General features: G+C 58.5%; 51 protein-coding genes, 1 tRNA gene and 1 pseudogene (3 of these 53 cut by a window edge). 21 read left to right on the top strand and 32 right to left on the bottom strand.

From position 1 onward, the window contains the following. The 9 genes from ybiB to O3299_RS16165 all read left to right on the top strand — a co-directional run. On the top strand, window positions 1-468 hold the 3' portion of the coding sequence (gene ybiB / locus O3299_RS16205; protein WP_305062711.1) for a DNA-binding protein YbiB. It extends 525 nt beyond the left edge of the window; only the last 468 of its 993 coding nucleotides appear in the window; the start codon falls outside the window, past its left edge; the stop codon is at window positions 466-468. A gap of 56 nt (window positions 469-524) precedes the next feature. After that, window positions 525-1,739: an NAD(P)/FAD-dependent oxidoreductase gene (locus O3299_RS16200; protein ID WP_305062710.1), complete on the top strand. Its 1,215-nt coding sequence runs from the start codon at window positions 525-527 to the stop codon at window positions 1,737-1,739. A gap of 183 nt (window positions 1,740-1,922) precedes the next feature. After that, window positions 1,923-2,135, top strand: coding sequence for a 30S ribosomal protein S21 (rpsU, locus tag O3299_RS16195; protein ID WP_008451879.1), 213 nt, complete (start codon window positions 1,923-1,925; stop codon window positions 2,133-2,135). Between the two features lie 195 nt (window positions 2,136-2,330). Further along, a complete protein-coding gene (locus tag O3299_RS16190; RefSeq protein WP_076567823.1) occupies window positions 2,331-2,783 on the top strand; it encodes a GatB/YqeY domain-containing protein in 453 nt (150 codons plus the stop codon). 130 nt (window positions 2,784-2,913) lie between these two features. Then, complete coding sequence (dnaG, locus tag O3299_RS16185) at window positions 2,914-4,710, top strand: DNA primase (RefSeq protein ID WP_099666643.1); 1,797 nt, start codon at window positions 2,914-2,916, stop codon at window positions 4,708-4,710. Between the two features lie 464 nt (window positions 4,711-5,174). Further along, on the top strand, window positions 5,175-7,415 hold the full coding sequence (gene rpoD, locus O3299_RS16180; protein ID WP_099666644.1) for an RNA polymerase sigma factor RpoD: 2,241 nt from the start codon (window positions 5,175-5,177) through the stop codon (window positions 7,413-7,415). A 108-nt stretch (window positions 7,416-7,523) separates the two neighbouring features. Further along, window positions 7,524-7,602: transfer RNA gene (locus O3299_RS16175), tRNA-Ile, on the top strand. Between the two features lie 386 nt (window positions 7,603-7,988). Then, window positions 7,989-9,182: an AAA family ATPase gene (locus tag O3299_RS16170; protein WP_305053075.1), complete on the top strand. Its 1,194-nt coding sequence runs from the start codon at window positions 7,989-7,991 to the stop codon at window positions 9,180-9,182. 93 nt (window positions 9,183-9,275) lie between these two features. Beyond that, window positions 9,276-9,611: an FKBP-type peptidyl-prolyl cis-trans isomerase gene (locus O3299_RS16165; RefSeq protein ID WP_305062709.1), complete on the top strand. Its 336-nt coding sequence runs from the start codon at window positions 9,276-9,278 to the stop codon at window positions 9,609-9,611. A gap of 16 nt (window positions 9,612-9,627) precedes the next feature. Here the strand turns inward: O3299_RS16165 and O3299_RS16160 are convergent, their stop codons facing one another. After that, the gene (locus O3299_RS16160; protein ID WP_305062708.1) at window positions 9,628-10,104 is read right to left on the bottom strand and encodes a DUF2726 domain-containing protein; all 477 of its coding nucleotides are present in this window, start codon (window positions 10,102-10,104) and stop codon (window positions 9,628-9,630) included. Between the two features lie 97 nt (window positions 10,105-10,201). Further along, window positions 10,202-10,915, bottom strand: coding sequence for a YjjG family noncanonical pyrimidine nucleotidase (locus O3299_RS16155; RefSeq protein ID WP_305062707.1), 714 nt, complete (start codon window positions 10,913-10,915; stop codon window positions 10,202-10,204). Window positions 10,916-11,046: 131 nt separating this feature from the next. Between O3299_RS16155 and O3299_RS16150 the strand changes: the two genes are divergently transcribed. Both O3299_RS16150 and O3299_RS16145 read left to right on the top strand, forming a co-directional pair. Next, window positions 11,047-11,772 carry a pyridoxine 5'-phosphate synthase gene (locus tag O3299_RS16150; protein ID WP_251351727.1) on the top strand — a complete coding sequence of 242 codons (726 nt, stop codon included), beginning with the start codon at window positions 11,047-11,049 and terminating at the stop codon, window positions 11,770-11,772. Continuing rightward, window positions 11,760-12,293: a DUF2947 family protein gene (locus O3299_RS16145; RefSeq protein ID WP_305062706.1), complete on the top strand. Its 534-nt coding sequence runs from the start codon at window positions 11,760-11,762 to the stop codon at window positions 12,291-12,293. Before O3299_RS16150 ends, O3299_RS16145 begins: the two co-directional genes overlap by 13 nt. Window positions 12,294-12,300: 7 nt before the next feature. On the opposite strand, the gene O3299_RS16140 is transcribed toward O3299_RS16145, so the two are convergent. Continuing rightward, window positions 12,301-12,795: a DUF4265 domain-containing protein gene (locus O3299_RS16140; protein WP_305062705.1), complete on the bottom strand. Its 495-nt coding sequence runs from the start codon at window positions 12,793-12,795 to the stop codon at window positions 12,301-12,303. A gap of 120 nt (window positions 12,796-12,915) precedes the next feature. Between O3299_RS16140 and O3299_RS16135 the strand changes: the two genes are divergently transcribed. Next, window positions 12,916-13,332, top strand: coding sequence for a GFA family protein (locus O3299_RS16135; RefSeq protein WP_305062704.1), 417 nt, complete (start codon window positions 12,916-12,918; stop codon window positions 13,330-13,332). Window positions 13,333-13,343: 11 nt separating this feature from the next. Here O3299_RS16135 and O3299_RS16130 read toward each other — a convergent pair whose 3' ends face one another. Together O3299_RS16130 and O3299_RS16125 are read right to left on the bottom strand one after the other, a co-directional pair. Continuing rightward, complete coding sequence (locus tag O3299_RS16130) at window positions 13,344-13,949, bottom strand: glutathione S-transferase (protein WP_305062703.1); 606 nt, start codon at window positions 13,947-13,949, stop codon at window positions 13,344-13,346. Window positions 13,950-14,017: 68 nt separating this feature from the next. Further along, window positions 14,018-14,737, bottom strand: coding sequence for a Crp/Fnr family transcriptional regulator (locus tag O3299_RS16125; protein ID WP_035828139.1), 720 nt, complete (start codon window positions 14,735-14,737; stop codon window positions 14,018-14,020). Between the two features lie 550 nt (window positions 14,738-15,287). On the opposite strand from O3299_RS16125, the gene O3299_RS16120 reads away from it, so the two are divergent. Continuing rightward, the gene (locus O3299_RS16120) at window positions 15,288-16,973 is read left to right on the top strand and encodes a methyl-accepting chemotaxis protein (protein WP_305062702.1); all 1,686 of its coding nucleotides are present in this window, start codon (window positions 15,288-15,290) and stop codon (window positions 16,971-16,973) included. A 12-nt stretch (window positions 16,974-16,985) separates the two neighbouring features. Here the strand turns inward: O3299_RS16120 and O3299_RS16115 are convergent, their stop codons facing one another. Continuing rightward, window positions 16,986-17,204 (bottom strand): oxidoreductase-like domain-containing protein, encoded by a 219-nt coding sequence (locus tag O3299_RS16115; protein ID WP_305062701.1) that lies wholly within the window; start codon window positions 17,202-17,204, stop codon window positions 16,986-16,988. A 375-nt stretch (window positions 17,205-17,579) separates the two neighbouring features. Here O3299_RS16115 and O3299_RS16110 point away from each other — a divergent pair, with 375 nt between their 5' ends. After that, a complete protein-coding gene (locus tag O3299_RS16110) occupies window positions 17,580-19,130 on the top strand; it encodes a DEAD/DEAH box helicase (protein ID WP_305062700.1) in 1,551 nt (516 codons plus the stop codon). 213 nt (window positions 19,131-19,343) lie between these two features. Here the strand turns inward: O3299_RS16110 and O3299_RS16105 are convergent, their stop codons facing one another. From O3299_RS16105 to O3299_RS16025, 17 genes are all read right to left on the bottom strand, one after another. Next, window positions 19,344-20,582: a lipopolysaccharide biosynthesis protein gene (locus tag O3299_RS16105; RefSeq protein ID WP_251351718.1), complete on the bottom strand. Its 1,239-nt coding sequence runs from the start codon at window positions 20,580-20,582 to the stop codon at window positions 19,344-19,346. Window positions 20,583-20,986: 404 nt separating this feature from the next. After that, window positions 20,987-22,933 (bottom strand): nucleoside-diphosphate sugar epimerase/dehydratase, encoded by a 1,947-nt coding sequence (locus O3299_RS16100; protein WP_305062699.1) that lies wholly within the window; start codon window positions 22,931-22,933, stop codon window positions 20,987-20,989. Window positions 22,934-23,033: 100 nt separating this feature from the next. Continuing rightward, window positions 23,034-23,594: a sugar transferase gene (locus O3299_RS16095; protein ID WP_305053064.1), complete on the bottom strand. Its 561-nt coding sequence runs from the start codon at window positions 23,592-23,594 to the stop codon at window positions 23,034-23,036. 10 nt (window positions 23,595-23,604) lie between these two features. Continuing rightward, the gene (locus O3299_RS16090; RefSeq protein ID WP_305062698.1) at window positions 23,605-24,582 is read right to left on the bottom strand and encodes an SDR family oxidoreductase; all 978 of its coding nucleotides are present in this window, start codon (window positions 24,580-24,582) and stop codon (window positions 23,605-23,607) included. Further along, the gene (locus O3299_RS16085; RefSeq protein ID WP_099666663.1) at window positions 24,566-25,639 is read right to left on the bottom strand and encodes a DUF1972 domain-containing protein; all 1,074 of its coding nucleotides are present in this window, start codon (window positions 25,637-25,639) and stop codon (window positions 24,566-24,568) included. The genes O3299_RS16090 and O3299_RS16085 overlap by 17 nt, the downstream gene beginning before the upstream one ends. A gap of 1 nt (window position 25,640) precedes the next feature. Beyond that, window positions 25,641-26,852, bottom strand: coding sequence for an O-antigen ligase (locus O3299_RS16080; protein WP_251351715.1), 1,212 nt, complete (start codon window positions 26,850-26,852; stop codon window positions 25,641-25,643). A gap of 62 nt (window positions 26,853-26,914) precedes the next feature. After that, complete coding sequence (locus O3299_RS16075; RefSeq protein ID WP_305062697.1) at window positions 26,915-28,054, bottom strand: glycosyltransferase family 4 protein; 1,140 nt, start codon at window positions 28,052-28,054, stop codon at window positions 26,915-26,917. Continuing rightward, window positions 28,051-28,743, bottom strand: coding sequence for a DapH/DapD/GlmU-related protein (locus O3299_RS16070; RefSeq protein WP_289898819.1), 693 nt, complete (start codon window positions 28,741-28,743; stop codon window positions 28,051-28,053). The genes O3299_RS16075 and O3299_RS16070 overlap by 4 nt, the downstream gene beginning before the upstream one ends. Next, window positions 28,736-29,998, bottom strand: a complete 1,263-nt coding sequence (locus O3299_RS16065; RefSeq protein ID WP_305062696.1) for a glycosyltransferase family 4 protein — start codon at window positions 29,996-29,998, stop codon at window positions 28,736-28,738. Before O3299_RS16065 ends, O3299_RS16070 begins: the two co-directional genes overlap by 8 nt. Before the next feature lie 45 nt (window positions 29,999-30,043). Further along, window positions 30,044-31,078 carry a glycosyltransferase family 2 protein gene (locus O3299_RS16060; RefSeq protein ID WP_305062695.1) on the bottom strand — a complete coding sequence of 345 codons (1,035 nt, stop codon included), beginning with the start codon at window positions 31,076-31,078 and terminating at the stop codon, window positions 30,044-30,046. 3 nt (window positions 31,079-31,081) lie between these two features. Beyond that, window positions 31,082-32,458, bottom strand: a complete 1,377-nt coding sequence (gene wzx, locus O3299_RS16055; RefSeq protein WP_251351710.1) for an O-unit flippase-like protein — start codon at window positions 32,456-32,458, stop codon at window positions 31,082-31,084. Continuing rightward, window positions 32,455-33,372, bottom strand: a complete 918-nt coding sequence (locus O3299_RS16050) for an NAD(P)-dependent oxidoreductase (RefSeq protein WP_218965306.1) — start codon at window positions 33,370-33,372, stop codon at window positions 32,455-32,457. Before O3299_RS16050 ends, wzx begins: the two co-directional genes overlap by 4 nt. Window positions 33,373-33,385: 13 nt before the next feature. Continuing rightward, complete coding sequence (locus tag O3299_RS16045) at window positions 33,386-33,919, bottom strand: dTDP-4-dehydrorhamnose 3,5-epimerase family protein (protein ID WP_251351708.1); 534 nt, start codon at window positions 33,917-33,919, stop codon at window positions 33,386-33,388. An 8-nt stretch (window positions 33,920-33,927) separates the two neighbouring features. Continuing rightward, window positions 33,928-35,253, bottom strand: a complete 1,326-nt coding sequence (rfbH, locus tag O3299_RS16040; protein WP_077408253.1) for a lipopolysaccharide biosynthesis protein RfbH — start codon at window positions 35,251-35,253, stop codon at window positions 33,928-33,930. Between the two features lie 30 nt (window positions 35,254-35,283). Then, window positions 35,284-36,351, bottom strand: coding sequence for a CDP-glucose 4,6-dehydratase (rfbG, locus tag O3299_RS16035; RefSeq protein WP_099666290.1), 1,068 nt, complete (start codon window positions 36,349-36,351; stop codon window positions 35,284-35,286). Continuing rightward, on the bottom strand, window positions 36,351-37,121 hold the full coding sequence (gene rfbF, locus O3299_RS16030) for a glucose-1-phosphate cytidylyltransferase (protein WP_099666671.1): 771 nt from the start codon (window positions 37,119-37,121) through the stop codon (window positions 36,351-36,353). Before rfbF ends, rfbG begins: the two co-directional genes overlap by 1 nt. 883 nt (window positions 37,122-38,004) lie before the next feature. After that, complete coding sequence (locus O3299_RS16025) at window positions 38,005-38,904, bottom strand: sulfurtransferase (RefSeq protein WP_305062694.1); 900 nt, start codon at window positions 38,902-38,904, stop codon at window positions 38,005-38,007. A 213-nt stretch (window positions 38,905-39,117) separates the two neighbouring features. On the opposite strand from O3299_RS16025, the gene dnaE reads away from it, so the two are divergent. Further along, on the top strand, window positions 39,118-42,657 hold the full coding sequence (dnaE, locus tag O3299_RS16020; RefSeq protein WP_289898813.1) for a DNA polymerase III subunit alpha: 3,540 nt from the start codon (window positions 39,118-39,120) through the stop codon (window positions 42,655-42,657). Window positions 42,658-42,720: 63 nt separating this feature from the next. Here the strand turns inward: dnaE and O3299_RS16015 are convergent, their stop codons facing one another. The 4 genes from O3299_RS16015 to O3299_RS16000 form a co-directional block, all read right to left on the bottom strand. Continuing rightward, window positions 42,721-42,951, bottom strand: coding sequence for a DUF6139 family protein (locus tag O3299_RS16015; RefSeq protein ID WP_092713976.1), 231 nt, complete (start codon window positions 42,949-42,951; stop codon window positions 42,721-42,723). A 177-nt stretch (window positions 42,952-43,128) separates the two neighbouring features. Then, window positions 43,129-44,127 carry a VirK/YbjX family protein gene (locus tag O3299_RS16010; RefSeq protein WP_305062693.1) on the bottom strand — a complete coding sequence of 333 codons (999 nt, stop codon included), beginning with the start codon at window positions 44,125-44,127 and terminating at the stop codon, window positions 43,129-43,131. A 54-nt stretch (window positions 44,128-44,181) separates the two neighbouring features. Next, window positions 44,182-44,721, bottom strand: a complete 540-nt coding sequence (locus O3299_RS16005) for a universal stress protein (protein WP_143451469.1) — start codon at window positions 44,719-44,721, stop codon at window positions 44,182-44,184. Between the two features lie 103 nt (window positions 44,722-44,824). Continuing rightward, window positions 44,825-45,646 (bottom strand): MipA/OmpV family protein, encoded by an 822-nt coding sequence (locus tag O3299_RS16000; protein WP_180278697.1) that lies wholly within the window; start codon window positions 45,644-45,646, stop codon window positions 44,825-44,827. Window positions 45,647-45,803: 157 nt separating this feature from the next. Here O3299_RS16000 and O3299_RS15995 point away from each other — a divergent pair, with 157 nt between their 5' ends. The 4 genes from O3299_RS15995 to O3299_RS15980 all read left to right on the top strand — a co-directional run bounded on the left by O3299_RS15995 (window position 45,804) and on the right by O3299_RS15980 (window position 50,187). Next, window positions 45,804-46,490, top strand: a complete 687-nt coding sequence (locus tag O3299_RS15995) for a response regulator (protein WP_289911354.1) — start codon at window positions 45,804-45,806, stop codon at window positions 46,488-46,490. Next, the gene (locus tag O3299_RS15990) at window positions 46,487-47,875 is read left to right on the top strand and encodes an ATP-binding protein (protein ID WP_305053052.1); all 1,389 of its coding nucleotides are present in this window, start codon (window positions 46,487-46,489) and stop codon (window positions 47,873-47,875) included. Before O3299_RS15995 ends, O3299_RS15990 begins: the two co-directional genes overlap by 4 nt. A 118-nt stretch (window positions 47,876-47,993) precedes the next feature. Next, window positions 47,994-49,589 carry an ATP-binding protein gene (locus tag O3299_RS15985; RefSeq protein ID WP_251350540.1) on the top strand — a complete coding sequence of 532 codons (1,596 nt, stop codon included), beginning with the start codon at window positions 47,994-47,996 and terminating at the stop codon, window positions 49,587-49,589. Beyond that, complete coding sequence (locus tag O3299_RS15980) at window positions 49,576-50,187, top strand: response regulator transcription factor (protein WP_077408234.1); 612 nt, start codon at window positions 49,576-49,578, stop codon at window positions 50,185-50,187. Before O3299_RS15985 ends, O3299_RS15980 begins: the two co-directional genes overlap by 14 nt. A 15-nt stretch (window positions 50,188-50,202) precedes the next feature. Here the strand turns inward: O3299_RS15980 and O3299_RS15975 are convergent, their stop codons facing one another. The 4 genes and pseudogenes from O3299_RS15975 to O3299_RS15960 all read right to left on the bottom strand — a co-directional run. Further along, window positions 50,203-51,303, bottom strand: a complete 1,101-nt coding sequence (locus tag O3299_RS15975; protein ID WP_099666679.1) for a glycosyltransferase family 9 protein — start codon at window positions 51,301-51,303, stop codon at window positions 50,203-50,205. Window positions 51,304-51,338: 35 nt separating this feature from the next. Then, window positions 51,339-53,072 carry a lipid A export permease/ATP-binding protein MsbA gene (gene msbA, locus O3299_RS15970; RefSeq protein WP_077408230.1) on the bottom strand — a complete coding sequence of 578 codons (1,734 nt, stop codon included), beginning with the start codon at window positions 53,070-53,072 and terminating at the stop codon, window positions 51,339-51,341. A 51-nt stretch (window positions 53,073-53,123) separates the two neighbouring features. Continuing rightward, on the bottom strand, window positions 53,124-54,335 hold the full coding sequence (locus O3299_RS15965; RefSeq protein WP_305062692.1) for an O-antigen ligase: 1,212 nt from the start codon (window positions 54,333-54,335) through the stop codon (window positions 53,124-53,126). A gap of 252 nt (window positions 54,336-54,587) precedes the next feature. Continuing rightward, a pseudogene (locus O3299_RS15960) lies at window positions 54,588-55,826 on the bottom strand (malic enzyme-like NAD(P)-binding protein); the annotation flags it as partial. A gap of 207 nt (window positions 55,827-56,033) precedes the next feature. Here O3299_RS15960 and O3299_RS15955 point away from each other — a divergent pair. Both O3299_RS15955 and O3299_RS15950 read left to right on the top strand, forming a co-directional pair. Then, a complete protein-coding gene (locus O3299_RS15955) occupies window positions 56,034-57,059 on the top strand; it encodes a LacI family DNA-binding transcriptional regulator (RefSeq protein ID WP_099666682.1) in 1,026 nt (341 codons plus the stop codon). Window positions 57,060-57,132: 73 nt separating this feature from the next. Further along, window positions 57,133-57,671, top strand: the 5' portion of a protein-coding gene (locus O3299_RS15950) for a hypothetical protein (protein WP_305062691.1). It continues 1 nt past the right edge of the window; 539 of the gene's 540 nt are visible here — the first part of the coding sequence; its start codon is at window positions 57,133-57,135; its stop codon straddles the right edge of the window (only 2 of its three bases are visible, at window positions 57,670-57,671). Next, window positions 57,648-57,671: the 3' portion of a LysE family translocator gene (locus O3299_RS15945; RefSeq protein ID WP_305062690.1), read on the bottom strand. 603 nt of this gene lie beyond the right edge of the window; 24 of the gene's 627 nt are visible here — the last part of the coding sequence; the start codon falls outside the window, past its right edge; it ends in the stop codon at window positions 57,648-57,650. The two genes, O3299_RS15950 and O3299_RS15945, sit on opposite strands and share 25 nt — an antisense overlap.

The following is a 57,671-nucleotide window of genomic DNA, read 5'->3' as shown; positions in this document are numbered from 1 at the left end:
CTGGCGCCGCGCCTGGCGCACATGCTGTCCCTGCGGCGCGTGCTGGGCGTGCGCAATTCCACGCACACCCTGGTGAAAATCATGCAGCCGTTCGCTGGTCCCGCCCTGCGCCTGGTGTCGTACACGCACCCGGAATACCTGGAAATGCTCGGTGAATATTTCCTGACGGCATCAGATCCTGCGCGCGGCGACGCTTTCCTGATGCGCGGCACGGAAGGCGAAACGGTGGCCAATGCCAACAAGGCGCAGCAGATCGACTGGTTTCACGGGAGCGAACGCACGGTGCTGGTGGAAAAACAGTTGCTGGTGGAAGAGTTGCCGCACTTGCCGGCCGAGCGCGATGCGGTCACCACGGCTGCCTGGATCGCCGCCGTGCTGCGCGGCGAGGTGCCCGTGCCGCCATCGATCGCCGAGCAGGTGGAGCAATGCCTGATGGCGTCGCGACAGATTGCAGCACGGCCGCGCTAGCCGCGCCGCCGCAGTTTACAATGGCGTCTTTGTAATCAGCGGTGACCGGAATTCTTATGGCAAAACAATTTGATGTGGCAGTGATCGGCGCGGGCGCGGCCGGCATGATGTGTGCGGCTGTTGCCGCCCAGCAAGGCAAGCGCGTGGTGTTGATCGATCACGCGGCCAAGCTGGCCGAAAAGATCCGCATCTCGGGTGGCGGACGGTGTAATTTCACCAATATTAACGCCACGCCACAAAATTTCCTCTCGGAAAATCCGCATTTCTGCAAGAGCGCCCTGTCGCGCTACACGCCGCAGGACTTCCTCGCGCTGGTGAAAAAATACCGGATCGGCTACCACGAAAAGCACAAGGGCCAGCAATTCTGCAATGAATCGGCCGAACAGATCATCGACATGCTCAAGGACGAGTGCGCCGCAGGCGGCGTGCACTGGCGCATGCCGTGCAAGATCGACAATGTTGTCCAGCAAGAAGATGGCGGCTTCGTGCTGCAGACCGATAGCGGCGACATCGAGACGGCCAGCATCGTCATCGCCACGGGCGGCCTGTCGATCCCGAAGATCGGCGCCACGGATTTCGCCTACCGCATCGCCAAGCAATTCGATTTGATGATGGTCGAACCCCGTCCGGCCCTGGTGCCGCTGACGTTCGACCCGGCCAGCTGGGCGCCGTTCGCGGAACTGTCCGGCATCGCGCTGGAAGTGGATGTGGAAACGGGCAGCTTGAAAGGCCGCAAGGCCACGGGCGCGCGTTTCCGCGAAGATTTGCTGTTCACCCACCGCGGCTTGTCGGGCCCGGCGATTCTGCAGATTTCCAGCTACTGGCTGCCGGGCGAGCCCATCGTCGTCAACCTGTTGCCGGAAGTGGACGTGGCGCAGACCTTGATTGAAGGCAAGGGCACCTTGAAGAGGCAGCTGGGCAATATCGTCGCGCAATGGCTGCCGCAGCGCCTGGCCGACTGTTTGCTTGCTGTCAACGGCCTGGCGCCGGATGCGCGCATCGCCGACATGCCCGACGCGCTGCTGCGCAAGCTGGGCCAGGCCATCAATGCCTGGTCCATCGTGCCGAACGGTTCCGAAGGCTACCGCAAGGCCGAAGTGACGCGTGGCGGCATCGACACGCGCGAACTGTCGCAGCAGACCATGATGGCGAATAAGGTGCCGGGCCTGTATTTCATCGGCGAATCGGTCGATGTGACGGGCTGGCTGGGCGGTTACAACTTCCAGTGGGCCTGGGCTTCCGGCGTGGCGGCAGGTATTGCCTTGCAGTAAGCAAGTCTGTAGGATGGGGTTCTGGCGCCCGGTGCGCCGACCCCGGTGCGTGGTTTACGCCACATTCCGGCAGCGACCGCAGGCTGCATGCCGCACGCAAGTGGGGGAGGGGCTTCCCTTTCCGAATAAAAGCTGCTACTATCTATCTCTTCCTATACACCACCTCAACGGTTTGAATTTTACATGACCACTATTCGCCTTAAAGAAAACGAGCCGTTCGAAGTCGCAATGCGTCGCTTCAAACGCACCATCGAAAAAACGGGTCTGCTGACCGAATTGCGCGCACGCGAATTCTACGAAAAGCCAACAGCTGAGCGCAAGCGCAAGCTGGCAGCTGCTGTCAAGCGTCATTACAAACGCATCCGCAGCCAACAACTGCCGAAAAAATTATTCTAAGACTGTTCAGTCAGAACCAACCCGGGTAGTTCGGCGCATTGTTCGCCACGGGTTTTGTTTTGATTCGCCTGGAGTGATACTTCAGATGAGTCGCATACCCGCTCCGGTTCGCCGCAGCGGGTTTTCGCTTTTGTGGCTGCCTGCTTGGAGTGCACAGATCAGCATCGAACCCCACTTACCAACACGAGGATTGCCATGAGCTTGAAAGAACAAATTACCGAAGACATGAAAAACGCCATGCGCGCCAAGGAAGCGGGCAAGCTGGGCACGATTCGCCTGTTGCTGGCGGAAATCAAGCGCAAGGAAGTCGACGAGCGCATCGAATTGACGGATGCCCACGTGACGGCCATCGTGGAAAAGATGATCAAGCAGCGCAAGGATTCGATCACTCAGTTCGAAGCCGGTGGCCGTGCCGACCTGGCCGATATTGAAAAAGCCGAGCTGGTGCACCTGATCGGCTACATGCCTGCCGGCCTGTCGGAAGAAGAAGTGGCGGCCGAAGTGGCTGCCGCCGTGGCCGCCTCGGGCGCCGCCGGTCCGCAAGACATGGGCAAGGTCATGGCCATCGTCAAGCCGAAGCTGGCTGGCCGCGCCGACATGACGGTGGTGTCCGCCCTGGTCAAGAAAGCCTTGACGCCGGCAGCGTAAGCATACAATAGTAGCAAGGGCTGCCAGCCGTCGCGCTGGCAGCCTGTTAACAGCCCACACGTTGACCTGGCTCAACCTCAGGCCGCGTGCGGTAGTATAGTCTGACCTATAACAAGACCCGCCCTAGCCAGTGATACCTCAATCCTTCATTTCCGATTTGCTCAACCGCGTCGATATCGTCGATGTCGTGGGGCGCTATGTGCAACTGAAAAAAGGTGGCGCCAATTTCATGGGCTTGTGCCCGTTCCACAGTGAAAAATCGCCCAGCTTTACCGTCAGCCCCACCAAGCAGTTCTATCACTGCTTCGGCTGTGGCGCGCATGGCACCTCGATCGGCTTCCTGATCGAGTACTCGGGCATGGGCTTTGTCGACGCCGTCAAGGACCTGGCGCAGAACGTGGGCATGGTCGTGCCGGAAGCGGACGATAAAATCCCGCCAGCCCAGCGCGCGCAGATCCAGGCGCAGAGCCTGGCCCTGTCCGACGCCATGACGCAGGCGTGCGATTATTATCGTGGGCAATTGCGCCACGCACCGGAAGCCATCGCCTACCTCAAGAACCGGGGCTTGACGGGCGAAGTGGCCGCTCGCTTCGGCATGGGCTTCGCGCCCGGCGGCTGGGACAATCTGCGCTCCGTCTTCCCCGACTACGACGTGGTGGCACTGGCCGAAGCGGGCCTGGTGATCGACAAGGTCGATGAAGAGGGCAACAATCGCAAGCGTTACGACCGTTTCCGCGAACGCATCATGTTTCCGATCCGCAATACCAAGGGGCAAGTCATCGCCTTTGGCGGCCGCGTGCTCGACCATGGCGAACCGAAATACCTGAACTCGCCGGAAACCCCCTTGTTTTCCAAGGGTTTCGAACTGTATGGCTTGTTCGAGGCGCGTCAGGCCATCCGCGACGCCGGCTATGTGCTGGTGACGGAAGGCTATATGGACGTCGTTGCCTTGGCGCAAATGGGTTTCCCGCAAGCCGTGGCGACCCTGGGCACGGCGTGCACGCCCACGCACGTGCAAAAACTGCTGCGCCAGACGGATAACGTGATTTTCAGCTTCGACGGCGACAAGGCCGGCCGCCGCGCCGCGCGCCGCGCGCTGGAAGCGAGCCTGGCCCACGTGTCGGACAATAAAACCATCAAATTCCTGTTCTTGCCGTCGGAACACGATCCGGACAGCTACATCCGCGAATTCGGCGCCGAAGGTTTTGAACAGCAAGTGCATGAAGCCATGCCGCTGTCGCAGTTTTTGCTGAAAGAAGTGTCGGGCGAGCATGATCTGTCGGAGCCGGAAGGGCGCGCCCGCGTGCAGTTCGACGCCAAGCCGCTGCTGCAGCTGATGGCGCCGTCGTCCCTGCGCCTGCAGATCGTGCGGGGACTGGCGCAGCTGACGCAGTCCACGCCGGCCGAGATTGAAGCCCTGTTCGAGCTGGCGAAACCCGTTGCCGTGGCGCATCGCGCGCCGCCGAAATCGGGCCGCCCCGTGCCTGTCGGCCTGGAGTTGAAGATCATGCGCATGCTGGTGGCGCATCCGCCCCTGACGATGCGCATCGACGAAGCCGCCCTGGCCGCCTTCCAGCACCTGGGGCCGGATGCGGCGCATAGCCTGGGGCAACTGGTGGCCGTGGGCCAGGCTCTGGGCGAGCACGGTAGTTTTGCCGCGCTGGCACAGCAGTTGAAGGAGCTGGGCAGCGAGTATGACGAGATCATCGGCGAGATCGCGGCCGGTACGGAATCCGATTACGACAGCGAATTGTCGTGGCTGGTGAGCACCATCCGCGAGATCAAATTGAATGCCTTGAAGGCGGAATTGCAGCAATTGTTTGCGTCGGGTTTGCCATCCGAGAAAATTGGTGTACGCTACCGCGAAATCATGCAGGAGCAGGGGGCGCTGGAACGCGAGCGCGATGCCGAGTTGGTGAATCGCTAACCTTGCCTTGAGGGTATGGCGCGCACTGGAAAAACATTTTTCGCGTGCTATAATTAAATGCTAAGTATTGTGTGCTTTGGCAAGCTAGTTCTGTTTCGTAAATAGTATTTGTTTTCAGTAAGTTAGGCTCTTGATCGGCGCGGTGGATCGTGTCGGCAGCCAGGGCCAACTGGCGTTTTCGGCGTTGCGGGCAAGGCTCGCAGACGCTGGCAAGCCGCGCCAGGCTCTCGCTCCCAACGCGGTCGATGCAGGAATTTTTGCCGAGGCGGCTGGCAACAGCCGGTGGACAGGAATTGCTGCGCTTCCCGCGGATCGTGGCCGATGAGGTGTAAGTAACGTAACAGTGTCGAATTTGCGTAGTCGGCAGGTTCGAAGATGGTGGTTCCCGCAGGTAGACAGGGAACTGGCAGCAAACTTTATCCTAATCCACCGTAAAGCAAGTCGTTGTGTAATCGAAAGCGCCTGTGCCAATCAAGAAACCCGAATCCAAAGCGGCTGCAAAGCCCACTAAAGTTACCACGAAAGCCGAAAAGGCGCTCGACCGGCCAGAAGCGCGCGTTACCAGCGCGCCCGTGGTCAGCCAGACCACCGACGCTGCCACCCTGGCAGCCATCGATACGTCCGGTTATGTCTTGCCGTCGGTAAAAGTGCCAGGCCGCCGCGGCCGCAAGCCAAAAGAATTCCAGCCAGAAAATGATGAAGTCGCCGCCCTGAACGCCGTCGAGCGGGCCGAACTGAAGGCCGTCGACAAGGCCAAGGCCAAGGACCGCAAGGCGAAAGAGCGCGCGCTGCTGAAGGACGCTTTCTCGTCCGACACGGAAGCGAGCGAGGAAGAACTCGAGCGCCGGCGCCAGAAACTCAAGACATTGATCAAGTTCGGCAAGGAACGCGGTTTCCTCACGTACGCGGAAATCAACGATCACTTGCCCGAAAACATCGTCGACCCGGAAGCCATCGAAGGCATCATCGGTACCTTCAATGACATGGGCATCGCCGTCTACGAGCACGCGCCCGATGCGGAAACGTTGTTGCTGTCCGATAACGTTGCCGTCGTCACCAGCGATGACGAGGCGGAAGCTGCGGCCGAGGCCGCATTGTCGACCGTCGATTCCGACTTCGGCCGCACCACCGACCCCGTGCGCATGTATATGCGCGAAATGGGCTCGGTCGAGCTGCTGACGCGCGAAGGCGAGATCGAGATCGCCAAACGCATCGAAGATGGCTTGAAAGACATGATCCAGGCCATTTCCGCCTGTCCCGTGACGATCGCCGAAATCATCGCCGCCGCCGACCGCATCGCCAACGAAGAGATCAAGATCGACGAAATCGTCGACGGTCTCGTCGATGAAAACGAGCCGGTCGCCGCCGCCCCTGTCGTCGCCGCTCCCGTCGAAGAAGACGAGGAAGAAGGCGAAGCGGAAGAAGAGGAAGAAGAAGAGGAAGAAGAAGCGAGCGCGTCGGGCGCCGCCGGTTTCTCCGCGGAACAGCTGGAAACCCTGAAACGCACGGCGCTGGAAAAATTCGCCGTCATTTCGCAGCAATTCGACAAGATGCGCCGCGCCTTCGAAAAAGAAGGCTACAACTCGAAACCGTACGCCAAGGCGCAGGAAGCCATTTCGCAAGAATTGCTGGGCATCCGCTTCACGGCCAAGGTGGTGGAAAAGCTGTGCGACACCCTGCGCGGCCAGGTCGACGAAGTGCGCCATATCGAGAAGCAAATCCTCGACGTGGCCGTGAACCGCTGCGGCATGCCGCGCGCCCACTTCATCAAGGTCTTCCCGGGCAATGAAACCAACCTGGACTGGGTCGATGGCGAAGTCAACGCAGGACACGCGTACAGCGCCATCCTGGGCCGCAACATTCCGACCGTCAAGGAACTGCAGCAGCGCCTGATCGACCTGCAGGCGCGCGTCGTCTTGCCGCTGCCGGACTTGCGCAACATCAACCGCCAGATGGCGGCCGGTGAAATGAAGGCGCGCAAGGCCAAACGCGAAATGACGGAGGCCAACTTGCGCCTGGTCATTTCGATCGCCAAGAAATACACGAACCGCGGCCTGCAATTCCTCGATTTGATCCAGGAGGGCAATATCGGCCTGATGAAGGCTGTCGATAAGTTCGAGTACCGCCGCGGCTACAAGTTCTCCACGTATGCGACGTGGTGGATTCGCCAGGCCATCACGCGCTCGATCGCCGACCAGGCGCGCACGATCCGCATTCCCGTGCACATGATCGAGACGATCAACAAGATGAACCGGATTTCCCGCCAGATTCTGCAGGAAACGGGCGCGGAACCCGATCCGGCCACCCTGGCGATCAAGATGGAGATGCCCGAGGACAAGATCCGCAAGATCATGAAAATCGCCAAGGAACCGATCTCGATGGAAACGCCGATCGGCGACGACGACGATTCCCACCTGGGCGACTTCATCGAGGACAACAACACCCTGGCGCCGGCCGATGCGGCCCTGCACGCGTCCATGCGGGGCGTGGTCAAGGACGTGCTCGATTCCCTGACGCCGCGCGAAGCGAAAGTGCTGCGCATGCGTTTCGGCATCGAGATGTCCACCGACCACACCCTGGAAGAAGTGGGCAAGCAATTTGACGTGACGCGCGAGCGCATCCGCCAGATCGAAGCCAAGGCGCTGCGCAAGCTGCGCCACCCATCGCGCTCCGACAAGCTGAAAAGCTTCTTGGAAGGCAACTAGAAGCCAATAGGGCTTGACGTGCGCCCCTGATACCCCTATCCTCGCGTGTCCGTTTCCAAAACGGCCGCGCGAGGCGGGTTTCAACAGCGCCGCCACGCCGCAATCCCCGGGCCTCTAGCTCATGCTTGGTTAGAGCAGCGGACTCATAATCCGTTGGTGCCGTGTTCGACTCACGGGAGGCCCACCAGAATTTGCAGCAATAGAAAAAGCCCCGGCGGGTGACTGCCGGGGCCTTTTTTATGCGCGAGACAATCACCTCATGGTTTTGTGATTCGGGCATGCTAGCCGGCATTGCCACTAACTTCATCTTTATAGCGGTACGGAGCGCGTAAGAGGCGCTGCGCACTTTGCCTGCCGTTCGACCTTGTGTTTGCAATTAAGTATGCTACAGGTCATCATCGTTGTTCAATGTGTTTATTGTTGAGCTTGTGTCTGAATGGCGGACTTGACCCTGTCACCCTCTGTGTAGGCTTTTCAAGAAGACAGTTCTCGGATTTTTCTTATTTTTCTTTCTGGCCTTGATTAAATTTATTTATTGTACTAAATTTACAAAGTTACCTTTTGGAGGTCAAAATGAGTGTTCCTACTGAAGTTGTTGTCAACCCATATCGACCCGGTGCTGGGCATCGTCCCCCATACGTTGCCGGTCGCGAGAAAGAGCAAGCTGATGTGGAGCAATATTTCAAGCAAGATCAAATTTTGACTAATATTGTTCTTACTGGGTTGCGTGGAGTTGGGAAGACGGTATTTCTTGATGAACTCAGGAAGCCGGCAGCAATGAATAAATGGTACTGGGTTGGAACCGACCTCTCCGAGTCCGCTTCAATATCTGAAGATAATCTTGCGACGCGGCTGCTTGCAGACCTAGCCGTTGTGACATCAGGTTTTACTTATAAAGATAAGTTGCCGGCTGGGCCGGGGTTCATGCAGCAGTCTACGACAATTATTCGCACACTTGATTTTCATTTTCTGAAAAATATATATGATACGACACCAGGCCTTATCGTAGATAAACTGAAGGCGGTGCTAGAGCTTTCTTGGGTCGCTATACAGAATTCTGATTCTAGAGGGGTAATATTTGCCTACGATGAGGCACAAAATTTAACTGATCATGCGGCTAAAGAACAATATCCGCTCTCTATGCTCCTAGATTTATTTCAATCGATTCAACGTAAAGGCATCCCATATATGCTTTTGCTAACTGGGCTGCCTACTCTCTTTCCAAAGCTGGTTGAGGCACGGACTTATGCAGAGAGAATGTTTCATGTTGTGACGCTAAATCGACTGGAAGTGCAGGATTGTCGTGATGCCATTACAAAGCCTATTGAAAACTTTCCTGCAAAATTTACCGAAAATGGGATTGAAAGAATTTGTGAGGTTTCAGGAGGATATCCTTATTTTATTCAATTTATTTGTCGAGAGTCATTTGATTTGGTTTTGCGAAAAGAAAATGTCGATGAATCTAGATTTCTATCGATTGTTGCGAAGCTCGATACGGATTTTTTTGCAGGACGTTGGGCCAGGGCGACAGACCGGCAACGAGACCTTATGCGACTGATTGCACAATTGCCGAATGCGGAAAATGAATTTTCGGTGCAGGAAATTGTGGAGGTCTCGAAGGAAACTGAGGAAAAATCATTCTCTAGTAGTCATGTCAATCAGATGTTGGTTTCGTTAGTAGGGGCGGGCTTAATTTTTAAAAATAGACATGGCCGCTATGCATTCGCAGTACCTCTGCTATCCCATTTTATCAATCGTCAATCATAACTAACATGATGAAGCCCCGGCGGGCAACTGCCGGGGCTTTTTTCGTGCTGTCGTACAATCGCGGCTTGGAGCTTTGATGAAGGATGAAACGAGATGACGACTGAAGTGAAGATGGACGATATCGTGGTCGGTGACGGCAAGGCGGCGGCGCGTGGTGCGCTGATTACGGCGCATTACCGGGGCTGGCTGGAAGATGGGACGGAGTTTGACTCGTCGCACAAGCGGGGTGAACCTTTTCGCTGCGTGTTGAGCAATAACAAGGTGATCCAGGGCTGGATTCTGGGTTTGCACGGCATGCAGGTGGGCGGCAAGCGCAAGCTGTGGGTGCCGGCGGCGCTGGCGTATGGCGAGCGGCAGGTGGGCTTGATTCCGCCAAACTCCAATTTGGTCTTCGAGATCGAATTGCTGGAAGTGCTGACGCGCGATTGATGTTTGGATGGTGTCATCAGGCCGATACGACGCCGGCTTTTTTCAGCAGCAGTTGCTCGACATCGGCGCGCAGCGCCTGCTGCGTGGGGAAGGTGGCATAGCGCAAGGTCACATAGCCGGCCAGCCTGAGCATGGCGTCGCGTTCCCTGTCCTGGCGTTCGCGGCCGTTGTGGCTGCTGTCGTCGAGCTCGATCACGGCGATGACGTTCAGTTGCTGGCTGCACAGGACAAAATCGGCCACCTTGCGGTCGAAACGGTTTCTGTTCGCCCATCCTTTCGCTGTCACCAGCGCGGAAAACGCCACTTGCGCCAGCACCGTGCATTCCGGCAAGGCCGTTTGCAGCAGGTGGTACATCTGCTGCTCGCGCGCCGTCATGACGGGTTTTCTGTGCAGCCGCAGCGGCGCACGGGACTTCGCGTTTCCGCGCACGGCCAGCATGGCAAAGAGCAGGAGCAAGGCCGCGATGACGAGCAGGACGGTATAGGAAGGCATGGGCTGGCATCAGGATGGACGAGTACTGATGGTACGCGAACAGCGGCGTGTTTTCGTGCCGCTGCCGGCGTATTTCAGGTGCAGCCTTTGTTGAAGATCAAGCCTGTTTCAAGTTGATCTGCATCACGTCCAGCGCCGGCACGATGTCTTGCAGGCTGGCCACTTCATAGGTAGGGATGGCGGCCGAGGTATTGGCCATGCTGTCCGGGTTGAACCAGCAACTGTCGATGCCGTAGCGGTTGGCGCCCAGGATGTCGGCGTCGAGCCGGTCGCCGATGATGATGGTAGTGTGCTTGCTGCATGCGCGCGCCATGTTGGCCGCGTATTCGAAGAAGCGCACATCCGGCTTGGCGTGGCCGCACGCTTCCGAGGTGGCGACGAAGGAAATGTAGTCGCCCAGGCCGGATGCGGCGATGCGGCGGTTCTGGATGGACTCGACGCCGTTGGTGATGATGCCCACTTCGCCGATGCGCGACAGGGTTTCGCACACTTGTTTGGCGCCATCGATGAGCACGACCGTGTCCGGCAGGGAATCCAGATACAGCCGGCTGGCCAGTTCCGGGTCGATGGCGATGCCGTTCAGTGCAAACGTCTTGCGGAAGCGCTCCACCTTCAGGAAATCCTTGCTCACGTCACCCGTTTCGAAACGTTTCCACAGGTCGACGTTGATCGCCTGGTATTGGGAAAACAAGCCGTCGATGCCGTCGCGCAAGCCCAGTTCGTGCATGGTGTGCAGGAACGAGCGTTTTTCGGACGCCCGGAAGTCGAGCAGGGTATCGTCCAGGTCAAACAGGAATAATTTGTATTTCATGGCGTGTTGTTGAAAGCGTGGAAATCTATCTTGCATCGTAGCACGTAGCGCTGAGTTCGGTTGGTCGTGCCCTGCGCGGGCGATCCGCTACAATCGCTGCCACACCTGTTACCCTCATTCCATACCCGCACATGACCCAGCTCTCCGTCAACGTCAATAAAATCGCCTTGCTGCGCAATTCGCGCGGCCGCAACTTCCCGGACCTGCTCGCATTTTCCGCGCGCTTTCTCGACCTGGGCGCCGCCGGCATCACCTTGCATCCGCGCCCTGACCAGCGCCATGCGCGCTACGACGATGTTGCCCCGTTGCAGCGCCTGTGCGCGGAGCGGGGGCGCGAGCTGAATGTGGAGGGGTATCCGACGGCGGAATTTCTGGAAATAGTGAAAAGTGCGCGCCCGGCGCAATGCACCCTGGTGCCGGACATGCCGGGGCAATTGACGTCCGATCACGGCTGGGACATCGAGCAGCACGCAGCGCTGTTGCGTCCCGTCATTGCGGAATTGAATGACCTGGGCATCCGCGTCAGTCTGTTTGTCGATGCCGACTACCCGGCGCTGGAATGGGCGCGCGAAGTGGGCGCGGCGCGGGTCGAGCTGTACACGGAGCGGTTTGCCGAAAGCCATGGCAGCGAGCACGGCGATGCCGTATTCGATACCTATCTGCAGGCGGCGCGGCGGGCGCAGGCGCTGGGACTGGGCGTGAATGCCGGGCATGACCTCGATCTGCACAACCTGGCGCGCTTCCTGGACATTCCCGGCATCCTGGAAGTGTCGATCGGCCATGCGCTGGTGGTCGAGTGCATCGAGCAGGGCATGGACAAGGTGCTGGGCCGCTACCTTGAGATATGTCAATCGTAGGGGACTTGGGCGACGATGCTGGTCGGCCGCTGCAACCTGACGCGGACTGGCCGTTCTTCGATGCCGATTTTTCCGTGTCGGCACAGATGCTGGCGCAAGTGCGAGCGCTGACGCCCCACGCCGCGGCGCAGTTGTGGGCGCGTCATGTGTCGGTCCAGCCCGATGAAACGCACCCGATGCAGTTGCGCGAGGGACACCGCCTGCAGCCAACGGTATCGGGGCCGGACTGGCTGGCCGAGTTTGACGCCGTTTCCAGCGAGCACCCGGCGCAATCGGGACGCGTGGCCGCGTTTCTCGCTTCCCACTTTCACGCTGCCGTGGCGGCACCCGTCTTGTTCATGGCCAGCCGGGCGCGCGCCTATGCGCTGACACCCGCCGCGCTTGCCGCATGCTGGCCTTGCTTGCTGGCCATTGCCGATGAAAGTCCCTTGCTGTACCAGCCAGTGACAGGTAAGTTCGTCTGGTGCCGGCCACATGGGGCGCTGGCGGGTGGCGAGGACAAGCTGCAGTCCGATTCTTGAGTGGCGATTAGCTATCCACCCACCAGTTGAGCAAGGTTTCATCATCGTCGTCATCGAGGTTGACGTAGATATTGGCGAAGTACCATTCCACGCCCGTCGCTTCGCGGAAGGCGTCAAAGGGACCGTTGACGTTGTAGATGCCATGGTGGCCCGGCACGCTGAAGGTGAGGTTGCCCTTGTACTGGCCATCCAGGGTGCCGCCCAGCTGGTTTTGCACGTCGCGCTCGAGCTGGTCCACTGCCTCTTGCGACACGTCGTCGGCGTCGTAGATATGGATGCAGAAGTTGCCGCCGCGCTTTAAGACTTCGGCGGGGGCGAGCGGGTTGGCGATGTTGACGATGTCGCCGCGCGCCAGGTTCAGGGTCAGGCCGGGCGAGGCCAGCAGTTCGTAGACGTGCTCGTCGATCTGGCGCGCCGGCAGGGTTTCATACACGGGGCCGCTGGTGTTTTCGCCTGCCAATACGCGGATATGCGGCAAGCCTTCGCAATTGATGTCTTCCATTTATTCTTTCATAGTGCCGGCGCCACGCACTTTGGGCTGCGCCAGGGGGGGATTATGGCAATATTGTACCGGGTACGTATCTGCTGGCAGGGCACGCAACGGTGCAAACGAGGAGAAGCGATGGAGAATGTGGTGCAAACAGGCGGCTGTCTATGTGGCGCGGTGCGCTTTGAAGTGACCGGCGAGGGCAGCAATCCGCACAGCTGTTCCTGCCGCAATTGCCAGCAGCATACGGGCGCGCCGACGGTGGCGTGGGTGGAGTTTGCGCGCGATCAAGTGCACTGGACGGGGACGGCCGGTGCACCGGCAACATACCGTTCTTCCGAGTATTCGAGCCGGGCTTTTTGCGCCGCGTGCGGCAGTTCCATCGGCGCCATCGACGATGCGCCGACGGTGGCCTTGCTGGTGGGCAGTTTTGATGATCCTGCCCGGGCGGCCTTTGCGCCCGACTATCACGCGTTTGACGATGTCAGGCCGCTCTGGTGGCACGTCGATCCGGCCGCCGCTGTACCCGGGCCGGGCGGCGCAGGCAAATAGCCCCCGGCGCGTCAGACTGGCGGCGTGGCCAGGAAGGCGGGCAGGGTTTCCGCCGAGCGCGTGTAGGCGTGGATGACCGGGTAATCGCTGGGTTTGACGATATCGGGCGTTTCCAGCTGGGCGAAGCTCCAGCCGACGGCGATGGTCACGCCCGCCTGGTCGATACTGCCCGTCTCGCCAGGCAGGGGCAGGTGCGCGCATTCCTGTTCCAGCGCGTTCCAGGCGGCATGCAGTTGCATGCTGACCCGTTCCAGCCACGGCGCGTGTTGCTTGTCGAGCGGACGCAGCTTGCGTTCGTAGACGATCTGCACGGCTTTTTCATAGGCGGCCAGGGCCAGGCCCGTCAGGCGCAGCGCGCGCACGCTGTCGGCGAGGGCGGGGACGGCGGTGTCCGGACGCAGCAGCGACAGATATTGCAGGATCAAGGTGGAATCCATCAGCACTTGCCCGTCGTCCAGTACCAGGGTCGGCACCTTGATGACGGGGTTGATCTCGCGCACGGCATCCATGTTGCGGAACACGGATAGCGGCAAGTGCTCGTAGGAAATTCCCTGCAGTTGCAAACAGATGGCGACCCTGCGCACATAGGGCGAGTCGAGCATGCCGATCAGTTTCATGGCCAGTCTCCGGGGTAGTCAGGAGTATCTACGATACCCGCTTGCCTGCCCGCTGGCCAGCGTCCTGCTTAATTGTGTGCGCTGATGCCGCTGCGGAATTGTTCGAAACCGGCGCGGGCTGCCTTGTAGCAATTGCCGGCGGCCGCTTCCAGGCCTTCGCGGTCGAGCACTTCGACCGTGCCGCGGCGGTACTGGATCAAGCCTTCATCCTGCAGCTTGCGGGCCGTGACGGTGACGCTTTCGCGGCGCACGCCCAGCATGTTGGCCATGGTGTCTTGCGTCACCTTCAGCTCGTTCGACAGCGAACGGTCGAGGCGGTCGAGCAGCCAGCGGCACAGCTTTTGCTCGATGCTGCAATGACGGCCGCCCACCACGTTCTGTGCCATTTGCGCGAACATGGCGCTGGTATAGCGCATCAGCAATTGTGCCAGCGCGCCGCCTTCATTGAACACTTCGCGCAGGAAGGCTGTTTTCAGGCGGTAGCCGTAGCCGGCCGTTTGCACGATGGCCGTGCAGGTGGCGCGCTCGGCTTCGTACAGCACCACGCCGGCCACGCCTTCGCGGCCGATGACGGCGATCTCGGTGGTGGCGCCGTCTTCCATCACATACAGCAGGGAAACGATGGCGTTGGTGGGGAAGTACGTGTATTCAATCTTGCCGCCACAGTCGAACAGGTGCTTGCCGGCAGGCAGAGCGACCAATTCCAGTTGGCAAAACAGGCGCTCCAGATCGGCGCGCGACAAGGCGCGCAGCAATTCGTTCTGTTGCGCGCCCGTGATGCTGATCATGGGCGTGGCGGGAGCGGCTTGCCAGTTGTGCTGGACGGCTGCATGGGTATTCGTTGCTGGTGTCAGGTTGCTATAAGCTTTGTACATGGTAGGGCCTCGTCTTCTGATTTTGTTGGATGGCGCTGCTTTTCTGGCTTGCTAGCGTTGTGCTGAATCTTGTATCCACTATAGAACCGGGGGCTGCGGACGGGCATCGGATGAGCCGACGCGCTTATGTAGGCTAGGAACATTGCCTCGTGTCATCCGACTCCTACGCCTGTTCCTGCATTTTTCCCTGTGGAAACAGCCGTGCCTGGACAAAAATACGTCGCGTTATCCGCGAACTTTGGCCGCATGCCGCGATCAAACCACTCTGCGTCTGGCGCGACGGTGATAAAATGTTGCACTGCGGAAATTTGGTTTGTGCCGGTATGAGTTGCTGCACTTGCTCTCCATCACTGCTCCCTTTCCCGCAGCCTGCCCTCACTGCGCGCGCCGTGCCTTTGCCAGCGCGCGGCTGTCTTGTCCCGCGGTCTTGTCCCGTTTACCCGTTTATGAAGGAAAGCAACGCATGAAATGGTTTTTTGATTTGAAAATTGCCACCAAGCTGATCTTGTCGTTTGGCGCCGTGCTGTTGTTGACGGCCGCGCTGGGCGTATCGGCGATCTTTTCCATGGCGCGCATCAATACCGCGTCGACGGATCTGTCTGATAATTGGATGCCTAGCGTGCTGGCGGCCATGTCCATGCGCAGCGACGTCAGCGATTTCCGTCGCTGGGAACTGGCGCACATGCTGGCCGCACAGGATGCCGACATGGCGCAGAATGAAACGCGCATGACGGAAACCCAGGCCAAGCTGAAGGTGGACGGCGACAAGTACCGCAGCCTGATTTCGGAACCGGGCGAGAAGGAAGTGTTCGAGCGCTTCCTGGCGCTCAACGATGAATTCATGCGCCTGCACGCAACCATGCTGAGCCTGTCGCGCGAGATGAAAAAGGAAGAGGCGCGCGCGCTGGCCGTGGGGCCGTCTGCCCAGGTCATGACGGACATGATGACGGTCCTCGATAAACTGGTGTCGATCAATACGGATGGCGGCGTGCGCTCGAGCGCCAGTGCCGACGCAACCTATGCGGCCTCGCGCGCCAGCCTGATCGGCTTGCTGGTGGGCATCGTCGTCATCGGCATGCTGCTGGCGCTGTGGGTGGCGCGCAGCGTGGCGCGTCCTCTGATCGCGGCCGTCGGCGTGGCGCGCCAGGTGGCGGCCGGCGATTTGACGGCGCATATTGTTGTGCAATCGCAAGACGAAACGGGGCAATTGATGCAGGCCCTGAAAGACATGAATGCCAGCCTGCAAAAGCTGGTGGGCCAGGTGCGCAGCGGCACCGATACCATCGCCACGGCGTCGAGCCAGATTGCCGCCGGCAACCAGGATTTGTCGTCGCGCACGGAAGAGCAGGCCAGTTCGCTGGAAGAAACAGCCTCGTCGATGGAAGAGCTGACGTCGACCGTGAAGCAGAATGCGGACAATGCGCGCCAGGCCAACACCATGGCGCTCACCTCGTCGAGCATCGCCATCGAGGGCGGCAAGGTGGTCGGCGAAGTGGTGGGCACGATGGCGTCGATCAATGCTTCATCGCGCAAGATCGTCGACATCATCGCCGTCATCGACGGCATTGCTTTCCAAACCAATATCCTGGCCCTGAACGCGGCCGTCGAGGCGGCGCGCGCGGGCGAACAGGGGCGCGGCTTTGCCGTCGTCGCCACGGAAGTGCGCAACCTGGCGCAACGCTCGGCCGCCGCGGCCAAGGATATCAAGGTCCTGATCGGCGATTCGGTCGAGAAAGTCGAGGCGGGATCGAAACTGGTGGACCAGGCGGGCCGCACGATGGATGACATCGTTGCCAGCATCACCCGCGTGACGGACATCATGAGCGAGATCACGGCCGCCAGCAGCGAACAGAGCGCCGGTATCGAGCAGGTGAACCAGGCCATCGCCCAGATGGACCAGGTGACGCAGCAAAATGCGGCCCTGGTGGAAGAGGCGGCGGCAGCGGCCGAATCGATGCAGGAGCAGGCCGCCAGCCTGAGCGCCGTGGTCAGCATCTTCAAGCTCGACGCGGCCAGCACCTTTGCAACCGGGCCGCGCGCGCCCGCCGCCGTCAAGGCGCCGGCAGCCGTGGCGCCGGCAGCGGCGCCGCGTCAACTGGCCAGCACGGCGCGACGTGCTGCGCCAGTGGATGAGTGGGAAAGCTTTTAATTAAGTAATAAATTAAGCGCGCTTGCGCGCTTTCCTGACGCCCTGAGGGGCGGGGGCTGCCGCGGCTTGCTGGCGCTGTTGCCACGCCTTCAGGGCCTCTTCGTAGGCGGCCAGGTCTTCCTGGTACATTTCCAGAATGCAAAAGGTGCAGCCGCTGTGGCAGCACTCGTCATTGCCCGGTTTGCTGGGCGCTTGCGGTGGCGGATCGTGGGGCAGAGGCGGGGTGGGCATGGTGAGGGCAGGGGGCGGCGGAAGAGGCATCGGAGCTGGCATTGAAGTTGCCATCATACGGCATCCCGGCGGGCCTTTGCTGGAACGCTTTTTGCTCAAAAATCACGGTTTCCGTGTACAGTTGCGGTGAATTAGGGTATCGTTTACAGCACTGATATTGTATCTTCTGCGCGCGATGTTCCGCCGGCGCGATCTCCGCCGCCATCGCAGCACATCTCTTCGACGCTCCCGCATACGCCCTACAGCATGTCCCGGAGCACGGAGGTGCCGCAAGAACAATGATCCATGGCTTGCAAGACGGAGCTGCCTGTGCCCCGAAATGTTGTTTATTGAGAAAGCATGGCTTCCGCAGTGCGGAGGCACACCAGAAAATTTATGTCTGAAACCGAATCGACTCCTACGCCCAGCCCGGCGATTGCCCCTGAAGCGGCGCCCGTTGCCGCTGCGCCTGCACCAGCACCTGCCGCATCCGCTGCTCCCAGCCTGACTTTTGCCGACTTTGGCCTCGCGCCTGAAATCCAGCGCGCACTGACCGATCAAGGCTACACCCATCCGACACCGATCCAGGAACAAGCGATCCCCGTGGTGCTGCAAGGCCGCGATGTGATGGGTGCCGCGCAGACGGGTACCGGCAAGACAGCGGGTTTTTCCTTGCCGATCATCCAGTTGCTGATGGCGCATGCCAGCAGCAGCATGTCGCCGGCACGCCACCCGGTGCGCGCGCTGATCCTGACGCCGACGCGTGAACTGGCGGTGCAGGTGGCCGAAAACGTCAAGGCCTACGCCAAGCATACGCCGCTGCGTTCGACCGTCGTCTTCGGCGGCATGGACATGAAGCCGCAAACCGTCATCCTGCGTGGTGGCGTGGAAATCGTCATCGCCACGCCGGGCCGCTTGCTCGACCATATCGAGCAAAAGAACATCAGTCTGAGCCAGGTGCAGATGCTGGTCATGGATGAAGCCGACCGCATGCTGGACATGGGTTTCTTGCCGGACTTGCAACGCATCATCAACTTGCTGCCGAAACAGCGCCAGAACCTGATGTTCTCGGCCACGTTCTCGCCAGAAATCAAGAAGCTGGCTGCCACGTTCCTCAACGATCCGCTGACGATCGAAGTGGCGCGCAGCAACCAGACGGCCGACAAGGTCACGCAGGTGGTGTACAAGGTGACGGAAGGCGATAAGCATGCCCTGGTCGCCCATCTGCTGCGCCAGCGCGACCTGAAGCAGGTCATCGTCTTCTCGAATACCAAGATCGGCGCCTCGCGCCTGGCCCGCGTGCTGGAACAGGAAGGCATGAGCGCCACGGCGATTCATGGCGACAAGAGCCAGCAGGAACGCATGGCGGCGCTGGAAGCGTTCAAGAAGGGCGAGATCGACGTGCTGGTGGCCACCGACGTGGCGGCGCGCGGCCTGGATATTTCCGACTTGCCTTGCGTCATCAACTTCGACTTGCCGTACAACGCGGAAGACTATGTGCACCGTATCGGCCGCACGGGCCGCGCCGGCGCCTCGGGCGACGCCATTTCGATCTACTCGGATAAGGACGAGCGCTTGCTGGCCGATATCGAGAAACTCATCAAGCAAAGCATCAAGCGCGGCGAATTGACGGGCTTCAATCCGGCTCCTGCCCGCAGCAGCGACAGCGAGCGCCGTCCGCCGCGCCGCAGCGAAGGCGGCGAGGCGCGTCCTGCGCGCGCACCCGAGAGCCGCCATGCCGGCGAGAGTCGCGACAGCCGCTCCGTCGAGCGCGGTGCGCGTCCCGCCTTTGGTCCCGGCGCCCGCCGCGAAAAGGCCGATCCCTGGTTCCTGAAGCCGTATGAGCCCGCCAAGGCAGCAGCCCCGGCTGCCGCCAGCATGGCGCCTGCCGCGGCCAAGCCGAAGCAGAAGGTGGCGGCGTTGCTGGGTGGCTTGTTGAAGAGCTGACTGTCGCGACTGACTGCTACCCATGGTCGTTCGGGTAGCAACAGTGCCTGAATTGATGAATGAAACCCAAAAAGTTCAATGCGCACTTTTTGGGTTTTTTTTATGATGAAGAGGCGGAGACGCTACCGCCGGCCTTGAGATGGTCGTGGCCGCCGGATATTGACGGCTGTCGAACCAGTTGGTGGCGCCGGCGTGCGTGTTGTACTACCGCAATCAGCCTTGCAGCTGTTGACGGTTATTCTGCCACCAACGACGCCCCAGCACGAACAAGATGGAGATGCTCAAGCCTGCCAGCAGGCTGCCTAGCAGGGCAACTGAGGTACGGGTTGTCCGATTCTTGGGCAAGCTGGGGCCAGCAATAAAGCGTGTTTTTTCCAGATAGAGACTAATGGCGGAACTATTATCGACACTGATCTTGTTATAGACTTCCTTGATCGTTTCGTCTTCCATATCCTTGCCGCTAAAGACGGTTTTCTTGATTGGTTCCAGTCCGCGCAGAATGGCTTCGCCAGATTTTGTGCTCTCGGCCAATGCTTTCGCGCGATCATAATACTCTGCGAGTATCATATACTGCTTTTGTTCCCGCTTTGCCTTGTAGATGGCTTCATTCGCTTCAGTAATCTCGACTTCGCTGGTCATCAGCTGGCTGAGCGGCGACAGGTAGCGCGCCGTATCTTCGGTGATTGATACAAGCTGGCGGGAAGCCTGGCTGGCAGCGTCCGGATAGCGCGTCACGATTTGCTTGAGCCTGACGCCTTTGCGCTGATACGAGTCGATTTTTTCCTTGTTTTCAATGATTTTATTATCCAGCTTGGTAATGGCAGCGGAAATTTCGGAATTTTTAAAGCGCAAAATATCCGTATAAATCATGTAGACAATGGTGTCGACTGTATATCGGCCAAGCAAGCTCACCGCTTGTTGCGCGCTTTCCGGTGTCTTGGCCGCGTAGTTGATGGAAACGGCGATGACATTGTTGTCAGCATCCTTGGTGCTGCTCATCAATTCTTTGGCATCAAGCTTGGTGAACGGAAAGATCGGTTCGATCACCTTGGCAATCCCCCCGCGCGCGGCAAATGTCTGGCTCAACGCGATGACAGTAGGGTCATTCTCTATATTGTTTTGCCTGACAAATTCATTAAAGCGTTCGCTGGTGTTTAATGGCGATGAAAAGCGCTTGTAGTCAGCCAAAGCGATACCGGGCGCCTGTTCTTTGACTTCCTTTCCATCTTTCTCTATTTTTTTCTCGGGAATGGCGCCGCCGAACTGTAAAAAACCTTCACTTTGGTATTTGCCAAGGAATAAGGCGCTGGATGTGCCGAGTATCGCCACCAAGGCGGTTCCCGCCAGAATAACGCCACGCGACTGCCATAAGATAGTGAGGAAATTTGTCAAATTGAAGTCATCATCTTCAACGTAAACTTCCGATTCATTCAATTCGTCATGCTTTTCCATAAGTTCTCTTTTTTAATTTTCCAGCTCGCCATTTTCAAGATAAAAGTGGCGAGGATGTTTCAAAGGGCTAGTCTGCCATGTCGCTCAGTCCTGCCTGAGGATGCCGGGCGAATACGATTTCGCGGTATGCATTACCTGAGGGGCATGAGTTCTCTACGGTTATTCTTGAGGAACAATTTGATTGCTATTGAGTGAAAAAAATGTGCCAAGGACAATAATCGATGTTGGTTCTTATATTGCGAGCTTCATTTTTCGGAGAGCAGATTTTTTCACAAAATATTATAGGGGAATAATGGGAGACGTGAAAATAGGCATTTGTTACAATTTGTTAGCTTTCTTGTCTCGTTACCCATATATTCCCCGCCCCATTGTTATTTGAGGCAGGCTTCAGTCGGTCGCCCGGATCATATCAAAAAATTACTATCCTTGAGTGGTGGCGACTTATCTTCCGCGGTAGCCTGTCGACGCCGCTGCTCCGACCAGATCAGGTCTTCGATACCACATTGCGGTACATATTCGTGAACTGCCCGCAGCAGCAGATTGCGTAGCGCCTCGAAATTGAAGTCATTGCATGCAAGATCCATTTCCTCCAAGATCTTTTTCAAATCTTGCCAAGGCACTTCCGATTCCTCTGCCCGCATGATGAGGGGATGCTCGGTGCCTTCCACATTGCCCCCAATCAATAGCTCTTCATAGAGCTTTTCTCCGGGGCGCAGACCTACATGCTGTATTTCAATTCCGTCCGGTGCCGACTTGCTCTTCACTTCCAGGCCACTCAAATGGATCATGCGTTCAGCCAGATCCATGATCTTCACGGGCTCGCCCATGTCAAGAACGAACACATCGCCGCCCGTGCCCATGGCGCCGGCTTGCAGCACAAGTTGGGCGGCCTCGGGAATGGTCATGAAATAGCGCGTGATTTCCGGATGTGTCAGGGTGATGGGACCACCGGCCTCGATCTGTCGGCGGAACAGGGGAACGACCGAACCAGACGAGCCCAGGACATTGCCAAAACGAACCATGCAAAAGCGTGTGTGGCTCTGTTCGCGTGTAAATGCCTGCAAAATCAGTTCCGCGAGGCGCTTGGTCGTGCCCATCACATTGGTCGGCCGTACCGCCTTGTCCGTGGAAATCAGGACAAAATATTTGACATGGGCCGCCATTGCCGCCTTGGCAATGCTGAGCGTGCCGAAGACATTGTTGCGTACCCCCTCTACGGGGTTATGCTCCACCAACGGCACGTGTTTGTAGGCTGCCGCATGATACAGCGTCTCCACCGAGAAGGATTGCAAGATGCGCTGACATTTTTCGGTATCGAGCACGCTGCCGAGGAAGGGCAGGATGTCGACGCCCAGCTCATATCCTTCATTGATGCCTTTTAACTCCTGTTTGATGGAATACAGGGCAAATTCGGACATGTCCAGCAAGACGAGGCGGGCAGGTTTCAATCGGATGATCTGGCGACACAGTTCGGAACCGATCGAGCCGCCAGCGCCCGTGACCATGACGGATTTGCCGATAATGCAACTGGATATCAGCGACAGATCGGGCGATACCTGGTCACGGCCCAGCAAATCTTCAATTTCGATGTCGCGGACATCTTGCACGCGTAACTCGCCACTGACCAGGCTTTCCACCGGCGGGGTAACCTTGATCTTGACTTTCAGGTGTTCAAGGCTATTGAGGATTTTTTTCTGTTCGCCTTTGTTCAAGGCAGGCATGGCCAGCAGTATCTCGTTAACCCCATATTTCTCGATCACGTCGGCCAGCGCATTGGACGGATGGACTTTAATGCCAGAAATAGTTGCATCGCGCAATTCTTTCATATCGTCGATGAACGCCACTGGCATGTACTCGCGGCCTGCGCGCAAGGCGCTGGCCAGTTGCACGCCCGCTTTGCCCGCGCCATAGATGGCGACGCGCGTATAGCGACGTCCCATCTGGTGCAGTAGCACACCCCGTGCGAGAAAGCGGCTGGCCACCACGTAGGTCAAGGCACTTACCCAATAAATGCCGAATACGCCGCGTGAGACTCCTGCCATATGCGTCAATAGCCCCGCCAGTGCCAGTAAAACAGCAACCGACAGCGTGACACCGAAGACGACCACATACACGATTTTCTGATCGATGAAGCGGATGACGGCGCGGTACAGGCCAATTTTGATAAAGATGGGGATGGCGACGATGGGGGCCGCAACGATGATCCAGAAATAGCTGAGGAACAAGTTCAGGTTAACGACATCGTAGCGCAAAATAATCGCCAGACAAAAGGTCAATGGCAAGAATATCAAATCAGCAGTAACAGCAATGAGCTGTTTCTTGAATCGTGATAAATCAATAATTAGTTTCATTTTGACGAATAATTACTTTAGAAAGGATAAGGGCAGCGTTGGCTTTGCTGCAAACCGTTGGAATATCGCAAAAACAATACTGTTTCCAATGTAAAACTCATCAATGCGTGACGCCATCGCGGCGTACTACCTTGAGCGCCGTCAGGAGGATAATTTTCAAGTCGAAGAAGAACGATTGCTGCTGCATATAGGCCAGATCGAGTTTGACCTTTTCCGGAATCGGCAATTCATCGCGGCCATTGATCTGCGCCCAGCCGGTCAGGCCTGGCAGTATGCGGTCGACGCCGTATTCTGTCCGCAGCGCGATCAAATCCTGCTGGTTGAACAGGGCGGGACGGGGCCCGACAAAGCTCATGTCGCCGCGCAGGATGCTCCACAATTGCGGTAACTCGTCAAGGCTGGACTTGCGCAGGAAGGAGCCTATCGGCGTGAGGAACTGCCCGGGATTCGTGAGCAAGTGCGTTGCCACGGCCGGTGTGTCTATACGCATCGTACGGAACTTTGGCATGCGGAAAATCTTGTTGCGCACCCCGACCCGGTCCGACCAGTAAATGGCAGGCCCTGGGGAGGTGAGCTTGACAAGTATGGCGACGATGAGAATCGGGATGGCAAAGGCCAGCAGCACTACGGAAGAAAGGGCGAAATCAAATAATCTTTTCATTGGAGTATTTTTATTGTTTTGAAGTAAAAGAAGTCACCGTCTTGTTGATGGCGTCCTGCATTGCATGGGGGGGCTGCCAGTTCAGCATGCGTTTGGTCTCGCTAATATCTACTTGCAATGAGTCAAGCAAGCGGCTCGCATCCATCGATTTTCCTGCCAGGCGCGCCAACACCACAAGCAGGCTGGGAGGAACGGGTATCAGCCAAATATGTTTTTTCATGCCGCTTGCCAACATGCGCAGTAACTGTGCAATGCTGACATCGTGGTCATCTGACACAAGGAATATTTTCCCCGGTGCCTGTGCATGCCATGTACTGAGCGCAATCAAATCAACAAAATTATCCAGTGCAACCATACTGCGGACATTGTGTACGGCGCCGAGTGGCAATGGTACACCGCGCTGTACCAAACGCATCAATCGTTCAAAATTTGCGCGTACGCCAGGCCCGTAGATCAGCGGTGGACGCAGTATAACGATTTCCATGCCCGTTTCGCGACCAATGGCCAGCAGGGCCTGTTCGGCTTCGTGTTTGGACGTGCCGTAGGGGTCTTGTGGATTCGCTGCATCACTGGCCTGGAACGGGCGACCAGGAAGCGTTTGCTCGCCATTCACCTTTAACGAACTGATGAAGATGAATCTGCGGACGCCGGCATCCGCTGCCTGGCGGGCCAGATTGATGCTGCCTTGCACGTTGATACGACGAAATTCGTCCGCAGGAGACGCTGCCGTGTCGCGCATGACGTGGACCCTGGCCGCAAGATGGACGACCACCTCCACACCATCGAGCACCGCGCGCCAATCCTGTGTTTCAAGCGCATCGTCGCACTGGAAGAACGTCATGTTTGGCGCCGCGCATGGGATGTGGCTACGGGCTGCGCACACCACGCGCGTCCCGGCCTGGACGCCAAGATGCTGTGTCAGCGCCCGGCCGACAAAGCCCGAGGCACCCGTCACGAGAAAACTGCGGGGGTTAAAAGATGTCTGCATAGCCGCTCGAAATTCTGTTCCATGTATACAATTGATCCGCCAATTGTTTCATCTGATGTCCCAAGAGCGTCAACTTGGCCTCGGTCAGGCTGTTCAGCAGTTCAGTTAATTCTGCAGACGTGTCAAAAAAATAAGCCTGCTGGTTGGTGGTTTCGCGGTTGAAGATGCAGCCATAGGCAAGCACCGGCAAGCCCAGGCTCATCGCTTCGACCAGCGAAGGATTGGTTCCGCCAGCGCTGTGGCCGTGGACATACACTTGGCAGGCAGCGCGTAGCTGATTCAGGATAGTGTGATCGTAGATGGGGTCGAGCAAATGCAAATGGGCAATTCCGGCATATTTTTGCCGTAATTGCTTGCCATATTCGCTATTGTCCCAGTTGCCCACGATGACAAGATCCATCGTGGGGGCGCTGGCGAATGCCTCGATGATCATGTCGATATTGTTTTCAGGCTCGATGCGGCATACTTTAAATGCGTACTTCACGCGATCGAGCTCATATTTTGCCAATATGGCATCATCCCGCTGTGGACGTACAGCATGGTCGCCACCATAGGCGATCAGTGCGCTATCGCGTCCATATTGCGTTTTGACATAGTCCTGGATCGCTTTGTTGTCCGTCACGACCTGGTCGGCATAGCGTACGGCGGCCGATTCCGATAGTTTCAGGAACCATTTGGCAAAGCCGCTCCATTTGGCCCTGCGCCACTCGAGGCCATCAATATTGATGACAAATTTTTTGCGCGATATGAGCTTCAGCACAGGCATGAAGACGCAGCCGGAAACGCCCAAGACCACGATCGTATCGGCATAACGGATGGCTTTCAACATCGACCACAGGTCATAGATGATGCTTTGCATGCCGTTGGCATCGAGGTTGATGTAGACCAGTTTGGCGCCATTATAGGTTGCCAGCTTCTCCGGGTATTTTTCAGCACAGCAATACACGGTGAAATCGAAGGAAGTGGACAAGTGCGCCGTCAGGTGGTCGACAAGTGTTTCCCATCCTCCATACTTGGCTGGTAATCCGACGGAACCTACGATAGCGATTTTTTTCATATTAATGTGAACCTGTTTTTTTTGTTGCAAGAAAACTTGAGAAATAACCTAACACGATGTAACAAAATACGGATTCATTGCTGAAGATGCCGCAGATGACCATGTTGGACAGCAACAGTCCCGCGATGCTGCCGAGTATCATCATCCTGCCATGGGGGGCCGTGCAGTGTTTGGCACGCCTGAACATTTTCAGCAAAAAAATGAAATAACACAGCAGGCCAGCCAGGCCGCTCTTGACGAGAATGTACAGATAGCCATTGTGCATCCATGGAATTTCCGAATATTCGGCACCGCCCAATGGAACTGGAAAATCGAGATGCACTAATGCGCCGAATCCGCCGCCAAAAATCTCGTTAAGGACGGGATAGTTCTTGAATTCGCGAAATGACGCAAAAATTTCGTAGGCGCGATAGCTGGTGCCGATGTCCTCCTGAGTCCATTCTTCATTAAAATGCAGTTCTGAGATTGCCTTGTGCAGTGTTTCACCGATCAAATCATACAGGCCAAAGGCGCCTGCAACGGCAGCGGCAAGAATGAAAAGGGCCAAGGCGCGCCACATTATTTTGGCGTCGATGATTTTTCTGCCGGAGAGAAGAAAAAAAGCCGCCAGGATGAGAACATAGGTGCGCGAAAACTGAGCGAGAAAAACGGCATGTACCGCGATAAACCAGGGGTTGTGCAATACTTGTTTCCAGGACTTTCGTTTTTCATACAGCATGACAATGCAGTAAACCAGCAGGAAGCTGCCGGGGCTGACAAAATCACGTATTTGCAGCACCCCGATAAAACCCATCTCAAACCAGAAGAAACCCAGCAGCAGAAAAAATATGACGCAGTATATTTTCGAATAACCAAAAATCAGCTGGCGGATATTCCCACCTTGCTTGAAAAATCTTTTCCCTGCCATGAAGTAAATGTACGGAATCAGAAAGAATAGAATATCCCGAACCGTATCGGCCAGCTGGTTTTTCCATGCAAAGAGCAGGCCAATGATGCATGGTAGTAACAAGTAGAGTTCCAGCTTCTCACCGCGATAGCGCCATACTTTTTTTACCGGTAGCGCGATATACAGCGCCGTCAAAAACAGGCTGCCCAGTTTGAGATAGTTGGAACTGAAGAAGAGAGCAAGTACAGATAGCAGGAGGCCCCAGAACAGTAGTTGCGAGGGTGCACCGATCTGACGTGGCGTGTGGATTATTTTACCGATTAACAAACTATTTCCCGTGATATTGGATGGAGCACGTCTTTACAGTGAAGGCAAGTGTATTGGTCGCATCATCTCAGCATCCCCACGAGCCCCCTGAGCGCCTGGGAAAACTTCTCTTGTGAAAAGTTCTCGGCCCTGGCGCGTGCCGCTTTCGACATGGCATGGCACAGGGCGGTATCGTCTGCAAGGGCCAGCGTTCTTTGTTTTAACAGTGCAAAGTCACGTGAGTCGACCAGAAATCCTTCCTGCATGTCGTTTACCAGCTCTGCCGGCCCGCCCAATGGTGGTACAAGCACGGGTAGGCCAAAAGCCATGCCTTCCAGCACCGTGAGTCCGAAGGTTTCAATCCAGCTATCCACGCGCGAGAGGTTGAGCAGCATGCCAGCGCGCTGATAAAACATGGCGGGATTGTCGGTGCGCGGATATACGCGCAGATTGGGCGTTATCGGCATATGGGCAAAATATTGCGTGATGGCCGCCTGGTCGTCGTTGACCACCAATTCAAATTGCACGTCTTTGCGGTCGGCCAGCGCGGCGGCCAGCGCCACCATTTCCGGCACACCCTTGTAATCGCGCAGCGATGCCAGCATCAGTATCTTAAAGATGCCATCGTGACGCGGTTGATAGCTGGCTTGCGCCGCGACCGCCGTGAAGTCCGCGTCGAGCGTATTGTAGATTTGCACGGCCGGCACGTCGGCGATAGGCAAGGCTTCCGCGTGCGACTTCGACACATAAATATTGTAGGCCGAGCACATGCGCGCGATCGTGCAGAGCAACAGACGCAAGGGCTTGGGTTCTATGGATATTTCATGGACATGATAGATGACCTTGCGCCCGGTGAGCTTGCCATATAGCGCTCCACCGAAAGGCAGCAGGGTATTCACATAAATCACAGCATCCTTGGCGATGTTGCGTTGGCAGAGCAAGGAGAACAGCAGAAATATCTGGCTGAGTAGCAGATTGCAGAGAGTAATGATACGCAACCGCGAACGGTGGTACCAATATCGGCTGAGGGGAATGCCGCACGTTTCCAGGACGCCACGACCCTGGGAGCCAACAAAGAGCATCGCGCGAGCGGGATCGTCAACCAATGCACGGATGGTGCCTCGCAGTACCCGCGGACTGCCGGATGCGTCATTGAGCAAATGGCAGAACACCAGGTCGATTTTTACGGACTCCGCTGAGGAGACGGGAGGTATGTGCGTCATGCGATAAGTGATTTTAATTTACGTGCCGGAATGCCGCCATATACGGCGTTGCCTTCATACTTCCCCGCAGTGACGACCGCACCGGCGGCAATCACGGTATTGTCGCCAATCTCGGCACCGTCCAGGATGGTGGCCTTGGCGCCGATCCAGCAGTTGTTCCCTACGCGTATGCCTTGCTGAGTGACGCCTTGCAGACGGATGGGGACGCCGCTGTCCTCAAAATTGTGATTTTCAGAATGCATGCTGACAAAATTACCCAGTATGGTGTCATCACCGATGCTGATGCCGCCCGCACAGCCCAGGAAGCTGAAGGAACCAATTCCTACATTATTTCCTGCAGAAAACCCCTTGCCCAGGGTGGCCAGCGATCCTGTGCATTCAATGGATGCACCACGTCCCAGGGAAAAATTATTCCCCAGATGAATTCCATCGCGCGACAGGGCATCCACATGGCATTCGGATGCAAATTTGATGAAGCGGCCGGTACGGATTTTCGAGGTACACAAAATCGCTGTCTTCCTGCCGACAAAAATGCGCGCGTTCAGGCGTCGAAACACGAGAATGCCGCGCAAGAGGTCAATGACCTTGCCAGCGAAAAAACGCAGCAGATAGGCCTTGGGAACGTCCGGATCGATGGCGAATTTCTCTTTTCTTGCGCGTGACGCCAGCGTTGAAAAAAAATCACTCATGCGTCACCTTTTCATAAATGTCGCGCACCTGACGTATTGTCACATCCCAGTGCAGTTCCGCCTGGCGCTGCAGGACATTGGTTTTCATGTGATCGAGCGCCGCATGATTGTTCAGACAAAATGCCATGTGGTCCGCCATCTGCTCAATGATGCCCTCTACAGTGTTGAGCGTTACCTTGAAGCCAGTTTCTGCTGTTATCAGGTCACGTGCGCCAAACTGGTCGAGCGCGATACTGGGCAAGCCCATTTCAAACGCTTCCAGCAATACGGTGGGATTGCTGTCCATCATAGACGGCATGACGTGGACATCGGCTTCACGCATGATGTCGAGCACCTGCTCGCGCGGCACCTGTCCATGCCACATGATCCGCTCATCGAGTTTCAGCGCCGTGGATTGGGTCTGCAGCACTGCTTTGCACGGTCCGTCACCGATGACGTGCAAGCGCCAGTCCTGTCGTCCGGACAAGTGCGCCAGGGCGCTCAGCACGAGGTTCAGAGCCTTGAGTTCGTCGATGCGGCCCGCCCAGACAAATTGCACCTCTGCACCTGTCGGCTTGATCGTCTCCCGTAGATTCAAGAGCGAGTTTTCACGAATGATCTGGCAATCCACATGCAGAAAATGCTGGAGATTATCGCGATCAGCCGAGGTGGCCGAAAAAATTGCCTTTGCTGCCATTGCCGCATTTTTGACGCGTGCCGAGTATTGCAGGAAGTAGCTATTTGTCCAGTTTCTCAACTTGTGCCGAAGAAAGTTTCCTTTGCCCAATATAGGGAAAAATATATCGTTCAAGTTCGAACTTCCACCGACCGGCCCCCAGACAAAGGGGAGATCGAGTTTCCACAGAAAACCCGGATGCCGAAATCCTATCGTGTTCAGTTGGTGCACGAGGCTGTAATTTTCATTTGCCTGCATTTTTCTTGCGGTGGCTAGTACCTGGCGTTGCCACAACATGTAAGAAAATGAAAAGAACAGGGGGGTGATCGAACGATTCATCCAGTCGAACAAACGCACTAATCGGTTCGGCTCGACATACACATAGTTGACGCCATCGTCTGGATTGCTTTGGCGATATTGAAGCATCGCCTCATGATTTCCCATGCAGACACCGGACGTTCCGTACAGCACGGTAATGTCGTAAAACGCGCTCAGCTTGGAAACGAAGTTCCATCCTACGCCAAATTCGGAGCCTGAATACGGTGAGATGGCGTAAGCGGCAATGAGTATCTTCTTCTTCGGTGTATTTATTTTTGTCATAAAAATATTATTGAATAATGTTGTTGAATTTGAATTCAAATTCAATTATTTTTTCCGAGAAAAGAGAAAGCACAGGCGCAATACAAGTCTGCTTAGGTGAAAAAATGGCGTGGCTGGCAGTTTGCTCAAGCCATGTTCCCGGCGCAGACGGGGGAGATCAAGGTCTATATTCCAGAAGTTTTTATATTGTTTTATCGTGACCAATGCATAGAACTGAGCATACTGACGTAGCAGCGATGGTGGTACATCGACGTGTTTTTCCAGCGCCCTACGCAATTGTATGTTTTTTGCAATAAAACCTTCGCCGGTGGCGGGATTGGCGGTTTCGTTTTCGTGAATGCGATAATACGCCAGGGTCTTGTTCAGTCTGCTTGCACCGAAATTCAGGAAATACATTGTGAAAAATACATAGTCTGAACTGGGAAAGGCAGACGCCTTGTAGCCACCAATTTGCATGGCGTGACTACGTTTGAAAATCAGGCCAAGGGCGCTCGATGGCGCATCCATATAGACGTGGGAAATCGGGATGCGGCTCAACTGCGGCAAAAACCATGTATTCTTGATATTTTTCAGACCTTGTTTGATTCTGTTTTTGAGCTGCTGGTTAAGACTGCCACGGGCATCCATAAAAATGGAGCGGCAGTATAGCAGGCTGATCGAAGGATCTTTTTTCAGCACCGAGAACATTTCAGCGACAAAATCCGGATGCAGTAAATCATCGTCATTCAAAATGGAAATCCATTCACTGCGCGCCAGTTCAATACAGCGGTTCCAATTGCCGAACATGCCCAGATTTTCGCTGTTGCGGAACAGGCGCAGGCGATCATCTGCAAATTGACGAATCAGTTTGTCAACTTGTTCGCTCATCGAATGGTCGTTATCCACGACGACGATTTCGAAGTCAATATCGCTTGCCTGGGCCAGTACCGAGCGAATCGCCTGCGCCAGCATGTCCGGGCGGCGATAGGTCGGGATCATGATGGACAGTGTCGGCATGAGGCGCTTGCCACCATCAATGATGAGTGACGAAGGACGATCTGCACAAATGGCAAACTGGTCTTCAATATCGAGAATGTTCAAACGTTACACTTTCATTTGATGGGGCGAGGAGGCGGCAGGCGACGCTTTATTGCGATACAGTTCGAGCCAGACCATGTATGGCCATTTCCAATTGTTATAGACGAGTTGTACCGTAAATTGACTTGCTATGAGCCACGTCAGGCCCATCCCTCCCAAACGCAGGCCTAGCCATGAGAGCGTGACAATAGCCAGCCCGGAAACGAGCGCAGGTTTGACAAATGGCACACGGTTACCTGTGACAATGACGCTGGCTGCCAGCGAGTGGTTCAATTCCAGCAGGACCATGATCCCGACCCAAATCAGCAGTGGCAATGCCAGCAGCCCGGTTTGACCGCCGATCCATTTGATCATGGTCGGGCCAAAACACACCAGGATGATCGCGCCACAGAGAAAGATCCCGAGTGCACAACCGATGCCGAGCTGTATGGTGTGACGCAGGCGCCCTGGTTCATTCGCGACACGGTATTGCGCAAGTTTGGGTTGCTGGATATTGAATAGAACCATCGACATGTTTTGCAAGACGGAATAGACCTGCAGCGTCAGTGCATAAGCGGCGGTGGTGGCCAGGCCCAGATAAGCGGACGACAGCAGCGTATTGGCCCTTAGTATCAGGAAGGCGCCGATGACCCCCAGGCCCATGCGCCATGCGTTATGCCAGAGAATACCGAAAATATCCCGTGTGGAGATGCTGGAATGCGGCGCCTGACGCAGGGCTGCCTGGAAAGACTGGTCGTGAAAATAATACCAGCTGAGCCAGCGTCCAATGAGTGCCGAAGCAAGGTATCCCAGCGCCACTGCCAGTAAGGTCAGTCCGCATTGCAAGAGTATGGCTGTCACAATCACGAAACCGAGATTGGACAGGGCACTCGATTTATAGAAGGCGGCATACAGGCCGCGTCCTTGCAGTAATGGCGTATAGTATTTGTAATACAGATTGATAACCGTAGCGACAACAAACACACCCCAGGCAAGCAATACCGCTTGCGTGGCGATCTGCCCTTGCGATACATGCACGATGTACCAGCTACCCAGGGTGGCCAGCAACAGGAAGGCGCAGCCGGCCAATACCATGAAGATGCGCCGTGCCGCATGAATGATGGCATTGAACAGGCTATAGTCGACTGGGGATGGTGTGCTCAGCACTTCGAAACCATCCTTGAGCAGGCGTTTCGCGCCGCCCAGGACATAACTGACATTGCGCGCCAGCGTGGGCGTGAATCCGAGGTCGAGCATCGTCACCAGCGCCGATATCGTCATGAAGACGTACCAGATGCCCAGCTCGGCACTGCTCAGTTTTCTCAGCAATAATGGCAGAACCAGCAAAGCTGCTCCATACTGCAAAAACTGAGACAGATAGCCCCAGAGCATGTCTTTTTTCATTTACCTGGTCCGGCAAGCAAGCCGTCGATGAGCGTGTCGGCTTCCATGCGCGCGATCCCCTGTTGCAACGTAATTTGCGGCTGCCAGCCTGGCAGGCGAGGTTGGCGCGTACTCGGTTGCATGGTTTCACGTGGACGGTAGGGAAGGCCGCCCCATTCGATCTGCAGGTCTTTGCCTACGACGGCGCCATAGACCCGCACCAGATCTTTCAAGGTCAGACGAGCGGGGTTGCTGACGGCATAGCATTCCGCTGCGCCAATTGAGGGCAGGCGCTGCATGGCCAGGAGGTAGGCATCGAGTACGTCATCGATGTACACGAGGTCGAGCAGTTGCTCTCCCGGCGACATGCGCAGGTTGACGCCGCTGCGGGCTGTCTTGCGCAACAAGCTGAACAGTTTCGCACGAGTATCGCCGGGGCCGTAAGTGTCGAACAGCTTCAGTGTGATGGCTTGAAAACCGTGCGCGGATACATAGTAGGCCAGCAAGTCCTCGAATGCTTGCTTGGTGGCCGCATACAGGTTAACGGGATTGTATGCCGCGTCCTCGAAGTGCTGCCAGGACGTGCCGGTATTAATCAGGCGACGCAAGCCCAACTGTTGCATAGCCTCAAGCAACTGTGTCGGCATGCCGAGATTTGACTCGATCAGGCGGTTCACATCTTCCGGCTTGTGCTGTGCCAGGAACAAGGAGGCAACGTGGCACACGACGTCTGGCCGAGTTTGCTCCAATGCCGCATATAAGGTGGAATAGCTGCCATCATGGATATGCACGCTAATCTTTGGCAAGGCATCCTGCAATACGCTGAGATCGGAATGCTGGCGTACCAGGATGGCAACCTCGTGATTATCGGCGAGCAGACGTTTGACCAGCTGACTGCCTATAAAACCGGTAGCGCCAGTAAGAAATACTTTCACGGAATATATCCTACTAAAACGGAGAAATAAAATCGGCAAAGGCGCCGTGCTGCTCATCGCGCACCGACATGATCGGTGCTGTCACTTGCCAATCGAACCCGAAGCTGTCCCAGCGTATGCCGCAGTCGGCAGACGGCGTGTGTACCGTGCTGGTCTTGTACAGCATCAACGCTTCCTCTGTCAGCGCAACAAAACCATGAGCTACTCCCTTGGGAATAAAGACCATCAGCCCATTTTCTCCAGACAGGTCGACGGATGCCACTTTGCCGTAGCCGGGTCCTTTTCGCAGGTCTAACAGTACATCGCGGACGGCGCCGCGGGTACAGTAAACCAGCTTGTCGTGATCGTGCGGCGGCAGCTGAAAGTGCATGCCGCGAATGACGTCCTTGCGTGAAATAGAATAGAACTCCTCCTGGATATCCAGATTGGCGCCTAAACTTTTACAGATGCCTTCATGATAGGTTTTAACAAAAGTGCCTCGCGCATCTTCAAAGTGGCTAGGCTCAAGCAAAAAACAGGCGGGAAGGAGTTCTTTCAGTAGTTTCATAATATGATTTAGAAATTCACGCCAAAGAATTCTTCGATCTTGCTGATCGAGAAATCCATCATTTCGCGGGTCAAGCCTGGGAAGACGCCGATCCACAGCGTGTCGTGCATGATGCGGTCGGTATTCGTCAGCTCGCCCGAAACACGGTAGTTACGCCCGATCATGTACGGCTGGCGCGTCAGGTTGCCGGCGAACAGCAGACGCGTACCGATCTTGTGCTGGTCCAGGAAGGTCAGCAGGCTGACACGGTCCACGTTCGCTTCCGGACGCAGGGTGATCGGGAAACCGAACCATGAGGGATCCGAGTTCGGCGTCGCTTCCGGCAGGATCAGGAACTCCGCACAGCTCTGCAGGCCATTTTTCATGTAGTTGAAATTGTCCTTGCGCGCCTGCACGAAACCGGCTGCGCGGTCCATCTGCGCCAAGCCGCAGGCGGCCTGCATGTCGGTAATCTTCAGGTTGTAGCCCAGGTGGCTGTAGGTGTACTTGTGGTCATAGCCGTCCGGCAACGTGCCCAGCTTGCAGCAGAAGCGCTGGCCGCAGGTGTTGTCCTTGCCTGGCGCGCAATAGCAGTCGCGGCCCCAGTCGCGGAACGATTCGGCAATCGCTTTCAGTTCCGGATTGTTGGTGAACACCGCGCCGCCTTCACCCATGGTAATGTGGTGCGCAGGGTAGAAACTCATGGTGCCGATATCGCCGAAGGTGCCGCACATCTGGCCGTTGTACGTGGCGCCCAGGGCGTCGCAGCAATCTTCCACCAGCCACAGATTGTACTTTTTGCACAGCGCGACGATGACTTCCAGGTTGAACGGATTGCCCAGGGTATGGGCCAGCATGATGGCCTTGGTTTTGTCCGTGATGGCCGCTTCGATTTTGCTGGCGTCAATATTGTAGGTTCCCAGCTCCACGTCGACGAAGACGGGTACCGCACCATATTGCAAAATCGGATTGACGGTGGTCGGGAAACCGGCCGCCACGCCGATGACTTCGTCACCGGGCTGGATGGCGCGCGCGCCGAGTTTCGGCGACGTCAGCGCCGAGAAGGCCACCAGGTTGGCGGACGAGCCGGAGTTCACCGTGATCAGGAATTCGACGCCGATGAACTTGGCCAGACGCTGTTCGAATTCGTCATTGAAACGCCCCGTGGTCAGCCAGGCGTCGAGCGAGGCTTCGACCATCAAGCCCATCTCGGGGGCGCCGACGACTTTGCCGGCCGGTGGAATCACCGTCACGCCCGGCTCGAAGGGTTTCGGCACGCTGGCCAGTGCGCCGTATTGCGCCACCAGGGCAGCGATCTGCTCGCGGATTTGTTGTTGGGTCAGTTGTTCGCTCATGATACAGCCTTCAATTTATTAGGTAATTAATCAGGTATTTTGATAGGTGGCGATTTGCGCCAGCGTCATTGCCCGCATGTCCGCGCCCTGGTCGCAGGCCTTATGCCATTCGACGATCTTGGCGATGGTCTGGCCGATGTCCCAGCGCGGATGCCAGCCCAGCTGGCCGCGTGCCTTGGAACAATCGAGCTTCAGATAGGTCGCCTCATGCGGATGGTCCTGGCCATCGAGCGACCAGGAGGCACCCGCGCCCCATTCTTGCGTCATGCGCTCGATGATCCATTCGACGGGCTTGGCGTCGGTATCGTGCGGGCCGAAGTTCCAGCCTTCGGCATGCACGGGGCCTGCCGTATACAGCTTTTCCGCCAGGGTCAGATAGCCGCTGAGCGGCTCGAGCACGTGCTGCCACGGGCGGATTGCATGGGGATTGCGGATCATTACCGGCTCGCCGGCGCCGATCGCGCGCAACATATCCGGGATCAGGCGATCCAGCGCCCAGTCGCCGCCGCCGATGACGTTGCCGGCGCGGCCGCTGCCCAGAGCCACGCCGTGTTCGGCGTATTTGTCGGCATGGAAGAAGGAACTGCGGTAGCCGGCTGTCACCAGTTCCGCACAGCCCTTGCTGTTGCTGTAGGGATCGTAGCCGCCCATGGCCTCGTTTTCGCGGTAGCCCCACGGCCATTCGCGGTTTTCATAACACTTGTCGCTGGTAACGTTCACCACCGCACGCACGCCAGGCGTGGCGCGCACGGCTTCGAGCACATGCACCACGCCCATGACGTTGGTGGAATACGTTTCCACCGGATTGGCGTATGAGTAGCGCACCAGCGGCTGGGCGGCCATGTGAATGACGATGTCCGGGCGCGCGGCGGCCATGGCGCGCTTGACTGCGTCGCCATCGCGCACGTCGCCGATGATCGACTGCATGCCACTGGCCACGTCGGCGACCTCAAACAGGCTGGGGGTGGTCGGTGCCGCCAGCGCATAGCCGGTCACGTCGGCGCCAAGCTGCTGCAGCCACAGGCTCAGCCAGCCACCCTTGAAGCCGGTATGGCCGGTGAGGAAAACACGTTTTCCTTGCCAGAATGCAGGATTCATCAAGCCGCCTTCCAGGGGGCCTTGCCCGATTGCCACAGTTCTTCCAGATGTACCTTGTCGCGCAGGGTATCCATCGGTTGCCAGAAGCCATGATGGAAGAAGGCATGCATTTCGCCTTCCCGCGCCAGGCGCTCCATCGGCGCCTTTTCCCACACGGTACTGTCTTCGGCGATATAGTCGATGACTTGCGGCGACAGCACGAAATAGCCGCCGTTGATCCAGGCGCCATCGCCTTGCGGTTTTTCCTGGAAACTGTTGATCTTGTTGCCATCCAGATTCAACGCGCCAAAGCGGCCGGGCGGCTGGGTCGCGGTCAGGGTGGCGAGCTTGCCGTGCGCCTTGTGGAAGGCGATCGATTCAGTAATGTTGACATCGCTCACGCCATCGCCGTAGGTGAAACAGAATGCCTCTTCGCCTTCCAGGTAGGGCTGGACACGCTTCAGACGCCCGCCGGTCATGGTCTCGTCGCCCGTGTCGACCAGCGTCACTTTCCACGGCTCGGCATTGCGCGCATGCACTTCCATCTGATTATTCTGCATATCGAACGTCACGTCCGACGTGTGCAGGAAATAATTCGCGAAATATTCCTTGATGACATAGCCCTTGTAGCCGCAGCAAATCACAAAGTCGTTGATGCCATGGCTTGAATAGCTTTTCATGATATGCCACAAAATTGGCTTGCCGCCAATTTCAATCATGGGCTTGGGTTTGGTGTGGGTCTCTTCGGAGATCCGGGTGCCGAGGCCACCCGCAAGAATGACTGCTTTCATTTTTATTATTCCTATTGAACGAATTAAATTTGCCTGCCTCATCGGTTTGCGGGCTGGCGCCCGTACAACTGATCGGCCAGCGCAGTGCCTGGTGGCAAAGTATAAGTTCGGTGTACAGGTCAGGCCACACGCTACCATGTCTGCTCTTGTCCCTGCTTTTCCGCATCGCTCAAGTTGATACCTTGATGCTTGCCACTAACTCGCCGGCCCATGGCCTGATCGCGTAGCGTTGTTTTTTGGTATGGTAATTTTCGCAACGCCGGGCGTCATGAATAGAAAACCGGCTGGAAAAATAGCTCGGTAGACTGGATACCTATTGCGCTAATTTTCCGAGCAAGCTTTCCGAGCAAGCGTGCTTATCACATCAGTTGCTGGTTCATCGTTCCGTGCAAGCCGAGTCAGCATGAAGTGAAATTATAAAATAATAAACTTCGGCTCTCCTGTTACCAAAATCATCTAAAATTTCCCATGCGACAAAAAACAATTAGCTCTTGATTATAATTCAGAACACATGGAATTGCCATGTATGCATCGCTTCAACGGACACCGTCCGGTTACAGGTGGATCGGAAAGAATGTGAAATAAAGCACGCAATAATGCCTGATATTAAAAATATCCAAACGGCAATTATTATTGTGGAGACGAACAGTGTTTATTAAAGCTCCAAGCAAATCCAATGTTGTTACATTTGCTTGCGTTTGGCGCGAGAGTCGGACGTGTATGTGGTGGAATATGTAATGATGTTAAAAGATTCTCTATCTAAACATTGCATGGCAACCATTTCAGGGTGCTGACTGCAATGTCTTGGAGCGTCAGGTTAGGCGTGCTGCGTCATGTGTGGCCACCAAGCCACACATTTCTTCACCATGATTTTGGGCTGACGTTATTGAGCGATTTTCTTGCCGTAGCAATGCGGGCATGACACTTCATACACATATTCCGGCGCCAGCTGCTGGCGCGGCGTGACGACGGCGCGGCAGACGAAACATTGCACGGTTTCCGTTGGTTCCAGTTTCGGGTTCAGCGCCGTGCGGTAATCGAAGACGAAGCAGTCGCCCGTGTAGTGCTCGCCGCCCACTTCCTCGAAATACTTCAGGATGCCGCCGTCGAGCTGGTACACGCTGTCGTAGCCGATTTCCTTCATGTGGATGGCGGCCTTTTCGCAGCGGATGCCGCCCGTGCAGAAGGTGACGACGGTCTTGCCTTCCAGCTCATCCTTGTGGGCGGCTGCCACGGCCGGGAATTCCGTGAACTTGTCGATGCGGTAATCAAGCGTGTTGTTGAACGTGCCCACGTCCACTTCAAAGGCGTTGCGCGTTTCCATCATGACCACGGGTTTGCCCGCATCGTCGACGCCGCCGTCGAGCCAGCGCTTGAGCGTGTGCGCGTCGACGGACGGGGCGCGGCCCAGTTCCGGCTTGATCAGCGGCATGCGCATGGTGATGATTTCTTTTTTCAGCTTGACCAGCATGCGCTTGTGAGATTGTTCGTTCGACAAGCTTTCCTTCCACTCCAGATCGGCCAGACGCGCGTCGCTGCGGACCCAGGCGAGGAAGGCATCGATATGCTCGCGCGTGCCCGACAGGAACATGTTGATGCCTTCCGGCGTCAGCAGGATCGTTCCCTTCAGTTCCAGCGCCAGGCATTGCTCCTGATACAAGGGACGCATGGCTTCCGTATCGTCGAGCGTAATGAATTTATACGCGGCGATATTGACAAACGTGGTGGCGGACGGGCTGACGGCGGCGGAAACGGCGGGTGTTGCTGGGGTGATGGCTTGCATGATGGCGATCGGCTTAGACTGAACAGCCGATATTATAAGCCCGACAGGCCTGGCGGGATACCCGGCCAGCCACGTTTTGCCGTGCCGGCGGGCTGTGCAGGGCAGGAATTTCTTGCCCGCAACCGGGGGCCGCACCGCCGGTCCGGGGCCGCGACGCGGTAGAATAGACCCCATTGAATTTTGCACGAAACGGTACACAGGATGGAAATGGTAATGCAAGAGGCCGGCGCTCCGGCAGGTTCACAGCAAGCGATGCAGCCCGGCCCTGCCTTCGTCCATTTGCGCGTGCACTCGGAGTACTCGATCGTCGATGGCTTGGTGCGCATCGACGACGTGGTCAAGGCGGCGGCGAAGGACAAGCAGGTGGCGCTGGCCGTCACCGACCTGTCGAACCTGTTTGGCATGGTCAAGTTCTACAAGGAAGCGCGCGGCAAGGGCATCAAGCCCATCGTCGGCGTCGACGTGTGGATCACGAATGACGACAACCGCGAAAAGCCGTCGCGGCTGCTGCTGCTGGCGAAGAACCGCATGGGCTATCTGCAACTGTGCGAATTGCTGTCGACGGCCTGGCTGACGAACCAGTACAAGGGCCGTGCCGAGCTGCGCATCGAATGGCTGCAGGCGCTGGCGACGAATACCTATGAGCTGTATCCGGGCGAAAGCGCGGCGAATGGCTTGATCGTCCTGTCGGGCGCGCACTTCGGCGATGTTGGCACGGCCATCGAAAATGGCAACCTGGCTCTGGCCGAGCGCAATGCGCAACGCTGGGCCGAGATTTTTCCCGGCCATTTCTATGTTGAAATCCAGCGCGGCGGCCAGGCCAACCAGGAAGCGCAGGTCCGCCATGCGGTGGCGCTGGCGGCCAAGCTGGGCTTGCCCGTGGTGGCCACGCATCCCGTGCAATTTATTTCCCCAGAGGAATTTATTGCCCACGAAGCCCGCACCTGTATCGCCGAAGGCGAAATGCTGGCCAACGCCAAGCGGGTCAAGCGCTTCAATGACAGCCAGCGCTTCCTGTCGCAGGCCGACATGGCGGAGCTGTTTGCCGACTTGCCGGCCGCGCTGGCCAATTCCGTGGAAATCGCCAAGCGCTGCAATTTGACCTTGACCCTGGGCAAGCCGCAATTGCCGAATTTCCCCACGCCAGACGGCATGACGATCGACCAGTTCCTCGTCGCTGAATCGCAGGCGGGCCTGGAAAAACGGTTGCTGCAGCTGTATCCGGATCCGGAAAAGCGCGAAAAGGAGCGTCCGCGCTACGAGTCGCGCCTGAAATTCGAGACAGACACGATCTGCAACATGAAGTTCCCCGGCTACTTCCTGATCGTGGCCGAGTTTATCCAGTGGGCCAAGGAAAACGGCGTGCCCGTCGGCCCGGGCCGCGGTTCGGGCGCGGGTTCGCTGGTGGCGTATTCGCTGCTGATTACCGACCTCGATCCATTGCAATACAACCTGCTGTTCGAGCGCTTCCTGAATCCCGAACGCGTCTCTATGCCCGACTTCGATATTGACTTTTGTCAAGAAGGGCGCGACAGAGTCATCCAGCACGTCAAGGATTTGTATGGCAAGGAGGCTGTCTCGCAGATCGCCACCTTCGGTACCATGGCGGCCAAGGGCGCGATCCGCGACGTGGGCCGCGTGATGGACTTCGGCTATAACTTCTGCGACGGCATCTCCAAGCTGATCCCGTTCAAGCCCGGCAAACCCGTGTCGATCGCCGACGCCATCGAGGAAGAACCGCTGCTCAAGGAACGCCTGGAAAACGAGGAAGAGGTCAAGCAGTTGCTGGACCTGGCGCAGCAAGTCGAAGGCATCACGCGCAATATCGGCATGCACGCGGGGGGCGTGCTGATCGCTCCGGGCAAGCTGACGGATTTCTGCCCGCTGTACACGCAGGGCGGCGATTCCGGCGTCGTGTCGCAGTACGACAAGGACGACGTGGAAGCCGTCGGCCTCGTGAAGTTCGACTTTTTGGGTCTGACCACGCTGACGATTCTCGATCGCGCCGTGCGCTACATCAAGCAGCTTGATCCGGCGCAAGCCAATTTCGATCTGGCCACCTTGCCGCTGAACGACAAGCCATCATACGACTTGTTGACCAAGGCCAAGACCGTGGCCGTGTTCCAGCTGGAGTCGCGCGGCATGCAGGGCATGCTGAAAGATGCCCGTCCCGACCGTTTCGAGGACATTATCGCGCTGGTGGCGCTGTACCGTCCGGGCCCGATGGACCTGATTCCGGATTTTTGCAAGCGCAAGCACGGCGAACGCTTCGATTATCCCGATCCGCGCACGGAATCGATTCTGTCCGAAACCTACGGCATCATGGTGTATCAGGAGCAGGTGATGCAGATGGCGCAGATCGTCGGCGGCTACTCGCTGGGCGGCGCTGACATGCTGCGCCGCGCCATGGGTAAAAAGAAAGCCGAAGAGATGGCCGAGCACCGCGAGATCTTCCGCGCCGGTGCGGCGAAAGATGGTTTGACGGCGGAAAAGGCCGACGAGATCTTCGACTTGATGGAAAAGTTCGCCGGCTACGGTTTCAACAAATCGCACGCCGCCGCCTACGCCTTGCTGTCATACCACACGGCTTACCTGAAAGCGCACCACACGGCCGCCTTCATGGCAGCCAACTTGTCGCTGGCCATGGACGACACCGACAAGATCAAGATCCTGGTGGAAGACTCGCTGGAAATCTGCAAGCTGACCTTGTTGCCGCCGGATATCAATGAATCCGATTACCGCTTCATGCCGAGCGGTGCGGCGCCATCCGTGAGCGGCAAGAAAGTCACGCAGATCCGCTATGGCCTGGGTGCCGTGAAGGGCTCGGGCCAGAACGCCATCGAAGCCATCATCGCCGCGCGCGAGGCGGGCGGGCCATTCACCAGCCTGTTTGATTTCTGCAAGCGCGTTGATAAAAAGCAAATCAACCGCCGCACCATCGAATCCCTGATTCGCAGCGGTGCCTTCGATTGCCTGAAGGTCGACCGCGCCATCCTGCTCGCGTCCGTGGCGTTCGCCATGGAATGCGCCGACCAGGCGGCCAAGGCGGCGAACCAGGTGAGCCTGTTCGGCGGCGACGACAGCGACATGGTGGCGCCGCCCGAGTACGTCAAGGTGCCCGTATGGACGGACAAACAGCGCCTGACGGAAGAAAAGATCGCGCTGGGCTTTTACCTGTCCGGCCACCTGTTCGATTCGTATGCGCCCGAGGCACGTCGTTTTGCCCGCACGAAACTGTCGGAACTGTCGCCGTCGCGCGAACCGCGCATGATGGCGGGCGTCATCACGGGCTTGCGCACGCAGATGACGCAGCGCGGCAAGATCCTCATCGTCACGCTCGACGACAAGAGCGGTACGGTGGAAGTGACGGTGTACGGCGAATTGTTCGATTCCAACCGGAAAATCTTCAAGGAAGATGAATTCCTCGCCGTCGTGGGCAAGGTGTCGGAAGACCGCTTTTCGGGCGGCTTGCGCATCACGGCCGAGAGCGCCTTCGACATCATCTCCGCGCGCGTGCAGTATGGCCGCCAGCTGGGCTTGACTCTGCCCACGACGCTGGACATGAAACGCATCAGCGACGTGATCATGCCGCACCGGGCTGCGGACGGACTGCCGATCGCCGCCAAGGTCAGCCCGCAAGGCGTCAGTTGCGTGCTGCAGTTCGGGGACGAATGGAAAGTGGCACCATCGGATGAATTGCAGATGGCGCTGGAGCAAATGCTGGGTGCGCAAGAAGTGGCGGTCGAATACTGACCGGCACCGCCCGGCGCATGCAACAAAGCCAAACCGCAGACATGCTGGTTTGGCTTTTTTCGTTTACATGTCTTTCAGGCCCGTGATCGCATAGCCCTTGGCGGCGATCTGCTGGTGCGGCTGTTCGATATGGTAGTTTGGCAAGATCTCGGCATCGTCAGCCACTTCGCTGGCGCGTACTTCCAGCTGCCAGTCGGTATTGGTAACTTCTTCCGGAATGAGCTTTCCTTCCGGCACGGCGAGGTAGGAAAAAATGCCGTCGTGCTCGGCCCGGCGGTAGATGTCTACGCGCATGACTTGCCTCCTAGTAAGCGTTGGGGGAACCGGCGCACCGCAGTGCATGCCGATAGTGCTAGCGTAACAGGATTGGGCCGTGCATGGGTTGAAGCGTGTGTTGCAGGAGGGGCGGCGGTGCGGCAGCGATGGCAAACAACGATGCGGGGGCGGGGCATCGTGCAGTGGCCGGGGGACTCAGGCGATAGCGGAAGCGTAGTCGTCGTCATCCAGATCGACCGCTTGCCGTACTTCGTTGGCGGCTGCCGCAGCGCCTGCCGTGGCGAGCTGCACCGGGCTGCGTTGGGCGTCGAGGCCGTTACGCAGGCTGCTGATCATGGCCAGCGTCAGTTCGTGGCGTTTACGTGCTTCCGAGCGCTTTTTCGAGGGAATGTCTTCCAGGGCAGGCAGGGGCAAGTTTTCGCATGGCAACTCAAAATCGCCATCCGTGCGTGCCTGAGCGCCGAGTTCTTGCCAAAGGGCATTGTAGTCGGCGAACAAACGCCCCTTTTTTGCGGAATGATGGACGGCGCGGTTGACGTTGCCTACAAGCACCATATTGCGGCAGCCATGTTCATGTCCCAGCTGGCGCACCAATCGCACCATCAGGGCCTTGGGGCGCATGCCATGCAGGTCGCGCGTGGCTTCGCGCACGCGGCGCAAGCCTTCCGCGCCGCGCGGGCCCTGGATGCAACCGATGCCCACGCTCATGCTGGCGCGCGCGCGGGAACCGAAAAAGGTAAACGCGACCGAGTAGATCACGTCATCGCCGTGCGCCAGTTGCAGGACCATCTCGCCTTCGCGGTCCATCGGTTGTAGCGAACACAGCTGCAGGTGGTAGGGCGCGCCCGATTTTCCCGGCACGGTGCCCAGCCGCACCGGCGCGCGCGCCGCCTGCGTCATCAACTTGCCCCAGCCTTGTTGCAGGATGAAATGATAGTGTTCGACCAGCAAGGCGACGCGCTGACGGCACGACAGGTTCGTGCTCAGGTAAGGGCGGTACACCTTGTGCATCAGGCGCGGATAGGCTTGCAGCAAGTCCTGGAACACGGGGTGGGAATTGAGCAGCTGCAGCCAGATGCGCGTCTGGCGGCGCTGCAGTTGCGCCCGCAATTGCAGCTTGAGCAGCTCGCGCATGCGGGACATGCCTGGCGGCATATTGCTCAGGCCCGCATGCAGGGTAATAGCTTGTGTCATCAAAGAGTTTTCATGTGAATGTGGATGGGCTGGGTGCGGGGCGCTGGCGGCGCTTCAGGCCGGCGGCGGCCCGCTCATGCCGTCGGTGTCGGCCAGCAATACCGTGGCGCTGCGCGTAGCGCGCGCCAGCTTGCGCGCGAGCGCACCGGAAAAACGACGCTGCCAGGGACTATGACGCAGGGCCGGCAGGACGATTTCGTGGCAACCGAGCAGTTCAGCAGTATCGAGGATCGTAAACAGCAGCTCGCCGGCAAAAATATGGGTATTGAAGGCGAGTTGAGAGCGGCTCAGGTACAGTCCCGCCTCGTGCATCATGTGCTGCGTGGCCGGGTCCAGCGCATGGCATTCGCCGGCGTTGTGCTGGGGCAAGCCATCGGCCCGGCGCGCTGGCGCCGGTGTCACGTGCAGCAGGCTGACGCTGACCTGGATACCCCATTCCTGCAGGCGCCTGGCGTAGCGCGCACCGTAGATGATGTCGCTGGCGCGCTTGACGGGCAAGAGCAGCAGCAAGGTATCCTGGCCCGGCTTGCCGCCCGTGCCCGCGGCGCTGTCCGGGGCGCGGTGACGTTGCGGGGCAAGGCGCGAGGCATGCATGGAAGGGATCGCCATAGTGGGAAAACCATGTCATCTTATCCATGCGATTCCCCTCTGTAAATTGGCGAAACAGCGTACGGGTTTCCCTTATGCCGTCACGGTTTTAATAGCGGTAGGTGACGTACACGGCGCCGACCGGGGAGGTCTTGCGCTGCACGATGGGGCTCTTGGCCGCGTCGCCCAGGCGGCTCTCGACGCCGACCAGGGTATTGATGCCCCAGCGCGCATCGAAGCGGTGCTCCCAGTTGATGGTGGCCTGTGCTTCATAGAAACCGCCCTTGGGCGTGTATTGCTTGAACGAGGTGTTCGCGGCCTGGGTGGCCGTCACGCCATACATGGTCTGCACGTACTTGCGCTCGCCCCAGCCCAGCTGCCCGCCGATGGTTACGCTGTCCTGCTGCGCGCCCTTGGCATCGGTCCGGCTGTAGATCTGGCCCGCCGCGCCGAAATGCACATTCGCGCCATTTTCGCGGTTCGACAGGGGAATGTCGCTCGACACGCTCAGCGACAGGCCCGGCAAGGGCGAATACCCCGCGCTGAGCAGGGCGCTGGCGTTGCCCTTGACTTCGCCCATGCCCTTCAGGTAGTCGCTGCCGCCCCAGCCATTGGCGCCATTGCGCTTGTGGTCTTCGCGGTTGCCGCGGTAGCCCAATGCCGCGCTGTAGCTGAAGGGGCCGGCCTGGCCGCCATAGCCGATGCCGCGCGAAGTGCTGAAGAACAGGCCATTGGCCATGGCGTAATCGAGGATGATCAGGGGCGAGGCCGACAGCTTGTCGGCGCCGGAATAGCTGGACACGGCAGCGACGCCGCCGCCGATGGTGAAGACATTTTGCGAGGCCGGTTCGGCTGCGGCGGCGGCCAGCGGGTTGAGGATCATGCCGCTGGCGAGTGCCAGCGCGGTCAGCAGGGTTGTGGGTGCGTGCATGGAATTTTCCGTCAAGTGGAGAACCGAGTCCGGAGTGGCTCGATTGACTGCCGACAGTATCCATCCTTGCCATGAAGGAAAAATGAGCCTTTTATTAAGATTGGATGAAGAGCGCTTCTTTACCCATTCTTCAGCTTGCGGTGGTTTAATACTCACCATGAAGATACTGCTGATTGAAGACGATATGGACCTGGGCAATGGCGTGCGGATCGCCCTGCGCGACCAGGGCATGCAAGTGGTCTGGGTGCGCAGCCTGGAGGATGCGGCGCGCAGCATCGAGCACGACAGTTGCGAACTGGTGCTGCTGGACCTGGGCTTGCCCGACGGCGATGGCCTCGATTTGCTGGCCCGGCTGCGCGCGGCGCGCCTGCCGGTGCTGATCCTCAGCGCCCGCGATACGCTGGAGCAGCGCTTGCGGGGCCTGGACGGCGGCGCCGACGATTACCTGGTGAAGCCCTTTGTGCTGGCCGAGCTGCTGTCGCGCGTGCGCGCCCTGGCACGCCGCAGCTATGGTTTCGATGGCGACACCATCGAGTTGCGTGGCCTGCTGTTGCAGGTGCCCACGCGCCGGGTCAGCGTGCATGGGCGGCCCGTGGAACTCACCGCCAGTGAATATGCCCTGCTGAAAACCTTGCTGATGCGCGCCAACCGGGTCATCACGCGCCGCGTGCTGGAAGAGCATATCCTGCCAGGCGGGCTTGCCAATGCCAGCAATACCCTGGATGTGCATATGGGTAACTTGCGCCGCAAGATAGGCGAGGGGTATATCCGTACCGTGCGCGGCGTCGGCTATGTCATCGATCAGCAGGGCGAGACATCCGTCCCGCCGGGTGCCGGCGCATGATGGGCCGTTTCTGGGCCATGCTGCGCCGGCCCACCCTGGTGCGTCGCCTGATGATGGCGCAAATGCTGATGCTGACCGTGCTGTGGAGCCTGGCCGTGGCGTATGTGCTGTTCGAGGGCACGAGCGAAGCGAGCAATGTGACCCGCGGGGTCTTGCACGCCATTATCAGCGTGACCGACAACCTGGCTGACCAGCCCGTGCGCCAGGAGCAAAGCTTGCGCGCCATCGACGAAGCCTTGCGCGAAGAGTTTGAAATGGGGAAAGTGCCGGAACTGGCGCCGCGCATCCTGGTCTGGCGCGAGGGCAAGCTGGTCTACAAGTCGCCGAGTGCGCCCAGCGGTATCCGCAGCGCCGGCCCGGAACAGATGGAAGTGGTGTACGTCAAGGGCCAGGCCTGGCGCAGCCGTAGCCTGGCCGAAGGGGCCACCCGCGTGACCGTGCTGGAAGTGGGCGGCGCCTGGCAATTTTTCATCACGATCAATTCACGCGGCTACTACCTGCTGCCGTTGCTGATCAGCCTGCCGTTCCTGCTGGTGCCGGCCTGGCTGTCGATCCGCCTTGCCATGCGCCCGTGGCGCAAGGTGGCGCAGGAGGTGGCGGCGCGCGGGCCGCAGGATTTGCGTCCGCTGACGTTCAAGCCGCCGCATGGCGAACTGGCGGCGCTGGTCGACAATATCAATGCCCTGCTGCAGCGGGTCGATGCCAGTGCCGCGCGCGAACGCAGCTTCATCGCCGACGCCACGCATGAGCTGCGTACGCCGCTGGCGGCCATGCGCGTGAATGTCGAGGCCTTGCAGGGACAGGCGCATGATGCACGCCAGCAAGAGTTGCTGGACGGTATCTTGAACAGCGGCAACCGGGCCGCGCGCCTGGTGGGGCAGTTGCTGCAACTGACGCGCAGCGAAGTGCAGGCGGGCGGGGGCGAGTTGCCGCGGCGCCAGGCGCTCGATACCTTGCTGCAGGATCGCCTGGCGGCCCTGTCCGGACTGGCGCAGGCGGGCGATATCGAGCTCGAATTGCAAGCCAGCGTTTCGCTCAGCGTGCCCGGGCAGCGCGAGAGTCTGGTCTCGCTGATCGACAATCTGGTGGAAAACGCCATCAAGTACAGCCCGCGCGGCAGCAGCGTGACGGTGTCGCTGCATGCGGAGCGGGGCCAGGCCGTGTTGCATGTGGCCGACCAGGGGCCGGGCATCGCGCCGGCGCTGTATGAACGCGTATTCGACCGCTTTTTCCGCGCGCCGCAGCAGGTGCAGCCGGGCAGCGGCCTGGGCTTGTCCATCGTCGCTTCCGTCGTGCAACAGCATGGCGGCACGATTCAGTTGCACAGAGGCAATGGCGGCCTGGGCTTGCTGGTGGAGGTGCGCCTGCCGCTGGCCGAGGCCTGATTCTGTCGGCGCGCCTTGCGATATTGCATGAAAATTATTTTGTGTGCTTATAACGCAAGATGGCATGGCGTGGCGCACGCTTGCGATGCATAATGCGGGACAGTTAAAAAACACCGTTATGCGCCCACTCCTGTCCCGCTACCTGCCGTATCCCGCCTTTGTCGGCCTGTATCTGCTGTTTGACTGGGCCACGTATATCGATCCGATGTACGGGCTGAACATCACCCCCTGGAATCCCGATCCCGCGCTGGGCCTGGTATTTTGGCTGATCCACGGCCGCAAGGCGGCGCTGCCGTGGTTTATCGCCCTGGTGGCCGGCGAGGTGCTGGTGCGCGGCATGCCGGCAGGCCTGCCCCTGACCTTGCTCTGTTCGGCGTGGCTGATGCTCGGCTATGGCGGTATCGGCGCAGTCTTGCGCCGCAGTTTCAGCAGCAGCGACATCTTCGACAACCGGCGCCGCCTGAGCGCCTGGGTTGCCATCGTGCTGCTGGGCACCGTGCTCAATGCGCTCGGCTACATTTCCCTGCTGTCGCTGACGGGACGCATCCCGGCCGGCGAATGGGGGACGGCAGTCTGGCGCTTCGGCATCGGCGACATGGTCGGCATGCTGGTATCGATGCCGTTGATCTGGGTGCTGTTCAGCGAGCGGGGGCGCGAACGCCTGCATGCCGCCGTCTGGCGCTGGGAAACCCTGGCGTATCTGGCTCTCGCCAGCTTCGTGCTGTGGAGCCTCTTCGGTTCCATCGTGCGTTCCGAATACAAGCATTTCTATTTCCTGTTTCTTCCCGTGATCTGGGCCGCCTCGCGCCAGGGCTTGCATGGCGCCGTGCTGGCCGTGTTTGTATTGCAACTGTGCATCATTACTCTGGTGAAATGGACGCATGCGGTCGATATCCAGTTTTATGAATTGCAGTTGCTCGATGCCGTGCTGGCGCTGGTGGGGTTTTTTATCGGCATCGTCGTCGATGAAATGCGCCAGGTGGCCGACGAATTGAAACACACGATGCGCCTGGCCGCCGCCGGCGAGATGGCGGCGGCGCTCGCGCATGAGCTGAACCAGCCGCTGACGGCCTTGTCGACCTATGGCAAGGCGTGCGAATACTTGCTGGAACGGGGCGAGACCGGCGCCCTGCTGCAGGGCGCCGTGGGGCATATGATCGTCGAATCGGGCCGCGCCGCGGACGTGGTGCGCCGCCTGCGCGACTTTTTTCGCACGGGCGCGATGCAGCTCGAAGCGGTGGAGGCGAGCGTCTTGATCGAGGGCATGGCGCGGCAGTTCACGCCGCTGTTCCATGAGCATGGCATCGAACTGGTGCTGGCGCCGCCGTCGCCGCTGGCCGTCAACGCCGACCGCCTGCAAATCGAGCTGGTATTGCGTAATTTATTGGCCAATGCGCAGGATGCGGTGATGGGCCAGCCGCGCGGCCGGCGCCGCATCACGGTCTCTGCCGAGCGGCTCGAAGGCGGGCGGCTGCGGCTGTCCGTGGAGGATAGCGGCCCCGGCATTTCCAATAGCCTGGCGGCACGCCTGTTCGAACCGTTCGTCTCGACCAAAGCCAGCGGCCTGGGTCTGGGGCTGGTGCTCAGCCGCAGCATTGTCGAAGCGCATGGCGGCCAGTTATGGGCCGAAGTGGGCAAGCATGGCATTTTTCGTTTTGTCCTGCCCCTGGCGTGCGCCAGCGCGGCCGCTACAGGAGAGTATGGTGACAAGTAATTTGACGGTGTTTATCGTGGATGACGATCCCGCCGTGCGCGATGCGCTGGGTTTGCTGCTGGGCATACGCGGCTACCGCACGGCCCTGTTTTCCTGCGGCGAGGATTTCCTGCACAGCTGGCGGCCCGAGTGGGCCGGCTGCCTGCTGATTGATATCCGCATGTCCGGCATGGATGGCCTGAGCCTGCAGCGCCGTTTGCTTGAGTTGAAATGCATGCTGCCCATCATCATTATCACGGGGCACGGCGACGTCACCCTGGCACGCCAGGCTTTCAAGGCGCAGGCCAGCGATTTCCTGGAAAAACCGTTTGACCACGACAAGCTGCTGGCCGCCATCGATGAAGCGTTTTCGCGCGAGGCGCATGCGCGCGGCCAGTTGCTGCGCCAGGTGGAGGGGCAAGCCTTGCTGCGCGCCCTGACGCCGCGCGAGCGGGAAGTGATGCATCTGGTGGTGACGGGCCAGCACAACCGCGATATCGCCCCGGCACTGGGCATTTCCGTGCGCACGGTGGAAGTGCACAAGGCGCGCCTGATGGACAAGCTGGGTGTCGACAACGTGGCCGACCTGGTGCGCATCAGCATGCTGGGCACCGGCTAGCCGCTGCCGCGTTGTCTAGGCGATGGTCTGCAATACCTGATCGACCGAGATCGCCTTGACCCAGTCGCTGCGCCGGGCCACCGTGATGACGGTGCTGTTGGCGCTGTCGAACGGCGCCCATTCCGGATTCTTCTTGCGCATCAGCGCCACCACGGGCACATGCACGGCGTTCGCCAGATGCATGATCGACGTTTCCACCGAAATAATCAGGTCGCATTGCGCCAGCATGGCCGGCAGCTGGAAAAAGTTGTCGACGGCGCTGAAGGCTTGCGTGCGCGGCAAGTTGTGCGCCTGCACGACGGCATTCACCTTGGCCAGTTCCTGCGGCATGGCATTGATCAGGAAGCAGGCATTTGCCCACTTTGGCATCGCCTGCATGCGCGCGATCAGTTCGGCGATGCGCTCCAGCGGCCAGCCGCGCTTGTGCGACTTGGCAAACGGATTCAATAGCACCAGCGGACCCTGGCGCGGGGCAAAGCCCCAGGCGGCCAGCTGCTGCTGCGCCTGCTGCAACGCGTGCTCGGGAATGTGCACGAAGGGATAGCGTTCGGCCACGGGAATGTCGAGTCCAGTCAATTGACGGAACCAGTCCGCATAGACGCTGCTGATATGGTGCTCGCCCGCATCCTGTCCCGCATACGAGGCCAGCACGGCATCGATCTTGCGGTAGGCCAGGTAATGCCAGGGGCGCAGCGGACTGAACGGTTTGCGCGTGCCGATTACCAGTCCATTCGGGCTGATCGCGCGGGCAAGATCTGCGTATTGCTGTGGCCGTACGTGGGCCAATGACACGACGACAGGATAGCGTTCCGCCTTGGCCTCGCGCAGGGATTCTTCGTACAGCGCCGGGCTGTAGGTCTTGCGGTACACCTTGGCGAACAGGCCCGATTGCTCCACCCAGTCGTACAGCGAATAGGTACGCAAGCCTTCCCATTGCCTGGAGTCGGACGTGCGGCGGACTTCATCGACCCACAGGTGGATCTGGATATGGGGATAGGCCGCGGCAAAGGCGCGGAAACCGTTTTGCAGGTAGGTAAAGTCTCCCAGCGCCAGATGGGCGATGAAAAGAATTTTGTCCGACTTTTGTAGAAGTTCGGCGGGAATCAAAGGCGTCATGTATCAGTACGATTTCAGGTATTCGGTCGATGGTGTCAAACCACTTGCTGGGAAAATTGCAGGCGATGCAGATTGGCATACGCGCCGTTGGCATCCAATAATTGCTGGTGACTGCCGGTTTCCATTATTTTCCCATGTGACAATACCACGATACGGTCCGCACGTTCAATTGTTGATAGCCTATGAGCAATAACTAAGGTGGTTTTTCCTTGCATCAGGTGTTCCAGTGCCGCTTGTACGGCCCGTTCCGCCTCCGTATCCAGTGCCGAGGTGGCTTCATCGAGGATCAGGATGGGCGCATCCTTGTAGATGGCGCGGGCGATGGCCACGCGCTGGCGCTGGCCGCCGGACAGGCGCGAGCCGTTGTCGCCCAGGCGCGTGTCCAGGCCATCGGGCAAGCCGTCGATGACGTCCGACAGGAAGGCGGCGGCCGCCGCCGCTTCGATGCGCTGCCGGTCCGGCGCCGCATCGCCATACGCGATATTCGCAGCCAGGGTATCGTCGAACAGCACCACCTGCTGGCTGACCATGGCGATCTGGCTGCGCAGGCTGGTCAGGGCGATGGCATCGATATTCTGCCCATCGAGCAAGATCTCGCCACTGCTGGCCGAGTAAAAGCCGGGCAGCAGGCTGACCAGGGTCGATTTGCCGCCGCCGGACATGCCGACAAAGGCGACCGTTTGTCCTGGCGCAATGCTCAGGTCGATGTGCCGCAGGGCTGGTTCCTGATGTCCGGGGTAGGCAAAGCTTACGTCCCTGAACTCGATGCGGCCTTTGCTGCGGCCAGCGAGCGGCGTGCCGCCCGTGCGCTCCGGCGTCTTGTCGATCAGTAAAAAGACTTCTTCGGCGGCGGCCATGCCGCGCTGCAAGGGGCCGTTGACTTCAGCCAGCTGCTTCAAAGGCGTCAGCAGCATCAGCATGGCCGTGATGAAGGATACGAAGCCGCCGACCGTGATCTGCCCCTGCTCCGACTGGAACAGGGCCATCACGATGACCAGGGCCACGGCGGCGGCCGTGATCACCTGGGTGATCGGCACGGTGGCGGAAAAGGTCGTGGTCATGCGCATGCTGTAGCGGCGCAATTGCTCGGCACGCTCTTCGAAGCGCGATTTTTCGTAGTCCTGGCCACCGAAGATCTTGATCACTTGCTGGGCGCGCGTGGTTTCCTCGATGACCTGGGTCAGCTCGGCATTGACGGCCAGCGAGTCGCGGTTGAGTTTTTTCAGGCGCTTGCCCGTGGTGCGCACGACGATGGTCAGCAGGGGCAGCAGCACCAGGGTCACGAGGGTCAGCACCCAGTTCAGGTACAGCAGCCACGCCAGCAGGCCCAGCACGGTCAGCGAGGAGCGCACGATCGAGGTAAACACCTTGGTCACCATTTCGATGATCTGCTGCACCTCGAACATGATGGAGTTGATGACTTTGCCCACCGTGTGCGTGTTGTAGAAGTCGATGGGCAAGTTGAGCATGCTGGCAAACATCCTGCGCCGCAACTCGTTGAGGATGCGCGTGGAGACGTAGCTCATCAGATAGCTGCTGGCGAACGTCGACGCGCCGCGCATGGCAAAGATGCCGATGACGATCAGCGGCACCAGCCAGAAGGAAAAATTCACCTTGCCGCCAAAGCCATTGTCGAGCAGCAGCTTGAGCGCATACGGCAGCAGCGGTTCCGTGGCCGCCGTGACGACCATCGCCAGCAAGGCCAGGGCCAGGTGTTTCTTGTAGGGCGCGTGCAGTGCGGTGAGGCGCTTCAGGTCGGGCGTGAGCATCGGTATGGTTCCTTGCAGGGGACAGCAAAAACGGTCAGGCGAAAAACGAACTCAGGCAATGCGTTCTTGCTGGCGCAGCATGGCCCACAGTATCACCATCGGGAAGACCAGCATGATGATGCCGATATTCAGGGTGAGCGAGCTCGTCGTCAGGCCAAAAATCATGTAGCAGGTGCACAGCATCACGCCGGCCAGCGCAAATGGTTGCGCGCTTGCGGGGCCGTGACGCAATGCCCTCGTGAACAGAGTCAGCGGTAGCAGGAATAGCAGCAGCAGGGCCAGCAGGCCGAAGATGCCACGCTTGACCAGGGAGTCGATGTAGTCGTTATGCGCGTTGGTGTAATGCAACACAATTTCGCTCATTTTTCCTTCCGCCGACAGTTTTTTCTTTGCCTCCAAGTAGCCGTTGCGTCCCATGCCGAACCAAAGATGGTCATTGGATAAAGTTAATGCTGTACGCCACATTTCCAGCCGTTGGCCGACTGACGTGCTGACGTTGTCGCTGTCTTCAAATTTTTTCAAATCTTCCACGGCATCCGTCGCGCGTTCAAGCACGGGGGAATTGGGCACTATGTAGGATAGTACCGCCACGGCCAGCAGCGCCGCCAGCAGGCCAGTCATATAGTGCTTGCCGCGTGTTCTCGCGTAGTGGACGACAAATATGCATCCGCAGACGGGCAGCGCCAGCCAGCCACCGCGGCTACCGCTGATGATGGAGCCGAAAATTCCGATTAAGCCGCCTGCCAGCAATAGCACGCTCCAGGCGATTCGATGGCGCTGTTTGATGGCCCACTCGATCCCACATAACGTCAACATGCCAAACAGCATGCTGACATTGCCATAGTGAATAGCGTTACTGGTGGCGGCTTGTGGCCGGAAGGGGCTGCTAGGAATATATTGCGTAGCCGCCAAGGCTGCCCCCGCGATGGCGCCAATTGCCAGGCCGCTCCACCATGCCGCCGCCCGCGGCGGATAAGCAATCAGCAGCAGCAGCACGGGCAAGGCCAGCAGCACCCGCAAGGGCATGTCGAGTTCTCGCGCCGGATCGGCGTGGTACAGCATATTGGCGGTGAAAATAAGGAAGTAGGCCAGCATCACGCCCATCAGCAGATAGTCCCGGCGCTGCAGATGCAGGCGGGGGCGCTTCCATAGCAGCCAGCTGCTGGCCAGCAGCAGGACCAGCGCGCCAAAGGAATATCCGCTGTTGACAGCCAACGCCAATGCCGAAAAGAGAAAAACACAAACAGAGGTCAGGCCGAGCATGAATATCCTTGTTAACGCACATCGTCGCCATTATGGCAACTGTAGCAACATAAAGTAGGCGTCATTGTAATCGAAGGTGGCAGCAAAAACGTCCCTGGGAGATTTACTCTTCGATAACTGTATAGGCGATCTCAAGGGGGAAATGAAAAAAACCATGGTTTTTAGACATGGTTTTTTTGTAAGCAATGGTAACTTGCTGTTATTTTGCTAAGGCCGCAAGGTCGGTCATGCGTCTCAGGCGGTGGCTGGCACGCGGGTGGCCACGCCGGTGGCGATGGCCGCTTGCGACACGGCAGGCGCGACCCAGCTGCGCAGGCGTTCGTCGAACGGCGATGGAATCAGTTGCAGCGGCGTCAGCGCGCTGCTCTCGTGACCCGGCAACGGTTCCTTGGCCAGCGCGGCGATGGCGCGCACACAGGCCAGCTTCATCTCTTCGTTGATGGTGGTGGCGCCCACGTCGAGTGCGCCACGGAAGATGTACGGGAAGCACAGCACGTTGTTGATCTGGTTCGGGTAATCCGAGCGGCCCGTGGCGACGATGGCGTCGTCGCGCACGGCATGCACTTTTTCCGGAGCGATTTCCGGGTGCGGATTGGCCAGGGCGAAGATCAAAGGCTTGGCGGCCATCGATTCGACCATCTGCGCGCTCACCACGCCGCCCTTCGAGACGCCGATGAAAATGTCGGCGCCAACCATGGCGTCGGCCAGGTCGCGGTCGCTGGTGTCGTTCGCGTAGCGCGCCTTGTTCTCTTCCATGTTGGCATCACGGCCCGGGTAGATCACGCCCTGGCTGTCGCACACTTTCAGCAGCGATTTATTCAGGCCCAGCGAGACGAGCAAGTCCAGGCAGGCGATCGAGGCCGCGCCGGCGCCCGAGACGGCCACTTTCACGTTGCCGATATCCTTGCCCACCAGTTCCAGGCCGTTCAGGATGCCGGCCGCGACGATGATGGCCGTGCCATGCTGGTCGTCGTGGAAGACGGGAATGTTCATGCGCTTGCGCAATTGCTGTTCGATGTAGAAGCAGTCCGGCGCCTTGATGTCTTCCAGGTTGATGCCGCCGAAGGTCGGCTCCATGCGCACCACGGTGTCGATGAACAGGTCGGGATCGTTCTCGGCCAGTTCGATGTCGAACACGTCGACGTCGGCAAATTGCTTGAACAGGCAAGCCTTGCCTTCCATCACCGGCTTGCTGGCCAGCGGACCGATATCGCCCAGGCCCAGCACGGCCGTGCCATTGGTGATCACGGCCACCAGGTTGCTGCGCGACGTGTAGGTGCCGGCCGTGCGCGGATCTTCCACGATCGCTTCGCAGGCGAAGGCCACGCCCGGCGAGTACGCCAGGGTCAGCGCGCGGGCGTCGCCCAGCGGTTTGGTTGGCGTGACGGAAATCTTGCCTGCGCGAGGTTCGGCGTGATAGGCGAGGGCGGCTTCTTTCAGGTTGAAGGTTTCGCCGTTCTGTTCGGCGTGCTTGCTGTGCGAAGTAGACATAGGAATTCTGGGAAGGGCATACAGGGCCCGAGTGGTCAATCCGAGCCATGGTATGCAAGCGTTTGCACGCTGTCAAGGCTGGATTGTACTTAAGAGTGTCAAAACCGCTTTGGGAAACGGCTTTATCTCAATGCAAGCGTTTGCTCGGTTTTTGACGGAATGGGGAATTTTTACGATAAAATCACGGTATTGCGATCCGGGAAGCCCATGACAAACAAGAACCCCACCTTAAGCGACGTCGCGCGGGCCAGTGGCGTGCACTTTTCCACCGTGTCGCGCGTGATGAACCCGGCAACGCGGCAAATGGTCAGCGCCGAGGTGGCCGCGCGCGTGCTGGCCGAAGCGGGCCGGCTCGGTTACCGGCCGAACCGCGCCGCCTCCACCCTCGTCACGCGCAAGTCGCGCATCATCGGCGTGGTCTTGCCCGACATTACCAACGCGGTTTTTCCGCCTATCCTGCTGGGCATCGAGGAAGGCTTGCGCAAGCATGGCTACCTGGCCATCGTCGCCAATGTCGGTGCCGACGAGGAAGAGCAGCTGTTCGTCATCAACCGCCTGCTGGGGCAGCAGGTCGATGGCCTGATTTTGGCTACCGCACGGCGCGACGATCCCGTCATCAAGATGTGCATCGACCAGAATGTGCCGGTGGTGACCGTCAACCGCAGCGACGAGACGGGCGTCGCTTCCTGCGTCGTCAGCGACGACGTGGTCGGCATGCGCCTGGCCGTGGAACATTTGCTGGCGCTGGGTCACCGGCATATCGCGCATATTGCCGGCCCGGAAAACCTGTCCACGGGCCACGTGCGCCGCCTCGGTTTCCTGGCCGCCATCCAGGCCAGCGAACTCGATCCCTCGCAAGCCTTCGTGTTTGAAAGCAGCGGCTATTCGCGCGAATGTGGCAAGGCGGCCCTGCTGGAGCTGCTGCGCCAGTCGCCGCGGACGACGGCCGTGGTGACGGGCAGCGACCTCGTGGCCCTCGGTTGCTACGACGCCATCCGCGAACTGGGCTTGAGCTGCCCCGAAGATATTTCTGTGGTGGGCCACAACGACATGCCCTACATGGACATGATCCGTCCACCCCTGACTACCATCCGCATCCGCCACCACGGCATCGGCACGGAAGCTGCCCGGCTGATCCTGCAAACCATCGATTCGCCCGATTCCGCCGTACTCGACGTGCGCCTGAAACCCGAGCTGGTGGTGCGCGAATCGACGGCCGCTCCCCGAGGCTGAGGCCGCGCCTGGGGCCGCGCCGCTGCAAGGTGGTACACTGGCGCCCCTCAACGTATTTTGCCCCTCTATCGCCATGACCAAAACCAACACGCCTTCCCCGAAACGCCGCGAAGAGGGCGTCGCCAAGCTGACCGTCAATCCCTTCCTCGATGCCGAGTTTTACGCGCGCATGCGCGATTACACGGAGCGCGATGCGGCCATCATCAAGGAATTGAAGGCGATCGCCGAGATCCGCGCCGGCAACAAGCAGCCCGATCCCCGCCTGGCGCCGTCGCTGGAAGCCCTGCGCAGCACCGTCAAGAAAGGCTTGAGCTTTGGCGAAATGCTGGAGCGCATGGCCGCCGGCAAGGAAAAAGGCTTGTGGGAGCCGTGGATGACGACCTTCGGCATTGAAATTCGCGCCGTCAACTACGGCGCCGGCCCACGCAACGCCTGCCTGGTGCTGGACCTGGCCGCGAATTCCCCCGCGCACGCCATGTTCGCCAAGGCGGGCATCCAGAACTGGCGCAGCCTGGCCGCCGACGACTGCTCCGTCGTGCGCTCGGAAAAGGCGACGGAAACCACGCCCTTGAAAGTGTATGCCGTGTTTTATCTGGATCCGTTGCCAGCCTG

Origin of the sequence: Janthinobacterium sp. SUN176 (genome assembly GCF_030587335.1) — a bacterium.
In the GTDB taxonomy this organism is placed as follows: domain Bacteria; phylum Pseudomonadota; class Gammaproteobacteria; order Burkholderiales; family Burkholderiaceae_D; genus Janthinobacterium; species Janthinobacterium kumbetense.
Note: the sequence above shows the minus strand (reverse complement) of the source record. Positions and strands in the feature narration are given on the sequence as shown.

Bases quoted from the DNA above. Each gene is read 5' to 3' on its own strand.
- O3299_RS16135 (WP_305062704.1), top strand. From the start codon at position 12,916: ATGGAGAATGTGGTGCAAACAGGCGGCTGTCTATGTGGCGCGGTGCGC.
- O3299_RS16045 (WP_251351708.1), bottom strand. From the start codon at position 33,919: ATGAAACTACTGAAAGAACTCCTTCCCGCCTGTTTTTTGCTTGAGCCT.
- O3299_RS16190 (WP_076567823.1), top strand. From the start codon at position 2,331: ATGAGCTTGAAAGAACAAATTACCGAAGACATGAAAAACGCCATGCGC.
- O3299_RS15995 (WP_289911354.1), top strand. From the start codon at position 45,804: ATGAAGATACTGCTGATTGAAGACGATATGGACCTGGGCAATGGCGTG.
- rfbF (WP_099666671.1), bottom strand. From the start codon at position 37,121: ATGAAAGCAGTCATTCTTGCGGGTGGCCTCGGCACCCGGATCTCCGAA.
- rpsU (WP_008451879.1), top strand. From the start codon at position 1,923: ATGACCACTATTCGCCTTAAAGAAAACGAGCCGTTCGAAGTCGCAATG.
- O3299_RS16200 (WP_305062710.1), top strand. From the start codon at position 525: ATGGCAAAACAATTTGATGTGGCAGTGATCGGCGCGGGCGCGGCCGGC.
- O3299_RS16105 (WP_251351718.1), bottom strand. From the start codon at position 20,582: ATGGAAAAGCATGACGAATTGAATGAATCGGAAGTTTACGTTGAAGAT.
- O3299_RS15955 (WP_099666682.1), top strand. From the start codon at position 56,034: ATGACAAACAAGAACCCCACCTTAAGCGACGTCGCGCGGGCCAGTGGC.
- O3299_RS16170 (WP_305053075.1), top strand. From the start codon at position 7,989: ATGAGTGTTCCTACTGAAGTTGTTGTCAACCCATATCGACCCGGTGCT.
- O3299_RS16155 (WP_305062707.1), bottom strand. From the start codon at position 10,915: ATGAAATACAAATTATTCCTGTTTGACCTGGACGATACCCTGCTCGAC.
- O3299_RS16140 (WP_305062705.1), bottom strand. From the start codon at position 12,795: ATGGAAGACATCAATTGCGAAGGCTTGCCGCATATCCGCGTATTGGCA.
- O3299_RS15990 (WP_305053052.1), top strand. From the start codon at position 46,487: ATGATGGGCCGTTTCTGGGCCATGCTGCGCCGGCCCACCCTGGTGCGT.
- dnaE (WP_289898813.1), top strand. From the start codon at position 39,118: ATGCAAGAGGCCGGCGCTCCGGCAGGTTCACAGCAAGCGATGCAGCCC.
- O3299_RS16115 (WP_305062701.1), bottom strand. From the start codon at position 17,204: ATGCCCACCCCGCCTCTGCCCCACGATCCGCCACCGCAAGCGCCCAGC.
- O3299_RS16085 (WP_099666663.1), bottom strand. From the start codon at position 25,639: ATGAAAAAAATCGCTATCGTAGGTTCCGTCGGATTACCAGCCAAGTAT.
- O3299_RS16130 (WP_305062703.1), bottom strand. From the start codon at position 13,949: ATGAAACTGATCGGCATGCTCGACTCGCCCTATGTGCGCAGGGTCGCC.
- O3299_RS16120 (WP_305062702.1), top strand. From the start codon at position 15,288: ATGAAATGGTTTTTTGATTTGAAAATTGCCACCAAGCTGATCTTGTCG.
- O3299_RS16110 (WP_305062700.1), top strand. From the start codon at position 17,580: ATGTCTGAAACCGAATCGACTCCTACGCCCAGCCCGGCGATTGCCCCT.
- O3299_RS15975 (WP_099666679.1), bottom strand. From the start codon at position 51,303: ATGACGCCTTTGATTCCCGCCGAACTTCTACAAAAGTCGGACAAAATT.
- O3299_RS15980 (WP_077408234.1), top strand. From the start codon at position 49,576: ATGGTGACAAGTAATTTGACGGTGTTTATCGTGGATGACGATCCCGCC.
- O3299_RS15985 (WP_251350540.1), top strand. From the start codon at position 47,994: ATGCGCCCACTCCTGTCCCGCTACCTGCCGTATCCCGCCTTTGTCGGC.
- O3299_RS16065 (WP_305062696.1), bottom strand. From the start codon at position 29,998: ATGACAAAAATAAATACACCGAAGAAGAAGATACTCATTGCCGCTTAC.
- O3299_RS16160 (WP_305062708.1), bottom strand. From the start codon at position 10,104: ATGCCTTCCTATACCGTCCTGCTCGTCATCGCGGCCTTGCTCCTGCTC.
- O3299_RS16125 (WP_035828139.1), bottom strand. From the start codon at position 14,737: ATGATCAGCATCACGGGCGCGCAACAGAACGAATTGCTGCGCGCCTTG.
- msbA (WP_077408230.1), bottom strand. From the start codon at position 53,072: ATGCTCACGCCCGACCTGAAGCGCCTCACCGCACTGCACGCGCCCTAC.
- O3299_RS16015 (WP_092713976.1), bottom strand. From the start codon at position 42,951: ATGCGCGTAGACATCTACCGCCGGGCCGAGCACGACGGCATTTTTTCC.
- O3299_RS16010 (WP_305062693.1), bottom strand. From the start codon at position 44,127: ATGACACAAGCTATTACCCTGCATGCGGGCCTGAGCAATATGCCGCCA.
- O3299_RS16070 (WP_289898819.1), bottom strand. From the start codon at position 28,743: ATGAGTGATTTTTTTTCAACGCTGGCGTCACGCGCAAGAAAAGAGAAA.
- rfbH (WP_077408253.1), bottom strand. From the start codon at position 35,253: ATGAGCGAACAACTGACCCAACAACAAATCCGCGAGCAGATCGCTGCC.
- O3299_RS16100 (WP_305062699.1), bottom strand. From the start codon at position 22,933: ATGAAACTAATTATTGATTTATCACGATTCAAGAAACAGCTCATTGCT.
- O3299_RS16025 (WP_305062694.1), bottom strand. From the start codon at position 38,904: ATGCAAGCCATCACCCCAGCAACACCCGCCGTTTCCGCCGCCGTCAGC.
- O3299_RS16145 (WP_305062706.1), top strand. From the start codon at position 11,760: ATGTCAATCGTAGGGGACTTGGGCGACGATGCTGGTCGGCCGCTGCAA.
- O3299_RS16090 (WP_305062698.1), bottom strand. From the start codon at position 24,582: ATGCAGACATCTTTTAACCCCCGCAGTTTTCTCGTGACGGGTGCCTCG.
- O3299_RS15965 (WP_305062692.1), bottom strand. From the start codon at position 54,335: ATGCTCGGCCTGACCTCTGTTTGTGTTTTTCTCTTTTCGGCATTGGCG.
- O3299_RS16000 (WP_180278697.1), bottom strand. From the start codon at position 45,646: ATGCACGCACCCACAACCCTGCTGACCGCGCTGGCACTCGCCAGCGGC.
- O3299_RS16075 (WP_305062697.1), bottom strand. From the start codon at position 28,054: ATGACGCACATACCTCCCGTCTCCTCAGCGGAGTCCGTAAAAATCGAC.
- O3299_RS16150 (WP_251351727.1), top strand. From the start codon at position 11,047: ATGACCCAGCTCTCCGTCAACGTCAATAAAATCGCCTTGCTGCGCAAT.
- rfbG (WP_099666290.1), bottom strand. From the start codon at position 36,351: ATGAATCCTGCATTCTGGCAAGGAAAACGTGTTTTCCTCACCGGCCAT.
- O3299_RS16095 (WP_305053064.1), bottom strand. From the start codon at position 23,594: ATGAAAAGATTATTTGATTTCGCCCTTTCTTCCGTAGTGCTGCTGGCC.
- wzx (WP_251351710.1), bottom strand. From the start codon at position 32,458: ATGAAAAAAGACATGCTCTGGGGCTATCTGTCTCAGTTTTTGCAGTAT.
- O3299_RS16165 (WP_305062709.1), top strand. From the start codon at position 9,276: ATGACGACTGAAGTGAAGATGGACGATATCGTGGTCGGTGACGGCAAG.
- O3299_RS16005 (WP_143451469.1), bottom strand. From the start codon at position 44,721: ATGCATGCCTCGCGCCTTGCCCCGCAACGTCACCGCGCCCCGGACAGC.